This is a genomic window from Vibrio sp. R78045 (assembly GCF_042466085.1).
Taxonomy (GTDB): Bacteria; Pseudomonadota; Gammaproteobacteria; order Enterobacterales; family Vibrionaceae; genus Vibrio; species Vibrio cyclitrophicus.
The window spans coordinates 403,700-461,370 of sequence record NZ_JAXHBS010000017.1 but is presented as its reverse complement, the minus strand read 5'-3'; the positions used below and the strand labels follow the sequence as shown (position 1 = coordinate 461,370).

The window sequence follows — 57,671 nt, the reverse complement described above, 5'->3', positions numbered from 1 at the left end:
AACCCATTTGCATGATATCGAGCTTAACGATGTGCGTATACCTCAGGAAGCGTTCCCATTCAGGCGTCGATGTAAAATCATCAAGAGCAATCATGTAGCCAGCTTGGTAAAGCTCTTTTACCGCATCTAATAACTCATCGGTTGGTTTACAGGTCTCGAGGATCTCTACCACCACCTTGTCTTTCGGTAAACTTAAAGGAAGTCGACGAATCAGGCTTTGGTATGGGAAATTGATAAAGCAGCGCGAAGATGAGATCGAAGGGTTAAGCCCTACCGACAAAAAGTTTTCAACAATCAGACGATACGTTGCTCGATTAGACTCAATATGCGCTGGATAGGCATTCCTCTCTCCATCGCGAAACAACAGCTCATAACCGAGCGTGTTCTTGTTACGATTTAAGATAGGTTGTCGAGCAACGTACGTAGCGGTCATTTATTGATAACTCTAATTGATTTAACTATAACTCTATTACTTTCATTAAGCTTTGGCAGCAGCTAGCAAAGCGCCGCAACCCATGAACATACCACCAAATATTTTATTTATCTTACCCATTATGCGATCAGAGCGAATAAAACGTCCCATTTGTGAAGCTAATGAGGTGTAACCCAACATAACAACGCTATCAATGAATACCGTTGTCACACCGAGGACTAACAGTTGTGGTGCTTGAGGTTGTGTCGGGTCGATAAACTGAGGAAACAGAGCCACTAAAAACACGATAGATTTCGGGTTAGTGAGATTAATAAGCACAGCATTTCTAAGTAACTTACTACTCGATAGCGTAGAGCTCTCTTCTGAAGCCACCAAGTTAGAGTTATCACGCCATTTTTGAATGCCCAACCAAACCAGGTAAACTACACCAACCCATTTGATAATGGTGAATGCCAGCGCTGATTTTGCCACTAATGCACCGATACCCGCCCCCACCAACAAAATGTGGAATGCAAGGCCAAGCTGTAAGCCTGCGATCGACGCAAGTGACTTCTTAGTGCCATAACTAAGTCCATTACTGATCGAGTTAACGGTACCTGAGCCCGGAGCCAAACTAAACAATATCGCAGTGACGACATAAGCAAGCCAAACATGAGTATCCATTTGCATTTCCTTACTAGTTCTTTAATCTAACAACATTAGTAGCAATAAAGCTCTCACATGCATCAGTTCAGGTAATTTCCCATGGAAAACCACAGTGAAGCCCCGTTTTCTTACACGCAAGAACCTCAGTTCGAACAAGCGATTAAACACCCTATCCCCACCCTTTGGCAACAACGAAAAGATGGGTATCTAACAACATCTGGCAAAAAGAAGCTGTACTGGTGTAGCTTAACCTCACCAACGCACACCAAAGCCATTGTTATTTCAAATGGCCGCATTGAATGTTGCTTGAAATACCAAGAACTCTTTTATGATTTCTATCAGCAAGGCTATGACGTTTATTCATTTGACCACCAAGGTCAAGGCCAGTCTGAACGCATGGTAACAGACTCTGACATTGGTCACATTCATGAGTTTGATGATTACGTTTCAGATATGTCTGACGTCATTGCCAGTTTTGATCTAAGCCGATATTCCAATTGCTACCTGCTCGCACACTCAATGGGTAGTACTATAGCTACTCGATACTTGCAAACTCATCCAGCTCACCCGTTTGACAAAGTCACCCTGTGCGCTCCAATGTTTGGTATCAACACCGAGTGGTATTTTAAACCTATCGCGATGCTCGTTGGACAAGCGTTAACGGCTTTTCACGCTAAACCAACGTATGCTCCGGGCCAACAGGCCTATTATTCAAAGCCTTTTGAAAACAACCTACTAAGCCACAGTAAGGTGCGTTATCAGTGGTTTCGTTGCCTGTATGACGGCTCCCCCTCTTTGCAGGTTGGCGGACCAAGCACACGCTGGGTATGGCAAGGGTTAATGGCCGCTAAACAGGCGATACAACAAACTCGTCAAATAAAAATCCCGCTGTTATTGATTCAGGCAGGGGAAGAAAAAATTGTCAGTAACGATGCTCAAGTAAAATTCATCAATAAATTGAAGAAAACCAACTCAGATTGCATGTTTAAGGTCATTGAAGGATCTAGGCATGAAGTATTGTTTGAACAAGATGAATACCGTAATCAAACACTAGACGCCATCAATCAATTCTTTGCTTAACGAGGACGATTAAGAGGGCAAGCCTTTAAGAATTGAGGTGCTAAAGAGGAAGAGAAGTAGGCGAGCTTTGCCCTCTTTTCTTACGCAAATTTGGCATACAATTTCCAAGTACAGATATTGTAGTTAAAGAGAATACTAGCGTTAGCTAGTGTCGATTTTAGTTAAGCATTTTGCAATGAGGGTTAAATGACTATTCCTGCACTAAAAGATTCCGTGAAAATTGTTGCCTCCGATTTAGATGGTACGCTGTTAGCGCCAAACCATCAGCTCAGCGACTTTACTAAGCAGACACTCACGAAGTTACATGGACAAGGTTATACCTTTATCTTCGCTACTGGCCGACACCATGTTGATGTTGCAGGCATTCGTAAACAAACAGGCATCCCCGCTTACATGATCACCTCGAACGGCGCGCGTGTGCATGATCAAGACGACAACCTGATGTATGCCAAAAACCTGCCAGTGGATCTTGTACAAAGCGTAGTTGATGTTCTCAAACAAGACCCTGAGATCTTTATTCATATCTACATGAACGACGAATGGTTGCTAAACCGTGAAGACGAAACCATGAAGAATTTCCACGATCAAACTGGTTTTACATACCGACTGTATGACGTCGACAATGCGCCGACCGAAGGCATTGCTAAAATCTTCTGTACTCACCCAAATCAAGAACATGAACACCTTGTTCCGTTCGAAGATAAATTGAACGAGCAGTTTGGTGACAAGCTGAATATCGCATTCTCAACGCCTTGGTGTTTAGAAGTGATGGCAGCAGAAGTGTCTAAGGGTGATGCGCTACAAGCCGTTGCACAATCTATAGACCTAGAACTTGAGAACTGTATTGCCTTTGGTGATGGCATGAACGATGTCGAACTCCTTTCAATGGCTGGAAAAGGCTTAGTGATGGGTACATCGCATGAGAAGGTCCTCAAAGCTTTGCCACACAATGAAGTGATTGGCAGCAACGCCGACGATGCGGTTGCACACTACTTAGAAAAACATCTGCTCTAACCTTGTCTCGTCGAAGCCATCTTAATAAATAAAAAGGCAGCCAACTGGCTGCCTTTTTGAACCTTACGTAAAAAGCTCTCTCTAACGCTATCGAGAATCTAGCACTTCTTTGCTTAAGATTGCCTGCCACTCTTGTTCGGTAACCGGCATGATAGATAAGCGATTACCGCGCTTCACCAATGGCATCTCTGATAGTTCAGGCATGGCTTTAAGCGTTGCTAAGGGAATCAAGCGTTCAGTCACTCGAACAAACTCGACATCCACCATTATCCAGCGCGGGTTATCTGGTGAAGACTTAGGATCGTAGTAATCACTCTCTGGGTCGAACTGAAAGTGGTCTGGGTAGGCTTCTCTGGTTACTTTGGCGATCCCTGCTACGCCAACTTTCTTACATGATGAATGGTATATCATCACTAGGTCTCCAAGCTTAACTTCATCGCGCATCATGTTTCGAGCCTGATAGTTGCGTACACCCTCCCAACAAGAGGTTTTTTGTACTCTCAGAGTCTGAATAGAAAAGGTGTCAGGTTCTGTTTTAAATAACCAATATGCCATAATAAATCCAATTAACGGTTGCTCCGAGGAAGATATAACATGAAGGTAATAAAAAACCCAGTGACATGGCTAGTCGCATTCGCTCTACAAGGCTGTGTCACAGCGCCAGATGTCCCCCAAAAGCCAGAACTACCACCAGCAACCTTGGATGAGCCACTGAGCATCCAACCGCAAACCTTCATCATGCGTGGTCAGGTTGTGGTTGGCCATGAAAGCCGAACCTTCACTCCTTGCGGTAGCCAACAACAATACTGGTTAGATTTATCACCAGAATTAGCACTGGAAGCTCAAGGGCTAGCAACCCGACCTTACCAAGCTTTATATGGCGAGCTGATTGGATACCTAACTGTGCCGAGCCAAACGGGTTATAACGCAGATTTCACGGCACGTTTCGTGGTTGATCAAGTGAATATCCTAACCGCAGAAAACCCTAACCGTTGTGACCAACCCCTACGTTCAACACGCGTATTTGGCAATGAACCTTTCTGGTCCGCAGCCTTCGATAAAGACCAACTCAAATACGCTCAGATGGGCGAAGAACCACAACGCCTAAATATTGAATCAAGCCGCACCACACCAAACAGTCGTGATTACCAATTAGAAGGTAAAACGGCGCAAGGAAAACTCAATCTCAAAAAAGAAAGCTGTAGCGATGGCATGAGCGACTCAATCTACGGCTTGGAAGCCAAGCTCAATCTCAATGACAGTAGCTACAGTGGCTGTGCGACATTATCAAATCAAGATCCAACGCTGAACTGGAGCGGGCTCTACTTCGCAAGTTCAACGAAGAACACAGGGTTCTCTATCAACCTTGAACTCAACGATGATCACAGCGCTGTGACCACATACTCGTACAGCAATGGCGACCCTTCAATTGTTGAACAAGGCTTCTGGCAGCAACTGAACCAAAATCAAGTACAAGTGGTAATGACTCGCCACCAGCAACAATACTTAATCTCTGAACGTATCTTCACGCTCGACAACGGCAAGCTGGTCGCTGAAAAAGAGAAAGTAGGCAACGTTGTCTACCCGATTGCCAATGGCGGTTTGGTGTTATTTGAAGCCAAGAGTGAACAGGCGCAAGTAAACACGACCACGGCCGTGGATCTAACCGCAAAACAGGTTAACTCGAGCGATCAACTTGATCAAAAAGTCGACCAAGCGATCCGTGAGTATTTCAAGATCAATAACACCTCACCGGACAACACTAAGTATCGTTGGCTGACTTACGATCTTAACGGTGACGGTAAAGAAGAGTTACTCGCTCAACTCAACTGGTGTGGCTCTGGAGGCTGTACTTTACTCATTTTTGAAAACCATCAAGACAACTGGCGTTTCAACAGCCGGGTAACATTGGTCAAAGGGGATATCCGCCTTGGCAAATCACAAAGCCACGGCTGGCACGATCTTATCTTCAATGTCAGCGGAGGTGGGGCAACACCGGCGAAACATACACTGTCTTACTCTGGTGTCAGCTACCCACTTAACCCAAGCGTAGCGCCAGTCGCAGATAATGCTAATATCAGCGATGTGGTTTTGTTCGCGGATGGTATCTCACCAGCAAAAATCGGAGTTAAGTTATAAACATGAGTAACCAACAAGCTTGTGGTGGTTGTGGTTTTACTCACCAATGCGTTTGTCATTTAATACCAAGTATTAAGAGCCAAGTCGACCTTGTACTGTTGACTCACGAGAATGAGTTTTCGCGAGACACTAATACAGGGAAACTGCTGCAACAATCGCTTGAGAAGTGCGAGGCGTTCGTGTGGCAACGAAAGACGCCACCTGCCGATCTAATGGCATTACTTGAAGATGAAACACGACAGCCTTTTCTATTGTTTCCAAGTGATAAAAGCATCGAATGTCAGCAAGCCGTGTCATCTGTAGCTGGAGATCGTAAGCCGCTATTCATTATTTTGGATGGAACATGGCAAGAAGCGAAGAAAATACTCAACAAGAGTGTTTGGTTACAAGCGATTCCACAAGCTCACCTCAACATTACCAGTGAATCCTCATACACTCTGCGCCGCAACCAAGACAGTGGTCATTTGTGTACCTGTGAGGTTGGCGTTGAACTGCTCAAGGCATTAGGTGAAGAAGAGCAAGCGCGACAGATTGATGACTATTTCCAACATTATCTAAAAGTATTCCAAGCCGATAAGTGTGGCCACTCACTCAAATAGTTGAGTGCAGATGCTGGAGATAAATAGCTAAAAACAAAGGGTGAGCCATAAGCTCACCCTTTTTACATCGCACTTTAGTTTTTGAACCAATGAGTGTTTCACGTGAAACGATCGGCTACGTCAATCGCCCCATCAAAACAGACGCTTGGGTTCACCAAAATGATACCCCTGCAAGTAATCAACCCCCATATCCTCTGCTATTCGACATACCTGTTCATTATGTACGAACTCCGCTACCGTCTTAGCGTTTAAGATATGACACAGACTGACGAGTTGTTGAGCTATTTTGCGTTGCTTCTTATCTTTATCGATATTGCGAATCAAGCTGCCATCGAGCTTTATCACTTGTGGTTCCAGTTTCAATATTTCATCGATGTTCGAATAGCCAGAACCAAAGTCATCGACAATGATATTCACCCCAAGATCGCGAAAGTGATTACACACCTCGATCAAGCGACCGTAATCCTGAATTTGCTCAGTTTCTAACACCTCTAAACCAATACGCTGTGGGTGGCTAATTTTTTTGATGGCTTGCTCAAGGTGTAAAATGGTTTTCTCATTGCTGAAATCTTGTGGCGCTAAGTTAATGGAGAACGAATCGGTTCTCTGGCTCATGAAATCAAAGGTGCGCGTTATCATTTGGCGACTTAAACGTGTATAGAGGTGGGTACCCTCAATAATAGGTAAGAACTTACCCGGTGCGATCAACTGGCCATCTTCTTCGATTCGAACCAAGCACTCGTAGCTTTCTACTTGATGACTATGTGCCGACACAATGGGTTGCGAGCAAGCAACAATATTTTGGTTGAGCACCGCGCGGCTGACACACGATAGCCAACCGAGTTGTTCTTGGCGATGCTTCTCTAATTGGATTAACGCCTTAGCACTCACCAGATGTTTATTCTGACTCACCGCGCTGCGTCGAGCTTCAATCGCTTTCAGTAATAAATCATCAATGGAGGTCGTAGGGAAATCGCGACGACTCGCGACACCAGCACAGACTGAAACCGAAAGATAATCGATATCCGGTAACCCCATTGGCTCAAAGTTGACATGCTCGGTTTGATCTGCAAATTCAGAGAAACGCTGGTGGATTTGCTCTTGACTAGCCCAACTGTCAAAAACCACGGCCCACTCGCCAATGCCAATACTATAAAGTTGGCAACTCTCATCAAAGAACTTCAAAAGTGCTTTTTGAAGGTATTCACTCAAGTCATGCAGAAGCTTATCACCGACTCGATAACCGTACTTCTCATTGATTTGACCAAAGGTGGTGACCTTCAGCGTTAATAAATGGCTATCAAAACTCATTGTCGACAATGCTTCACGCAGTACACTTCGATTGGGTAGGCCAGTACGGCGATCAATTCGGTAGCTCGCAGTCAATGCAGTCGCTTGCTGTTGAATCTTACTGGCCATACTGTTGTTCATATCATCGACATCAAGCAGTGCGTTTCGAATCAGTGAAAATAGCGGGGATATATTGGTTGCTGGTTGTGTTTCGAGTGGCAACGCAGCCTTACCTTCCCCTTCTCTTAGGGCGAGATAAGTTAAGCTATGATGCAAGATTCTTTGTTGACCCGTATCTTGATAAAGCTCGCCCATACAATAAACACCGTAAGTATCCGCCAGCTTTTGGAAAACCTCTACCTCTTGGTTACCATCGATAAAGTCGATTCGAGAAGTGCAGTTATAGATAAAGAGCTGTTCTGGTTTATGTGAGGCAATTTGTTGAACGCCAAGCCTAACTTGCTCTAAAGTCAATGAGGGGTGGTCATAACAAAATCTGACCTCATCGCCCACCTGAAACTGACCACTGAACTCTATCTCTCCGCACTCCATGACCTCAAGTGGCAGGTGAATATTTTGCTCTTTTGGGTCGCCAACCATCAAAGGGAAGTTGTGCAACTGTTCAAAAGGGACTTCCAGACCATCAGCAAGGTAACGATTATAAAGATCACGAATCGGCATTCCATCCAATTCTGCTAACCGATTATCTTGAGCGCCCGTCACTCGAAAGGTTCGACCGATTGGATTCCACTCAGTGTAATAACCTTTGGTAATGGCAAGCTTTGAGCTGTGCAACGCCACCATCACATAGGCATTTTCATAACAGACACCATTGAGCATTACCCATCGGCCCCCCTCTGTAATGGTAGAGGCACCACCACAAATAGGTAATGAGTACCTCGATTGCTCAAACGCTGCAAACAGAGCTCGGTTGTTTATCTGCAAGCAATCTGCGAAACAGATGATACTTTGAGTTTCGGCATGACACTGCAGCTGCTCCGCCATCATTCCACTATCGAGTAGAGGCTGCTCACTGTATTCCACAATACCGCAAGTGTAAGACGTCGCGTCAAAGCGAGTGACAATAAGATAAAGGCCTTGATGCAGGATGACACCTTGGCTGATGTAGTGGTTTGCACTACAACCAATGAGTTTGGCGTTGGGGAAAATCGATTTAATCACTTGGCAGGCAGCCAAAACCGAACCTTTCTCGAAAGAAGAGAACACCTGAATCAGCAAACTTTCATGTTTATGAAAATCTATCTTGTCCAATTCATGTTGGGTTTGTTCTATGTCTTGTATCAGGAGAGAGGTCGACTGCATATTCACATTAATCGTTACGTTAATGATTCGTCATTGTGCTTATTATAAATACAGCTTGCACGGAATAATTACGATCGTCGTACTAATAATGTGACGTTAGTTAAACATCATTCATTTCAATAAAACCAGGCGGTGAGCTGTGATTGCGCGCCGTTCAATAGATATATCGTATAACAGCCTGACCTTTGTATTTTAAAACAATCGCTTAGGCTCACCAAAGTGATAACCTTGTAGGTAGTCGACACCCATTTGCTCCGCGATATCACAAACCTGTTGGTTATGAACAAATTCAGCGACTGTTTTAGCATTAAACACCTGACATAAACGCACCAGTTGAGAGGTGATATTTCTCTGTTTTTCGTCCTTATCAATGTTGCGAATCAAACTGCCGTCCAACTTAATGACTTGCGGTTCAAGCTTGATGATTTCATCAATATTGGAATAGCCTGAGCCAAAGTCATCGACAATGATTCTCGTCCCTAGAGCACGGAAGTGATCACATACCTCAATCATTCGGCCATAGTCTTTAATCTGCTCTGATTCTAAAACCTCTAAACCAAGTCGAGTCGGATCATTCATACCGCTAATCGCCGCCTCAAGAACCTCAAGCGTCTTATCGCTCAATAAATCTTGCGGGGATAGATTGATAGAGAACGAGCTCTGCTTATCCGCCATATAACCGATGGTGCTTTTAATCATATGTCGGCTAAGACGAGTATAAAGATGCGTATCAGCAATGATAGGTAAGAACTTACCAGGAGGGATAATCGAGCCATCTGATTCCATGATTCTGACCAAGCACTCTTGAGCGATCATTTCATGAGTCCCCGCCGCTACAATAGGTTGTGAGTAGGTAATTATGTTCTGATCTAAGATCGCTCGACTTACACAACTCAACCAACCAAGTTGCTCCTTACGATCTTCTTCGCTGACTTGAATATTCTTAGCATTAGTAATGTGAGTATTATTTCGCACACCATAACGACGAGCTTCAATGGCCTTCAATAAGATCTGATCACCGCTGTCGCTTAAGAAATCACAACGGCTCGCAAAACCACCGCATAACGATACTGAGAGATAATCAATATCAGTGAGTCCATAGGGTTCAAAGTTGGTGTGTTCGATATCATCAGCGAACTCGACGAAACGTTGCTCTATCTTTGTACTATCAACACTTGCATTAAAGATGATAGCCCACTCACCAACACCAATACTGAACAGCTCTACCTTTACCTTGGATTCCTTAACCACGCGAAGGTGCAATCGCTCTACAAAGTAATTAGAGAGATCCTGTAATAACTGATCCCCTACTTGGTAGCCATATTTCTCGTTCACTTGGTGGAAATTGGTCAGTTTGAGCGTCAACAGGTGCTCAGTGAAGAGAATCATATTGAGGCGTTCTTTTAATACAATGCGATTAGGCAGCCCGGTACGAGAGTCAATACGATAACTTTCCGTTAAACGACGTGCCTGTTGATGAAGTTTTTCCTCCATCTGAATATTCATGCTATCGAGATCAGCAACGGCATTTCTTACTAAATTAAGCAATGGTGATACTGTAGAGTCACGCTGATAACCCCCACAGCGAAACTCATCGATCTCGTCCGACTCTCTCATCGCAATATAAGTAAGACTATGATGAAGTATCTCTTGGCGATCTTCATTGCGATATAGCTCACCCATGCAGTATGCTCCGCACGTATTCACGATTCCTTCGAATGGCTTCAGTTCAAGTTTACTATCGATGAATTCAAGTCGAGAGACGCAGTTATAGATAATCACAGACTCAGGCTGATGGATGGCCAGCATCTCAGCGCCATGACGAACTTTTTCTGCGGTCAAAGACGGATGGTTATAGCAGAACTGCGCTTCTTCACCGATATGCCAAGGGCTATCAAACTCGATACTTCCATCATCGTTGATACGCAAAGGTGTCGATATCCCCTTCTTTCTGCCAAGTTCTCGATAAAGTGGAAAGCTCATCAGTTGACTAAAGGGAAGATCTTTTCCATCGGCAAGGTAATGTTTGAAAACCTCGATGGCAGGCTTATCATTTAATGCATATAAGCGATGACCCTCAGCGCGCGTTACTCGCAGCTTCATCCCGATCGGGTTCCACTCAGAATAAGCATCTGACCAAACTTTTAATTTAGGGTTACTCAAAGCAACAGCGACACAAGCGTGCTGATAAATTTCTTCGTTGTGCATCACCCAACGACCAAATTCATTCTCATGACATAACCCACCAGCCACCGGCAAAGCGTAAGGCAGATTCTCAAAGGCGTTATAGATAGGGTAATCACGACCTTCAACCTGATCACATAGACTGATCACGGTCTTGGTATCTTCAGATAGGTTTAACTGAGCAGTTAACGCTTGGCTATCATAATTAGGGTTGCCAGTAAAAGGCTGAACAGCAGTAGATAAACGAGTTTCGTTAAATTCACTGATAATGATTAACGTACACGTACTTTCAAGGCAGTTGTCACAAATAACATGGCGTGCACTTTGCCCAATTAGCGTCGCACGATTTAAACGCTTTAAGGCAATACTCGCGATTCCACGAGCGACATCAGAAGATTGAGCAGAAAAGAGCTGGATAAGGTATTGTTTGTTGTCACTCCACTCTCGCAGATTAAATTGAGACTTAAATAACTCCTCAGTATTTGCGAGAAATGTAAATGTTTGCATGCCAACCCTTGTTCAAAATCGAGTGAATTGAATAACCCGCAACCTCTGCTTGACTGAAATGAATCTATAAAAATAGCCGCCAATTATCCTAGCCTAAACCGGCTTTTAATGGCGACCACTGTAACAATTCATTATCATAAATGCGACACGATAAGCTTATAGTGGCGATTAAATGAGTCGCATAAGGTCGCTGAGCTGATCTATTTCAACATCAGGTAACACACTTGCCTTAGAAGATAGATATAAATTGGAACCCGTATCATTAAACCAGCATGCTTGGAAGCCATTTCGCTTCGCCCCATAGACGTCAGTTCTGAGATGATCACCAACATGAAGGATATTCTCAGCATCGAACCCTAAGTACTGCTGAGCGGTATCAAACATATCAGGGTAAGGCTTTGCTTTACCGTCAGGGCCAGCTTTGAGGATTAACTGAAAGTACTGGCCTAACCCTATTTTATGCGGATCGACGTTACCATTAGTAATCGCAACGAGCGAAATACACTGGCTGAGTTCTGTCATCACTCGGTGTGTTTCTTGAGGCACATCGACTTGATTACGCAACCACAAGGCATGCTCAATACCCTCTCGAGCCGCTTGTTCTGCTTGCCGCAGAGAATAGCCCAATTGCAGCAAACCAATTTTAATCTGAGTTTCACGCCACACAGTGACATCATGTTTTAAGGTTGGATTTTCAGATGCGACTTGCTGCTTGATGCCCTGCCACTCTTCGAGCGATAAAGAAGCCGACACAGGGTGCTTTTGATAAAGCCACTGTGCCATCTCCTTCTCAACCTTCATGATCACAGGCCAGTTGTCATACAAGGTGTCATCTAAGTCAAAGGTCATGGCTTTGATGGGCTTTAACCCTCGATAAATTCGCATAGTAAACCCTTTAATCTAATCTCTATTCTTCTTACGAGCTCTCGGATGAGCCTGATCATAAGCTTGTGCCAGGTGCTGGAAATCTAAGTGGGTATACACTTGGGTCGTCGAGATATTTTCATGTCCAAGTAACTCTTGAACTGCGCGAAGATTTTGGCTCGACTCAAGCACATGTGTTGCAAAAGAGTGACGCAATTTATGTGGGCTAATGTGACTCGCGACGGATTGCTTCTTACCCCACTCTTCCATACGCTTTTGTACGCTGCGATGAGAGATACGGGTCCCTAGTTTTGACACAAACAGGGCGGTTTCACCCGGTGAAGCCAATTCACCACGAACTTTAAGCCATTTATCGACCCACTCTTTAGCTAAACCAGAAAACGGCGCTTTACGTTCTTTGTCACCTTTACCAATCACTCGGATTTCACCCTGCCGGCCTAATACATCTTTAAGGTTGATTCCGACTAATTCAGCGAGTCGCAAGCCTGCACCATACATCACTTCCATCATCGCTCGATCACGAATCGATAATGGGTCATCTCCGTTCACTTCAAGCAGTTGACCCACTTCATCAACATCGAGGTTCTTAGGTAAAGGGCGTTGTTTACGTGGAGCTGAAACCCCTTTTGCTGGGTTAGCGTTCATTTCACCACGTAACACAAGGAAATCAAAGAAGCTGCGCAGTGAAGATAAGCGAGTCGCAATACTGCTCGCCTTCATTCCCTCTCGCATGCCTTTACTGGCAAGTTGTCTTACCCACGCCGCATCAACTTGGCCCCAGTCTTTTAGGCCAAGAGTGACTAAATGAGCGGCCATGGTTTCAAGCTGTTGTTTGTAATTACGTTGGGTGTGTAGGCTGAGTCCCTTCTCGCTTCTGAGATATTCATAGAAGCGAGAAAGTGGCTTTTGAAGGCTGCTAGGAAGAGGTGTTTTGGGCTCTAGGCTCATTATTTATCTGCCAAGGTAAGGTATCCGCCAAATGAGCTACTACCAGCGCTAAATGGCGTAAAAAGAGCGTGTCCATATGGGGTTGGAAATGTCCGCCATCTTCACTAGAAAAGGCGAGCAAACCCAATGGAGACAGCTTAGCGAGCGGTAGTACTACATAAGAGCCTAGCTCTGGAACGGGAAAATCACCAAACAAATCGTGTCTGTCGGTTTTTCTCAAACGCCCTAAGTAAGCATCTTTACCATTGAAATGGTTAAGTGAGAACTTAGAGTAACGCTCTTCATTGAGCTGATAAAAACCTGATTGCGAAAGGATTCGAACATGAGCCTTAAGCCCTAGATCTAACGCTTTTTGCTCAACAGCTTTTATCACCTGCATGAAGTCACTGCATTTCAGCACCTGCGCTTGCAGATCCATAAATTCATAGAAGGTTTTATCGTTATTTGCAGCCAACGACATCAAACCGGTGATCTCTTCTTCGAGCTCTTCGATTCTGTGGCGTTGGCGTTTTAGCTGAACCTCAACCAGAGAAACAGCCCCCTGCTCAACGTTATTGATAGCAAGGCGATCAACCAAATCTTTCCTGTCTTGAAAAAAATCTGGGTTATCACGTAAATATTCCGCGACCACTTCTGCGGTGAGTGCGTCGGCTTCAACGTAAGACAAAACCTATCCTTTATATTTTATGAATCGATGAGTGATGAATCGTTCTTAGCAAGAAAGTTGACCATCAAACACATGCGTTGCAGGGCCAGTCATAAACAAAGGCTTACCCGGACCTTGCCAGCTGATCTGTAAATCACCTCCAGGCAGACGAACTTTCACATTCTCAGCCAATAAGCCTTGAGTGATACCAACCGCAACGGCGCCACATGCACCGCTACCGCATGCTTGAGTTTCACCCGCACCACGTTCGTAAACACGCAAACGAATTTCATCACGGCTGATCACTTGCATAAAGCCAGCATTCACTCGCTCTGGGAAACGCTCATGCGATTCAAGAAGTGGGCCCAAGGTGTCTACGTCAGCGGTATCAACATCATCAACAACGGTAACCACATGTGGATTACCCATGCTAACGGCACCACAGAATAAAGTGTGGGCATCCGTTCTTAAGATGTATGTCTTCTCTGACTGTTTCGCCTTGAATGGAATCCTGCCTGGTTCGAACTCAGGAACACCCATGTTTACGGTGATCTGGTCATTGTCTTCAATCTTAAGAACCATTTTACCTTTCTTAGTGCTTACGTTGATGCTGTACTTATTCGTTAAGCCTTTCATGCGAACGAATCGTGCAAAACAACGAGCACCATTGCCACACTGCTCCACTTCACTGCCATCCGCATTGAATATGCGGTAATGGAAGTCAGTTTCTGGGTCATAAGGAGCCTCAACCACAAGTAGCTGATCAAACCCCACACCAGTGTGACGATCCGCCAAACGACGGATCAAATCTGGAGAAAAGAAAATATTTTGAGTAATGCAGTCCACGACCATGAAATCATTGCCCAAACCATGCATTTTAGAAAAATGGAAGTGCATAACGCTTAAAATTACTCCGGAAGAATGTTTTCAAGTTCCCACAAACTCGTAAGCTCTTCACGCTGACGAACCAAGTGAGTTTTATCGCCATCCACCATCACTTCAGCCGCACGCGAACGAGTGTTGTAGTTAGATGACATCGCGAAGCCATAAGCACCAGCTGAACGAACTGCTAGTAGGTCGCCTTCTTCGAGAACAAGGTCACGATCTTTACCTAAGAAGTCACCCGTTTCACAGATCGGACCAACCAAGTCGTAAGTCACGGCTTCACCCTGACGAGGGCTGACTGGCACAATATCTTGCCAAGCTTGATAAAGTGCGGGGCGCATCAGGTCGTTCATTGCCGCATCGATGATGGCAAAGTTCTTATGCTCTGTTGGCTTGAGGAACTCGACTTTCGTCAATAATACACCAGCGTTAGCAGCAATCGCTCTTCCAGGCTCGAAAATCAGCTCTAGATCAGAATGATTGTCTAAGCGAGCCAATAAAGCTTTTGCGTAATCTGAAGGCTGTGGTGGTAATTCATCACGATAAACCACACCAAGGCCGCCGCCGACATCAAGGTGTTTGATGTTAATCCCATCAGAACGCAGCTGATCAATCAGCGCGAGCAGGCGATCAGTGGCATCGATAAAAGGTTCGATATCGGTTAACTGAGAACCGATGTGACAATCAATACCATGGATAGACAAGTTATCGAGTGTTTTTGCAAAAGCATAGACGGCAGGGGCACGGTCGAACGCAATACCAAACTTGTTGTCACGCAGACCTGTAGAAATGTAAGGGTGAGTGTTCGCATCAACGTCTGGGTTGATACGCAGAGAAATCGGCGCTTTAACACCAAGTTCACCTGCCACTTTATTTAGTCGCTCTAGTTCTGGCTCAGACTCTACATTGAAACACTTAATGTTTAACTCAAGCGCACGCTTCATTTCTGCGGCTGTCTTACCAACACCAGAGAACACAACTTTAGCTGGATCGCCACCTGCAGCAACCACACGCTCTAACTCACCACCAGAAACAATATCAAAACCAGAGCCCAAACGAGCCAAAGTATTCAATACGCCGAGGTTTGAGTTAGCTTTAACGGCATAACACACTAAGTGTGGGTGCTCACCAACCGATGAATCAAACGCATTCCAGTGGCGTTCTAATGTTGCACGAGAATATACATACAGCGGTGTACCATATTGCTCTGCTAGTTGTGAAAGTGCGACGTCCTCAGCCCAAAGCTGGCCATCTTCCTGATAGTTGAAGTAATCCAAAGTTCTTATCCCTTATAAATAACGATTTCTGCGTGTTTTCACTTATTGTGGTTGTTCGGTCTGTTGAACATCTTCAGGATCGTACAACGGACCCGTTTGACCACAACCAGAAAGTCCAATAACGGACACCATAAACAGAGCGGTAATTAATTTTTTCATTTTGCATATCGTGATTATTAACTCAATGCCCCCTATAATCGCACCACACTCAGGAAAAGCAATAGGATAGAAAGGATGAACGATACTGAATTTCATCAACTGGTCGATATACAGATGCAAAACATCGAAGAAGCTATCGATGAATCAGAGGCAGATGTTGATTACGAAGTGACTGGTAACGTGATGACACTAGAGTTTGAAAACCGCAGCCAAATTATTATCAACCGCCAAGAACCAATGCGTGAAATCTGGTTAGCCTCTAAATCTGGTGGCTTTCACTTCAAGTTAATTGATGACAAATGGACATGCTCAAAAACAGGCATGGAATTGTTTGAGATGGTGAAAGAAGAATGCGTGAAACATGCAGGTGAAGAGATCAATTGGGTCTAATCATTTGTAAGCGAAAGGAAAAAGGAGTGAATCAATCACTCCTTTTTAATATCTGTCGGCTCAAAAACTTAGATATTGACTATCTTCGAGCTACGAGAAGACAAAGTAGCATCGTTACGATAAGGCACGACATAAGAGTTGCCTTCTTCCGGATGAACAATTTGATAGTACTGAGGTAGATTGAAATTAATCAACCTAGAGGACACCTTCGTTTCATCTTTTACTGAAGTGTAGAAAGAGTTCACGCTTGCGATCATCTCATCTTTTTCACCACTGTATTGGTGGTACACCTCAACTTGATTCGATTCATCCAATACATAAATATTGAAGCCTTTATCCGTGTCTTCAAAAAAGAACTGGATTAAACCCTCACTAGCAAAACCATCAACCACTTCGGGTAATTGATACTCTTGCTCTTTATCTAGCATCTGTAAAGGCGAGCCCTTCAGCTTGTTGGTTGAAATACTACGATAGAAATCAACCGAGTTTTCCAGCATCTGTACCGAGACACCACGACGTTCAAAGAACAGACCAAACATTTTGTTAGCTAAACGGATAGCCTTAAAACGACGACGCTTTTCAGGCTCAATCGGTTTCAATCGCAAATCAATGCACTCAGCCAACAACTGATACACCATGTTACGCATCACACCACGTAGGTTTTTGCTGTAACAGAACACATCAACTGATTCTGGCGGTAAAGCATCTTGGTGCATTTTACCCAGTACAGTTTTAAGGGCGTCCAACATCGCGGTATCACCTTGAAAATGAAGCGTACGCACTTCATGCCAAGAATTACGATAAACCAGATCAACACTCCCAACCAAGCTCTTACCTTCTTCACCAAAACTGAAGATATCGGCATTCTTAAGATCAAGCTTCAATTCACGAGGACTCAACTCAGAAGTCGGATCATTCTCAAAGTTGATGAACATCGCCAGCTGGCTTATTTCACATGGACTGGCCAGCGCTTGCATGCTTGGGCGGCGCTTACGCAAAGAAAAAGTATTTCTCAGGTCACTGACCATTTGATAGAACTTATCAATATCAATATGAGCATCACGAACAACAGAATGTAAACGAGTCGATTCGGTAATCAAACCATTAAAGAATGACCAAGCAACCAACTTACTCAAGTACTCATGATGCTCTAAAGATGGCTGACCAAGAATGCGGTGTGCAATCAATGGTTGTTTATACAAGTACCAGCCCGCTTTGTTCGCCTGGCCTTGGCGCACCTCAATAAAACTCAAATCCGATTCATGTAAATCAGGGGAAATTTGAGGGTTCAATAGCGTCACTTTGCCAGGTAAAACTTCAAACGCAGCATAGAGCTTGCGAGCTAAAATACTGATGTCTTGTGGGCTGATAGCTGAAGTAATGTCATTGCGACGTGCAAATTGAATGAGGTTACGGTAGCTCAACATCAAGGCATCAAGCAGTGCATGGTGCACCACTTTAACTTGCTCAACTTTCCAGTTACGGCGGTTGTCGAGCTCAGCGATCGTTTCATGTCCCCAATTCCAAGATTTAGTCATCTCGGTCAAGGCTTCACGACGCCATGCAACAGAACCATTACCTGCTTCGCGCGACAACTTTTCGTGGGTCTTGAGGTAGAAACAACGTCTAACTAAATCCAATCGAGTATGGTCGTTAATGCGTTCTAAATAGCGCGTTACCTTCTCAAGCATCAGATAATAGCTATCCATGCCGTAAAGATCAGGTTCGTCCGCAAAGAAGCGACGCTTGGTATCAATGCTAAGAAGTTGAGTATGTGGGTACTCCCATGAATAAGCTTCTAACAGAATAGCCTTCAAAACCGATTTATACGGTGAGTCGATACTCTTATAAAGTTGCCATAGGTTTGAACCAAAGTACTCTTCGGCAGGAATGCGATTCAACTTACCAAAGTCGATCCACTGCGAGCAATCAAGATAACCATCCTGACATAAACCTTGAACATATTGGTCGTAACACTCCTCCATTTCTGGTGGAATGATCTGCCATAACAAACGCTGGCCAGCCAAACGAACTGCAGAGCGATAAAACTCATCAAGTAATAGCAAATGTTGTGAAGAACCACAGTTATCGCCAGTCATCTCTTCAGAATGATTTGAACGAAAACGTTCTCCATCCATTAAGAAGAAGTTTGCTTCAACCCCTAAGGTTTCAGCCCAATCGGTAATAAGCAAACATTTGTTAGTCAGGCTATCGCGCGATGCACCGTCCATATCTGGAGAAACACAAACCCAGATATCGAGGTCGCTTGAGGTACTTTGGCCAATAGAAGAAGTGCTACCCATGGTGTAAAGACCAAGAATTGCAGGTTCAGCCGCTTCGGTCAGCTTGCCACCAAGTGTTAATTCAGTATCTGAGACAAATTGCTTTTGGAATGAGTTAAGCGTGAAGCTATGAATTCCAAAAGGAACTTGCTGGTCGTAATAACCAGGCATCATGGGATGATTGAAATGAAGCAGTGTGGGAATAAGGTTAAAAACTCGCTGACCTTGGACATTCATCAACGCCAACGCACGATCAATGCGCTGCTGATTTAGATTGTCTAATCGTTGAATCAAAGTCTGAGTGTAAGCCTGCAAGGTAAGTCCTTGGTTTGAGATTAAATGCACTTCTGTTTAGTTACTGAACGAAAGGAGCAACAAAACGTGATCAATTTAACACTTTTACCCCTAATGGTAAAGCAAAGGAGCTTGTCATGCTGGCCAATTCTTTAATGACAAAAAGTTAAACTCACGGCGCCGTAGTGTCCTCTGTATTGACTATTTCTAATAATAGCCCATGTTTCAAATGAGATACCAATCACACTATTTTGGTGAACTAGTGAAAATCCCTCAGCTATAAAAGGGGGAAGCGATCAAACAGTAAGAATTTTCGCCTCACAATGGTAGGATTAGGTTATTACAGAACCTATATCGGAAACACCATGACAAATTCAGCACCAATCCGTATCGCAACCAGAAAAAGCCCTCTTGCCCTTTGGCAGGCATACTTTGTAAGGGATGCACTGCAAGCTGCTCACCCTGGTTTAGAGGTTGAGTTGGTAACTATGGTGACCAAAGGTGACATCATCCTAGACACTCCTCTTGCGAAAGTAGGTGGTAAAGGGTTGTTCGTTAAAGAACTCGAAGTAGCCATGCTAGAAGGTCGTGCTGACCTAGCGGTTCACTCAATGAAAGATGTGCCTGTCGACTTCCCTGAAGGTCTAGGTCTGGTGACGATTTGTGAACGTGAAGATCCTCGTGACGCTTTCGTATCAAACACATACAACAACATTGATGAATTGCCACAAGGCGCTGTCGTTGGTACGTGCAGCCTGCGTCGTCAATGTCAGCTACTGGAATACCGCCCTGACTTGATCATCAAAGAACTACGCGGCAACGTAGGAACTCGTCTAGGTAAACTCGATGACGGCCAATACGATGCTATCGTCCTAGCGGCAGCTGGTCTTAAGCGACTAGAGCTAGAAGAGCGTATCCGTAGCTTTATCGAACCAGAGCAGTCTTTACCAGCAGTAGGCCAAGGCGCTGTCGGTATTGAATGCCGTCTTGATGATGAACGTCTAATTAAGCTTCTTGAACCACTAAACCACAAAGATACCGCTGATCGCGTACTATGCGAACGTGCAATGAACCTTACCCTAGAAGGTGGTTGTCAGGTTCCTATTGGCAGCTACTCACTACTAGATGGCGATAATATCTGGCTACGTGCGTTAGTTGGCGAACCGGATGGTTCTAAAATGGTTCGTGGTGAGATCTCTGGCCTTCGCAAAGATGCAGAAGCACTTGGCGTTACTCTGGCAAATCAATTGCTAGATGACGGTGCGAGAGAAATCTTAACCAAACTATACGCAGACCAAGATTAGCCATGACAGTGTTGGTAACTCGTCCCGGCCCAGAGGGACAATCGCTTTGCCAACAACTAGCGGATGAAGGGATTCAAGCAATCCACCATCCGCTTATTCGCATCGTTGATAATCCACCCTCATCGAATTTAAGCACCCTGCTTAAGAACAGCGATATTATAATCGCCGTCAGCTATCACGCTGTGACCGCGGCCCAAAACATCCTTTCTAAAACTGCATCTATTTGGCCATCTTCGCCGCTTTATCTTGGCGTTGGTCAAAAAACTGCGCACGTTTTAAGCAAAGTCTGTAAACAAAAAGTAAACTATCCTCAAGTTAGTGATAGTGAACATCTTCTTAAACTTACTGAACTTAATGATGTAAATAATAAATCCATTTTGATACTGCGTGGTAATGGTGGACGCGAGCTCATTAGAGACTCTTTACTTAACAGAGGCGCACAAGTCTCTTATTGTGAGACCTACCGTAGAGAATATATTCCTATTAGCGACCACAATACCTATCAAGCATGGATAAACGAAAAAACATCCAAAGTTGTCATCACTAGTCAGGAGCAATTGGAATATCTCCGCTCAATTACTCCTGATGAGTATTTGGCTTGGCTTTCAACAAGACAACTATTTGTCCCAAGCCAGCGCATAGTGGAACGAGCACAACAACTCGGTTTCGCTGACGTAACTAATACTCACAGTGCTACGAACCAAATATTACTGGCTGCTCTCCGGCCTTAGCTAGAAACAGGAAATAAGCATGACAAGCAAAAAAAATAACGAGCATATTGAACCTGAAAAGAAACAAGAGACTCAGACAGTAGTTGTTGAAAACGAAAAAGCTGAATCTGAAGAGACAAAACAGCCAGAAGATAAGCTTGATGGCTCAGTGTCAAATGTAGCTCAAAATGATGAGACTCAAGCAGAGCACCAAGAGCAAATAGAAAAAGCCGAGAAACAAGGTAAGCGCGGTGTCAAATTAGGCGCAATTGCGATCGCTATTTCTATTATTTTCAGTGGCGGTATCGCATTTCAAATGCAGCAAAAGAGTGCTGAATACTCGGCGGAAATTGCAGCCCTACAAGTTGAACTGAAAAATACTCAGTCTGCAGTAAATAAAGATCTCCAAACTATCAAGCAAGAGACCATCCAAGAAGCATCACATGCAGTAGAGAAAACTCAGGTAGTGCAATCCCAACAGCAAAAGAGCATTCAAAGCCTTCAACTAGCCGTTGCTGATGTAAAAGGCCGTCGCCCTAATGACTGGTTACTTGCCGAAGCCGATTACCTTGTGAAACTTGCTGGCCGCAAGTTGTTTCTCGAACATGATGCCGTTAGCGCAACCAAACTCATGGAAAGTGCCGATCAACGTATCGCAGCGTTAAATGACCCTAGCTTAGTATCTCTCCGTCAATCAATGACTAATGACATTACCAAGCTTCGTACGATCCCTCTGATCGATCGTGATGGCCTAGTATTGCGAATTACAAGTCTTCAACAACAAGTCGACCACCTACCGCTTGCCAATGCAATCCTGCCTGAGGCTGCCGTTGTTGAGAAAAAAGCGGTATCAGGTGATATTAATGATTGGCAAAACAACCTAATGACGTCGATGAAAGACTTCTCAGAAAACTTTATTACGTTTCGTAGCCGTGATGGCGAAGTAATACCACTACTGTCTCCAGAACAACACTTCTACCTACGTGAAAACATTAAAGGCAAACTCGAAACCGCTATTCGTGCTGTGTACAAAGAACAAGGTGATGTTTATAACGCAGCGCTTAAAACGGCTAACGAATGGTCGACGGCTTACCTAAACCAAGACAACCAGTCGGTAATCGAGTTTGAGAAGGCTATCAAACAGTTAAGCGAACAAAACATCTCTGTAAAATACCCAGTGAAACTTGATTCTCAAAATGAGTTGTCAGATGTAATACGCGAACGTCTGCGTCGTGAAATGACCGTTATGACCACGGAGGAAAAATAATGATTCGTTGGATTTTTCTTTTTCTCATACTGGGTGCAGGTCTGTTTGTTGGTACCCAGTTCTCAGGTCAACAAGGTTATGTATTGATCTCGATTGCTAATAAGACTATCGAGATGAGTGTAACGACCCTGGTTATTTTTGTGATTGCTCTTTTAGCCGCTTTATTCGGCCTAGAGTACCTATTTAAAAAGCTAATTTACGCAAGCTCAACAACTTGGAACTGGTTCAGCGTACGCAAGCTAAAACGCTCTCGTCGTTATACCAATGAAGGAATCATCAAACTTCTGGAAGGTGACTGGAAAGGCGCAGAGAAAAAAGTGACTCGTTGGGCTAATCATCACGACATGCCTCTGCTTTGTTATTTAGTCGCATCTCAAGCTGCTCATGAACAAGGTAATACCAGTGACCGTGATAAGTACATCGAACTTGCTAGCCAACAAGAAGACTCTCTACTAGCCGTTGAGCTAACTAAAGCAAAACAACAGATCAGTGAGTCGAACTACGAAGCCGCATTCGATACACTTTCTACCCTAAAAGGCTCCTACCCAAACAACACGGCTGTACTTGGCCTACTAAAAGCCACTTACACGCAGCTTAAACTCTGGCAGCCATTACTAGAGTTAACGCCTAAGCTAGCTAAAAACAAGCTTCTTACGGCTGATGAGCAAGTTGAGTTAGAACAGAAAGCTCAGTGTGGTTTGCTTCACGATGTCGCACAACAACAAGGCAGCGAAGGTTTAATCAGCCATTGGAATAGGCTTTCTAGAAAACAGAAACAAAGCTCACACTTAGTGTCATGTTTTGTTAAACAACTGATAGCTCGTAAAGCTGACTCAGAAGCGTTCACAGTGATTAAAGAGAACATTGCGAAGAATGGTTCAAATGAGCTTTACATGCTTTTACCTGAGCTTAACCTGGCCGATCACCACCCAATAGTAGTGATGTTAGAACGTGCTATCAGTAAGGATGATAGCAATGCTGAAGCGCATAGCGCATTAGCTCAATTCTACCTCAGAGAACAGAAATGGGCGGAAGCACAAAACCATTTTGAAAAGGCATTGGCACTTCGCTCAAACGTATCAGATTACGGATACCTATCAGACGCGTTAGAAAAACAGAACTTAACGAAAGCAGCCCACGAAGTTTCTCGTAAAGCTCTGACTTTAGTTCAACCATCTTAAGCTAATAATAACTAACACGAAGCCGATGCCTAGCATCGGCTTTTTTGTATCTTCTGTTTATCCCAAGATCGCCTCTACACTATCTATAAACCACCTCCCTACACACCCAAAATAACCCAAATAACCAAAATAACCAAAATAACCAAAACAAGTATTATTCAATAGAGGCACCTAAACACACGGAAAGCTACTTTAGCTGTGTCTCGTTTTTTTTGAGCAAGCTCTTTAAAAGAGATTCAAGAAGCTTAGTCGATGAAGTGATACCTATACCCCCACAGTGAATGACGTTCATTTCGAGAGTAACAGAAGATGTTTAAAGATATTTACCAGTAAATTCAAACCACGGTAAGTTAGCCATTAAGTAACTATCCATATCCAGCTATAGAACGTTAAAAGCTTGTTATTTTTATCGACGCTCAGCTTAATAATAAGTAAGCCGTTCTTAGACACTCTGAAAGGTTAACCAATGAAAGGTCATGATCAGCGAACAACACTTCGACAGAACTCGGAAACGAATATTCAAACTCATACGTCGTAAACGACGAAAGCCTAGTCGTCAGACTAGGCTTTCTAATATGTGCCGGCATAGCGTTAAGTGCAGGGGCTCAATGCCTTTACCGCACTCATACAATCTAAAAGCAAAACACTTTCTTCAAATGTAAAAAAGCCCTGCTATTACTAGCAGGGCTTTCTAATAAGTGGCGGAGTGGACGGGACTCGAACCCGCGACCCCCGGCGTGACAGGCCGGTATTCTAACCAACTGAACTACCACTCCGCAGTGGTCAACTCACTAAGTGAGCGTCCATATCTCCAGGTTGGTCAACCTAAAGATTTAATTTAAAGCCTGGCGATGTCCTACTCTCACATGGGGAAGCCCCACACTACCATCGGCGCTATTGTGTTTCACTTCTGAGTTCGGCATGGAATCAGGTGGGTCCACAATGCTATGGTCGCCAAGCAAATTTTGCTTTTACTTTCAGTTTTTTAAAAACTGAAGGCAAAATAATCTGGAAAACTGTATTTAAAAGTTATGTCTCATCAAACGCATTCAAGGTCTGTCTTTCTTTGAGTCCACAAAACCCCTTGGGTGTTGTATGGTTAAGCCTCACGGGCAATTAGTACAGGTTAGCTCAATGCCTCGCAGCACTTACACACCCTGCCTATCAACGTCGTAGTCTACGACAACCCTTTAGGACACTTATAGTGCCAGGGAAAACTCATCTCAAGGCTCGCTTCCCGCTTAGATGCTTTCAGCGGTTATCGATTCCGAACTTAGCTACCGGGCAATGCCATTGGCATGACAACCCGAACACCAGAGGTTCGTCCACTCCGGTCCTCTCGTACTAGGAGCAGCCCCTTTCAATTTTCCAACGCCCACGGCAGATAGGGACCGAACTGTCTCACGACGTTCTAAACCCAGCTCGCGTACCACTTTAAATGGCGAACAGCCATACCCTTGGGACCGACTTCAGCCCCAGGATGTGATGAGCCGACATCGAGGTGCCAAACACCGCCGTCGATATGAACTCTTGGGCGGTATCAGCCTGTTATCCCCGGAGTACCTTTTATCCGTTGAGCGATGGCCCTTCCATTCAGAACCACCGGATCACTATGACCTGCTTTCGCACCTGCTCGAATTGTCATTCTCGCAGTCAAGCGGGCTTATGCCATTGCACTAACCACACGATGTCCAACCGTGTTTAGCCCACCTTCGTGCTCCTCCGTTACTCTTTGGGAGGAGACCGCCCCAGTCAAACTACCCACCAGGCACTGTCCGTAACCCCGATTCAGGGGCCAACGTTAGAACATCAAAACTACAAGGGTGGTATTTCAAGGACGACTCCATCACATCTAGCGACGCAATTTCATAGTCTCCCACCTATCCTACACATGTAGGTTCAATGTTCAGTGCCAAGCTGTAGTAAAGGTTCACGGGGTCTTTCCGTCTAGCCGCGGGTACACTGCATCTTCACAGCGATTTCAATTTCACTGAGTCTCGGGTGGAGACAGCGTGGCCATCATTACGCCATTCGTGCAGGTCGGAACTTACCCGACAAGGAATTTCGCTACCTTAGGACCGTTATAGTTACGGCCGCCGTTTACCGGGGCTTCGATCAAGAGCTTCGACCGAAGTCTAACCCCATCAATTAACCTTCCGGCACCGGGCAGGCGTCACACCGTATACGTCATCTTACGATTTTGCACAGTGCTGTGTTTTTAATAAACAGTTGCAGCCACCTGGTATCTGCGACTCTCGTCTGCTCCATCCGCAAGGGACTTCACTGATAAGAGCGTACCTTCTCCCGAAGTTACGGTACCATTTTGCCTAGTTCCTTCACCCGAGTTCTCTCAAGCGCCTTGGTATTCTCTACCCGACCACCTGTGTCGGTTTGGGGTACGATTCCTTACAATCTGAAGCTTAGAGGCTTTTCCTGGAAGCATGGCATCAATGACTTCACTACCGTAGTAGCTCGACATCGTATCTCAGCGTTAGTAGCGGTCCGGATTTACCTAAACCACCCGCCTACGTACTTGAACCTGGACAACCGTCGCCAGGCCCACCTAGCCTTCTCCGTCCCCCCATCGCAATTGTAAGAAGTACGGGAATATTAACCCGTTTCCCATCGACTACGCCTTTCGGCCTCGCCTTAGGAGTCGACTTACCCTGCCCCGATTAACGTTGGACAGGAACCCTTGGTCTTCCGGCGAGGGAGTTTTTCACTCCCTTTATCGTTACTCATGTCAGCATTCGCACTTCTGATACCTCCAGCAGCCCTTACAGACCACCTTCAACGGCTTACAGAACGCTCCCCTACCCCACATACCCTAAGGTACGTAGCCGCAGCTTCGGTGTATAGCTTAGCCCCGTTACATCTTCCGCGCAGGCCGACTCGACCAGTGAGCTATTACGCTTTCTTTAAATGATGGCTGCTTCTAAGCCAACATCCTGGCTGTCTGAGCCTTCCCACATCGTTTCCCACTTAGCTATACTTTGGGACCTTAGCTGGCGGTCTGGGTTGTTTCCCTCTCCACGACGGACGTTAGCACCCGCCGTGTGTCTCCCGGATAGTACTTACTGGTATTCGGAGTTTGCAAAGGGTTGGTAAGTCGGGATGACCCCCTAGCCTTAACAGTGCTCTACCCCCAGTAGTATTCGTCCGAGGCGCTACCTAAATAGCTTTCGGGGAGAACCAGCTATCTCCAGGTTTGATTGGCCTTTCACCCCTAGCCACAAGTCATCCGCTAATTTTTCAACATTAGTCGGTTCGGTCCTCCAGTTGATGTTACTCAACCTTCAACCTGCCCATGGCTAGATCACCTGGTTTCGGGTCTAATCCTAGCAACTGTACGCCCAGTTAAGACTCGGTTTCCCTACGGCTCCCCTAAACGGTTAACCTTGCTACTAAAATTAAGTCGCTGACCCATTATACAAAAGGTACGCAGTCACACCACGAAGGTGCTCCTACTGCTTGTACGTACACGGTTTCAGGTTCTATTTCACTCCCCTCACAGGGGTTCTTTTCGCCTTTCCCTCACGGTACTGGTTCACTATCGGTCAGTCAGTAGTATTTAGCCTTGGAGGATGGTCCCCCCATATTCAGACAGGATATCACGTGTCCCGCCCTACTCGTTTTCACTGATTATGAGATGTCGACTACGGGGCTATCACCCTTTACTGCGGCACTTTCCAGAGCCTTCGTCTGTCTCATTAAAAGCTTAAGGGCTAATCCAATTTCGCTCGCCGCTACTTTCGGAATCTCGGTTGATTTCTCTTCCTCGGGGTACTTAGATGTTTCAGTTCCCCCGGTTTGCCTCCTGTTGCTATGTATTCACAACAGGATACTTGCTTATGCAAGTGGGTTTCCCCATTCAGGAATCCCAGACTCAAAGGTTATTACTACCTAATCTGGGCTTATCGCAAGTTATTACGCCTTTCATCGCCTCTGACTGCCAAGGCATCCACCGTGTACGCTTAGTCACTTAACCATACAACCCGAAAGGGTCTTAGTGTATGGCAACTAACCAAGGTTTTTGGTTGTCATCAAGAAGGGTTAATTCTTGATAACTGTTTGCCGGACTCAATTGTGAATCAATGTAAACATTGATTCGAATACAAGACACTTGAATGTGTTTGTTGTGTTTATCTAATGAAAGATAAACATTGAGAACTTTTAAATTTGATTGAATTACTCGTAAGTAAATCAATCAGTCAGCTTTCCAAATTGTTAAAGAGCTTGATTCAATAAAATGAACCATTTTTAAAGACTCTCTTAAGAGAATACTTAAAGATGGTGGAGCTATGCGGGATCGAACCGCAGACCTCCTGCGTGCAAGGCAGGCGCTCTCCCAGCTGAGCTATAGCCCCATCTAGGTCGATATTGGTGGGTCTGAGTGGACTTGAACCACCGACCTCCCGCTTATCAGGCGAGCGCTCTAACCAGCTGAGCTACAGACCCAATATCGTCTCTTAACTTTTCTAAACCTAATCAATCTGTGTGGACACTCATCGTGGTATCTTCGTATAAGGAGGTGATCCAGCCCCAGGTTCCCCTAGGGCTACCTTGTTACGACTTCACCCCAGTCATGAACCACAAAGTGGTGAGCGTCCTCCCCGAAAGGTTAAACTACCCACTTCTTTTGCAGCCCACTCCCATGGTGTGACGGGCGGTGTGTACAAGGCCCGGGAACGTATTCACCGTGACATTCTGATTCACGATTACTAGCGATTCCGACTTCATGGAGTCGAGTTGCAGACTCCAATCCGGACTACGACGCACTTTTTGGGATTCGCTCACTATCGCTAGCTTGCTGCCCTCTGTATGCGCCATTGTAGCACGTGTGTAGCCCTACTCGTAAGGGCCATGATGACTTGACGTCGTCCCCACCTTCCTCCGGTTTATCACCGGCAGTCTCCCTGGAGTTCCCGACATGACTCGCTGGCAAACAAGGATAAGGGTTGCGCTCGTTGCGGGACTTAACCCAACATTTCACAACACGAGCTGACGACAGCCATGCAGCACCTGTCTCAGAGTTCCCGAAGGCACACCTGCGTCTCCGCTGGCTTCTCTGGATGTCAAGAGTAGGTAAGGTTCTTCGCGTTGCATCGAATTAAACCACATGCTCCACCGCTTGTGCGGGCCCCCGTCAATTCATTTGAGTTTTAATCTTGCGACCGTACTCCCCAGGCGGTCTACTTAACGCGTTAGCTCCGAAAGCCACGGCTCAAGGCCACAACCTCCAAGTAGACATCGTTTACGGCGTGGACTACCAGGGTATCTAATCCTGTTTGCTCCCCACGCTTTCGCATCTGAGTGTCAGTGTCTGTCCAGGGGGCCGCCTTCGCCACTGGTATTCCTTCAGATCTCTACGCATTTCACCGCTACACCTGAAATTCTACCCCCCTCTACAGCACTCTAGTTCACCAGTTTCAAATGCAGTTCCGAGGTTGAGCCCCGGGCTTTCACATCTGACTTAATGAACCACCTGCATGCGCTTTACGCCCAGTAATTCCGATTAACGCTCGCACCCTCCGTATTACCGCGGCTGCTGGCACGGAGTTAGCCGGTGCTTCTTCTGTTGCTAACGTCAAGATGCGCAGCTATTAACTACACACCCTTCCTCACAACTGAAAGTACTTTACAACCCGAAGGCCTTCTTCATACACGCGGCATGGCTGCATCAGGCTTTCGCCCATTGTGCAATATTCCCCACTGCTGCCTCCCGTAGGAGTCTGGACCGTGTCTCAGTTCCAGTGTGGCTGATCATCCTCTCAGACCAGCTAGGGATCGTCGCCTTGGTGAGCCATTACCTCACCAACTAGCTAATCCCACCTAGGCATATCTTGACGCGAGAGGCCCGAAGGTCCCCCTCTTTGGCCCGTAGGCATCATGCGGTATTAGCCATCGTTTCCAATGGTTATCCCCCACATCAAGGCAATTTCCTAGGCATTACTCACCCGTCCGCCGCTCGACGCCCATTAACGCACCCGAAGGATTGTTAGTGTCGTTTCCGCTCGACTTGCATGTGTTAGGCCTGCCGCCAGCGTTCAATCTGAGCCATGATCAAACTCTTCAATTTAAAGTTTTGATTACCTAAATTAATAGGTGTGACTCAACGAATACTGACTTCAAAACTATTCTTTATAAATAAAGAGTGTAATTTTAAAGCTATTACCATTCCAACAGAATGGTAATGAATTGACTGTGCCGAATAACTACAAGTAGTTAAACGTATTGGTCACTCAGTTCATTGAAATCATTGTGTTACCGAAGTAACTGTTTTATCCAAAGGATAAAACGTTTTGATATTCATCAACGAGTGCCCACACAGATTGATAGGTTTAAATTGTTAAAGAGCTTGTTCTCTAAAAAGAGAACGCTTTCAGTGCCTTAGCACTTAAGCAGGACGCGTATAATACGCTTTCCACTTTGAAAGTCAACATAATATTCTAAGTTTTAACTCAGAAAACTATGTTGACTCATCTCTTTCGAGATAAGTCGAAATTAAAGCCTGGCGATGTCCTACTCTCACATGGGGAAGCCCCACACTACCATCGGCGCTATTGTGTTTCACTTCTGAGTTCGGCATGGAATCAGGTGGGTCCACAATGCTATGGTCGCCAAGCAAATTTTTAAAATTCGGAAAGCTTATTTAAAAGTATTTCTCTTCAAACGCATTCAAGGTCTGTCTTTCTATTGAGTCCACAAAACCCCTTGGGTGTTGTATGGTTAAGCCTCACGGGCAATTAGTACAGGTTAGCTCAATGCCTCGCAGCACTTACACACCCTGCCTATCAACGTCGTAGTCTACGACAACCCTTTAGGACACTTATAGTGCCAGGGAAAACTCATCTCAAGGCTCGCTTCCCGCTTAGATGCTTTCAGCGGTTATCGATTCCGAACTTAGCTACCGGGCAATGCCATTGGCATGACAACCCGAACACCAGAGGTTCGTCCACTCCGGTCCTCTCGTACTAGGAGCAGCCCCTTTCAATTTTCCAACGCCCACGGCAGATAGGGACCGAACTGTCTCACGACGTTCTAAACCCAGCTCGCGTACCACTTTAAATGGCGAACAGCCATACCCTTGGGACCGACTTCAGCCCCAGGATGTGATGAGCCGACATCGAGGTGCCAAACACCGCCGTCGATATGAACTCTTGGGCGGTATCAGCCTGTTATCCCCGGAGTACCTTTTATCCGTTGAGCGATGGCCCTTCCATTCAGAACCACCGGATCACTATGACCTGCTTTCGCACCTGCTCGAATTGTCATTCTCGCAGTCAAGCGGGCTTATGCCATTGCACTAACCACACGATGTCCAACCGTGTTTAGCCCACCTTCGTGCTCCTCCGTTACTCTTTGGGAGGAGACCGCCCCAGTCAAACTACCCACCAGGCACTGTCCGTAATCCCGATTCAGGGACCAACGTTAGAACATCAAAACTACAAGGGTGGTATTTCAAGGACGACTCCATCACATCTAGCGACGCAATTTCATAGTCTCCCACCTATCCTACACATGTAGGTTCAATGTTCAGTGCCAAGCTGTAGTAAAGGTTCACGGGGTCTTTCCGTCTAGCCGCGGGTACACTGCATCTTCACAGCGATTTCAATTTCACTGAGTCTCGGGTGGAGACAGCGTGGCCATCATTACGCCATTCGTGCAGGTCGGAACTTACCCGACAAGGAATTTCGCTACCTTAGGACCGTTATAGTTACGGCCGCCGTTTACCGGGGCTTCGATCAAGAGCTTCGACCGAAGTCTAACCCCATCAATTAACCTTCCGGCACCGGGCAGGCGTCACACCGTATACGTCATCTTACGATTTTGCACAGTGCTGTGTTTTTAATAAACAGTTGCAGCCACCTGGTATCTGCGACTCTCGTCTGCTCCATCCGCAAGGGACTTCACTGATAAGAGCGTACCTTCTCCCGAAGTTACGGTACCATTTTGCCTAGTTCCTTCACCCGAGTTCTCTCAAGCGCCTTGGTATTCTCTACCCGACCACCTGTGTCGGTTTGGGGTACGATTCCTTACAATCTGAAGCTTAGAGGCTTTTCCTGGAAGCATGGCATCAATGACTTCACTACCGTAGTAACTCGACATCGTATCTCAGCGTTAGTAGCGGTCCGGATTTACCTAAACCACCCGCCTACGTACTTGAACCTGGACAACCGTCGCCAGGCCCACCTAGCCTTCTCCGTCCCCCCATCGCAATTGTAAGAAGTACGGGAATATTAACCCGTTTCCCATCGACTACGCCTTTCGGCCTCGCCTTAGGAGTCGACTTACCCTGCCCCGATTAACGTTGGACAGGAACCCTTGGTCTTCCGGCGAGGGAGTTTTTCACTCCCTTTATCGTTACTCATGTCAGCATTCGCACTTCTGATACCTCCAGCAGCCCTTACAGACCACCTTCAACGGCTTACAGAACGCTCCCCTACCCCACATACCCTAAGGTACGTAGCCGCAGCTTCGGTGTATAGCTTAGCCCCGTTACATCTTCCGCGCAGGCCGACTCGACCAGTGAGCTATTACGCTTTCTTTAAATGATGGCTGCTTCTAAGCCAACATCCTGGCTGTCTGAGCCTTCCCACATCGTTTCCCACTTAGCTATACTTTGGGACCTTAGCTGGCGGTCTGGGTTGTTTCCCTCTCCACGACGGACGTTAGCACCCGCCGTGTGTCTCCCGGATAGTACTTACTGGTATTCGGAGTTTGCAAAGGGTTGGTAAGTCGGGATGACCCCCTAGCCTTAACAGTGCTCTACCCCCAGTAGTATTCGTCCGAGGCGCTACCTAAATAGCTTTCGGGGAGAACCAGCTATCTCCAGGTTTGATTGGCCTTTCACCCCTAGCCACAAGTCATCCGCTAATTTTTCAACATTAGTCGGTTCGGTCCTCCAGTTGATGTTACTCAACCTTCAACCTGCCCATGGCTAGATCACCTGGTTTCGGGTCTAATCCTAGCAACTGTACGCCCAGTTAAGACTCGGTTTCCCTACGGCTCCCCTAAACGGTTAACCTTGCTACTAAAATTAAGTCGCTGACCCATTATACAAAAGGTACGCAGTCACACCACGAAGGTGCTCCTACTGCTTGTACGTACACGGTTTCAGGTTCTATTTCACTCCCCTCACAGGGGTTCTTTTCGCCTTTCCCTCACGGTACTGGTTCACTATCGGTCAGTCAGTAGTATTTAGCCTTGGAGGATGGTCCCCCCATATTCAGACAGGATATCACGTGTCCCGCCCTACTCGTTTTCACTGATTATGATGTGTCGGTTACGGGGCTATCACCCTTTGTTGCGAGACTTTCCAGACTCTTCACCTGCATCATTAAAAGCTTAAGGGCTAATCCAATTTCGCTCGCCGCTACTTTCGGAATCTCGGTTGATTTCTCTTCCTCGGGGTACTTAGATGTTTCAGTTCCCCCGGTTTGCCTCCTGTTGCTATGTATTCACAACAGGATACTTGCTTATGCAAGTGGGTTTCCCCATTCAGGAATCCCAGACTCAAAGGTTATTACTACCTAATCTGGGCTTATCGCAAGTTATTACGCCTTTCATCGCCTCTGACTGCCAAGGCATCCACCGTGTACGCTTAGTCACTTAACCATACAACCCGAAAGGGTCTTAGTGTATGGCAACTAACCAAGGTTTTTGGTTGTCATCAAGAAGGGTTAATTCTTGATAACTGTTTGCCGGACTCAATTGTGAATCAATGTAAACATTGATTCGAATACAAGACACTTGAATGTGTTTGTTGTGTTTATCTAATGAAAGATAAACATTGAGAACTTTTAAATTTGATTGAATTACTCGTAAGTAATCAATCAGTCAGCTTTCCAAATTGTTAAAGAGCATAAAGCAAAAAGCTTTAATCAATAACTTACGTTATTAATTAAAGCTCTGGCTTTAACTAAATCTAAACCATCAATCTGTGTGGACACTCATCGTAAATATCTTCGTATAAGGAGGTGATCCAGCCCCAGGTTCCCCTAGGGCTACCTTGTTACGACTTCACCCCAGTCATGAACCACAAAGTGGTGAGCGTCCTCCCCGAAAGGTTAAACTACCCACTTCTTTTGCAGCCCACTCCCATGGTGTGACGGGCGGTGTGTACAAGGCCCGGGAACGTATTCACCGTGACATTCTGATTCACGATTACTAGCGATTCCGACTTCATGGAGTCGAGTTGCAGACTCCAATCCGGACTACGACGCACTTTTTGGGATTCGCTCACTATCGCTAGCTTGCTGCCCTCTGTATGCGCCATTGTAGCACGTGTGTAGCCCTACTCGTAAGGGCCATGATGACTTGACGTCGTCCCCACCTTCCTCCGGTTTATCACCGGCAGTCTCCCTGGAGTTCCCGACATGACTCGCTGGCAAACAAGGATAAGGGTTGCGCTCGTTGCGGGACTTAACCCAACATTTCACAACACGAGCTGACGACAGCCATGCAGCACCTGTCTCAGAGCTCCCGAAGGCACACCTGCGTCTCCGCTGGCTTCTCTGGATGTCAAGAGTAGGTAAGGTTCTTCGCGTTGCATCGAATTAAACCACATGCTCCACCGCTTGTGCGGGCCCCCGTCAATTCATTTGAGTTTTAATCTTGCGACCGTACTCCCCAGGCGGTCTACTTAACGCGTTAGCTCCGAAAGCCACGGCTCAAGGCCACAACCTCCAAGTAGACATCGTTTACGGCGTGGACTACCAGGGTATCTAATCCTGTTTGCTCCCCACGCTTTCGCATCTGAGTGTCAGTATCTGTCCAGGGGGCCGCCTTCGCCACTGGTATTCCTTCAGATCTCTACGCATTTCACCGCTACACCTGAAATTCTACCCCCCTCTACAGTACTCTAGTTCACCAGTTTCAAATGCAGTTCCGAGGTTGAGCCCCGGGCTTTCACATCTGACTTAATGAACCACCTGCATGCGCTTTACGCCCAGTAATTCCGATTAACGCTCGCACCCTCCGTATTACCGCGGCTGCTGGCACGGAGTTAGCCGGTGCTTCTTCTGTTGCTAACGTCAAGATGCGCAGCTATTAACTACACACCCTTCCTCACAACTGAAAGTACTTTACAACCCGAAGGCCTTCTTCATACACGCGGCATGGCTGCATCAGGCTTTCGCCCATTGTGCAATATTCCCCACTGCTGCCTCCCGTAGGAGTCTGGACCGTGTCTCAGTTCCAGTGTGGCTGATCATCCTCTCAGACCAGCTAGGGATCGTCGCCTTGGTGAGCCATTACCTCACCAACTAGCTAATCCCACCTAGGCATATCTTGACGCGAGAGGCCCGAAGGTCCCCCTCTTTGGCCCGTAGGCATCATGCGGTATTAGCCATCGTTTCCAATGGTTATCCCCCACATCAAGGCAATTTCCTAGGCATTACTCACCCGTCCGCCGCTCGACGCCCATTAACGCACCCGAAGGATTGTTAGTGTCGTTTCCGCTCGACTTGCATGTGTTAGGCCTGCCGCCAGCGTTCAATCTGAGCCATGATCAAACTCTTCAATTTAAGATTTTGTGACTCAACGAATACTGACTTCAAAACTATTCTTTATAAATAAAGAGTGTAATTTTAAAGCTATTACCATTCCAACAGAATGGTAATGAATTGACTGTGCCGAATAACTACAAGTAGTTAAACGTATTGGTCACTCAGTTCATTGAAATCAAGTTTGTTACCGAAGTAACTGTTTTATCCAAAAGGATAAAACGTTTTGATATTCATCAACGAGTGCCCACACAGATTGATAGGTTTAAATTGTTAAAGAGCTTTACTTCTCAAGCGCTCCTTTTAAGTAAGGTGCCTCTCGAAGTGGACGGCCATTCTAGCGAATTAACATTCAGTGTCAAACACTTTTTGAAAATTAATTTTTTGTCGCTTTCCGTCTTACTGATTCTTGCTGAAGCCTTGTGGCGTCTGCCGTCTCAGTGGTGTCGCATTATAGGGAACCCTCTCAGCTTAGCAACTACTTTTTCATAAAAAATGAATAAATAGGGGTTAACTGCCTAATAGTTCACCTAAACGTAAAAAAGAGAGCATTTCTGCTCTCTTTTTACTCAAAATCTAAAGGTATTGTTAGATAAACGCGTAAGCATCAGCGTACATATGGTCGCGCTTTGCGTCTTTGTTTTGAGTAAATAAGTCTCTTGCTGCACCCGCCATTTCAAAACGGCCTGCAATATAGATATCGAAATCAGCTAATGATTCGAAGCTTTGCGTAATAGCTTCAAGCACATTACCTGTTTGACCATGCCAAACCTCAGGAGCTTGTTCTACAACAGGTACAAAGTGTACGTTGCTATGTTTTTCTGCAATATCGACTAACTCTTCTTTCGCATATAACTGGCACTCATCTTTTGCGCCCCAGTATAAGTGAATCTCTTTCTTGCTGTTTTGTGCAATACAGTGATCAAGAATCGAACGTACATAGCTGAAACCAGTACCACCAGCAATCAATAATAGAGGACGTTCGCTTTCTTCTTTAACCCACGCGTTACCGTGAGGAGCATCAATAGCAATATCACCATCTTCAGATTGTGCTTTTTTCATCGCCTCAACAACTTCTAACGCGTAAGCATTGTGCTCAGCAGCACCAATGTGTAACTCAAGCTCGCCTTCATGGCGACAAGGGCTACTTGCAATCGAAAATGGGCGCTTGTCTTTTTCACCCATTTCAACCATCAAGTATTGTCCCGCTTTAAAAGCGACCGGTGTTTCTGGGTGAAGTAGGATTTGGTAAGTGTTACAAGCCAAAGGCTCGATAGATTTCACTTTACATTTAATAGTCATGTTCTTCCTCTCACTAACCCTTAATCGGCAAAGGTTAGAACTAAATTACTTTCTGCAAATGCTTGGCAAGCAAAAATCCAACCTTGTAACTGCTCTTTCTCTGTGAGCATGGGTTCAAGGTGGTAACTCACTTGGCCTTCTAATTTTTTGCACATACACATCGCGCATGCGCCAACTTGGCAACGATTCGGGAAATTGATATTGCTGTTGAGCGCAGCATCCAAGATCGTTTGCCCTTTTCCTACTGTGAAACTGATGTTTTCTGGATATAAGACTACTTGGTAGCTCATGAAATTCCTAGCTGTTCCCAAATGCTATCAATCTTTTTGACGAGCTCAGGATCTTTTGTAATTGGCACCCCCCACTCACGAAGGCATTCACCTTCCCATTTATTAGTCGCATCTAGACCCATTTTTGAGTGTCCAGTTTCATTCTGCAGGAACAATGTATCTCTGGCCGGGTCCATTCTTGTGGTCACCGCCCAAATGATGTCATTCCAATCACTCACGTTGACATCACCATCACACACGATAACAAATTTATTCTCATCAAATTGAGACCAAACCGCTTCCATGATTTTCTTACCGTTACCTGCAGCTTGCTTATCAATAGACACGACAACCATGCTGGCGTTGTCGTTCTGTAGATGAATATCAATAATTTCAGGGTGAGCCTTAGTTAACTCAGCCAGGCTACCTTCGATATGTTCACTACTTACAGGCGCAGATTCAACGTCTGGCGATAATGCTAACTCCGCATCCCACTTCTTGGTGATGTCTAAGCCCATCTTAGAACCCAATCCAACCACTGGAGACGCAAAATCTAACGAGTCGATCGGTGTGTTCTCTATCATCAAGCTATCGCGTGACGGATCCATATATTTACACATCGCAGCGGTTACTTGAGACCAATCACGTGCGTTCACATCCTCATCGCACACCAATACAAATTTGGTGTACATGAATTGACGCAAGAAAGACCATACACCCATCATCACTCGCTTAGCGTGACCTGGGTATTGCTTCTTCATTGTCACTACCGCCATTCGGTACGAACAACCTTCAGGCGGCAGGTAGAAATCTTCGATCTCAGGGAACTGCTTTTGAAGAATAGGAACAAACACTTCATTTAGTGCAACACCCAATACCGCTGGCTCATCAGGCGGACGGCCAGTATACGTGCTGTGATAAATAGGGTTCTCGCGCATGGTTACATGAGTAATCGTAAATACGTGGTGCTTTTCTTTCTCGTTGTAGTAACCCGTGTGGTCTCCGTATGGGCCTTCGTCCGCGAACTCATTCGGGTCGATGTAGCCTTCCATTACGATTTCCGCACTTGCTGGTACCTCTAGGTCATTACTGATTGATTTAACGACCTCAGTTTTACTACCACGCAGCAATCCTGCAAATGCGTATTCCGATAAGGTATCTGGTACTGGTGTCACCGCGCCAAGAATGGTGGCAGGGTCTGCGCCAAATGCTACAGATATCGGAAATGGTTTACCTGGGTTGGTTTCCATCCAATCGCGTAGATCAAGCGCACCACCACGATGGGCTAACCAACGCATGATGATTTTGTTTTTACCGATCTTTTGCTGGCGATAGATACCTAAGTTTTGGCGTTTTTTATTTGGACCACGAGTAACCGTTAAACCCCATGTTAGCAATGGCGCGACATCGTCGGCCCAGCAACTCATCACAGGAATTTTATCTAGGTCGACCTCATTACCTTGCCAAACCACTTGTTGGCAAGCCGCTTTGCGAAGGCGTTTAGCCGGCATGTTTAAGACTTGCTTAAACACTGGCAGCTTATCAAGAGCGTCTTTAAAGCCTTTTGGGGGCTCAGGCTCTTTTAGGTAAGCAAGCAACTTGCCCACTTCACGCAGTTCTTTTACTTCCTGACGACCCATACCAATAGCCACACGGTTAGGTGTACCAAATAGGTTAGTCAAAACAGGCATGTCATAGCCTACAGGATTTTCAAACAAAAGAGCCGGGCCACCAGCACGTAGAGTACGGTCGCTAATCTCGGTCATTTCGTAGTCTGGATCGACAGGGTGAGAAATGCGTTTCAACTGACCAATACTTTCAAGATGGTCGATAAAATCACGTAAATCTTTAAAACTCATAGGACTTCTACATGCTGATTATTCTGCGCTCAGTATATCAAAAAGGGTGACGCTGAGATCCCCCTTTTTAATGTGGTTATTGAGAGGCAAAATCCACTTTACGGTAATGCTTGCTCGATCAAAGAGCTCTTCACCTGAGGGTTATCATTGACGAGGTCTTGCAACCAGCGAGTGTGACCTTGTTTGGCCAGTTCACGCGCGACTAATGGCGCTTCATCGGCAATCGCCATCCGAGAGACAAGGAACTGCTTCACTTCTTCTGATAACGGATTAACCTTGGTAAGCAAAGTTATCGCCTCATCTTTCAAGCGCGGATTCTTAGTCGCCGCCATTACCTGTTCAAGCGCGAACGTTTGTTTAGTTTCAGCAAGGCGCACTAGTTCGGCTTGACTATGATAATCGGCCTTCATTCGCCATAGAATCTTGTAGACCTCCGGGTCTTCGCTGACTTGCGCTAACCGAACCACCACCTCTGTAGAAGGTAACCAACTAACAATAGAAGATGCGGTGAGTTGCTTAGTCAGATAATCAACCGCTTCAGGTGACAAACTATCTAGCTCTCTTATTAACAGAGCCTCTCGCGTTTGAACTTGATGCTCAGGGCCAGATAGCCACTCTTTTAGGTCGAGCTCTTGTTTTTCTGCATCTAACACAAATACCAATGTTGTTTGGTCTTGGTGCCACTGTTTGATTAATCGATTAGCAATCGAAGGGTAATTAAAGGCAGGTACCGTGAACTCATATCCATCACCACGCTCTAAAACTTGGTAAGTCGGCGTGAGATCAAGTTGTTGCTCGATGAAGATAGACATCTTAGGGGTGAGTGCAATTTTTTGTTGCTCAATCTTCTTCAAAAGTTGGTAACGAGCTACCTCTTGCTGAGGAAATGTCAGACGCTCAAGCGCGAAACGTAACGAATTGACTTCATCACGCACAACAAGCTCGAGTAATTCAGCAGTTTTCAGTTTTACTTGATCATTCTCAAGCCAAGACTCAACTGTAAGTGGAGACATCTCGGTGGCATAGCTCATACCAACCGGTGAAAATAACAGTGAAGTAGACAGGAGTAATGATGACAACAGTCCATGTTGCATTTTAACTTCCTTTTAACACTTTTGGTCATTCTGCAAGCTAGCGCTGTAAAATGCAAATAAAAAGCGCCACCCGAAGGCAGCGCTTTTTGATAACTATAAACCCGTCAAGGTTACTGACGGCGCATTGCGTCAAAGAACTCATCGTTCGTTTTAGTCATTGCTAGCTTGTCGATAAGGAATTCCATCGCGTCGATTTCGCCCATTGGGTGAACAATCTTACGCAGGATCCACATCTTCTGTAATTCATCGTTCTTAGTAAGAAGCTCTTCACGACGAGTACCAGAGCGGTTGAAATCAATCGCTGGGAATACGCGTTTTTCCGCAATCTTACGGTTAAGGTGCAGTTCCATGTTACCTGTACCTTTGAACTCTTCGTAGATAACTTCATCCATCTTAGAACCAGTATCAACCAGTGCTGTTGCGATGATAGTTAAGCTACCGCCTTCTTCTACGTTACGTGCCGCACCAAAGAAGCGCTTTGGACGATGTAGAGCATTCGCATCAACACCACCAGTAAGAACTTTACCAGATGAAGGAATCACGGTGTTGTAAGCACGAGCGAGACGAGTGATTGAGTCCAGTAGGATAACCACGTCTTTCTTGTGTTCAACAAGGCGCTTCGCCTTCTCGATTACCATTTCTGCTACTTGTACGTGGCGAGATGCTGGCTCATCGAAAGTCGATGCAATTACTTCACCTTTAACTAGGCGCTGCATTTCTGTTACTTCTTCTGGACGCTCATCGATAAGTAGAACCATTAGTTCACACTCTGGATGGTTGCGAGCAATGCTTTGAGCGATATTTTGCAGCAGCATTGTTTTACCCGCTTTAGGCGGAGCAACAATCAGACCACGCTGACCTTTACCAATTGGTGAAGCAAGGTCAAGGATTCGGGCTGTGATATCTTCAGTCGCACCATTACCAGCTTCCATCACCATACGTTCGTTGGCATGAAGAGGAGTAAGGTTTTCAAAAAGGATTTTGTTACGTGCGTTGTCTGGCTTGTCGTAGTTAACCGTGTTTACTTTAAGTAGTGCAAAGTAACGCTCGCCATCTTTAGGTGGGCGGATTTTACCGCCAATAGAATCACCTGTGCGAAGGTTAAAACGACGAATCTGGCTTGGTGATACATAAATATCATCTGGCCCAGCAAGGTATGAGCTGTCGCCGCTACGCAGGAAACCAAAACCGTCTTGAAGAATTTCTAGAACACCATCACCAAAGATGTCTTCACCACTTTTTGCATGCGCTTTAAGGATGGAGAAGATAATGTCTTGTTTTCTTAAGCGAGCTTGATTTTCAAGACCTAGGCTTTCGCTAAGTTTAACAAGTTCAGACACTGGTCTGTTCTTCAGTTCAGTAAGATTCATAGTGGTGGAAGTTTGTTTAGTCAAAATAGGATCTGTTTTCTTAAGTTAAGAAGGATTTGGTCACGCAGGATCGACCAAGAAGAGAAATTCGTTCAATTAACGTGCGATAAATTAGCACTAAAACTAAGACTAGTCCATAGCTTAGAAAAAACAAAACCGCGCATTTGTTAACTGCGCGGTTTCTTTTCAAATGCTCACCTAATTAAAGGTTAGCGTCTAGGAACTCTTTAAGTTGAGTTTTAGACAATGCACCAACTTTAGTTGCTGCTACGCCACCATCTTTGAAAAGAAGTAGCGTTGGAATACCGCGAATACCAAATTTTGGTGGAGTTCCTGCGTTTTGGTCGATATTTAATTTACCGATAGTGAGCTTGCCTTCGTACTCGTCTGCGATTTCATCAAGAATCGGAGCAATCATCTTACAAGGACCACACCATTCAGCCCAAAAATCAACAAGAACCGGGCCTGCAGCATTGATCACATCGTTATCAAAACCGTCATCAGTTAGCTGCAAAATCTTATCACTCATCTTCCACTCCAATGTATTTTTTAGAACTGGTTGGATGATAACCAGTAAATAGATGCCCTATTGGAATGTATTTACTTTCGTATTGCAAGCTTAAGCTGATATTCTATAGCAATGAAAAAGACGCATATCACAGAGCAAAAGTTCGCCGACTTGGATTTACTCCCGCAAGTCATTGAAGGATTGGAGAAAAAAGGGTTCGATTACTGTACCCCTATCCAAGCCTTGGCGCTCCCGGTACTGCTCACCGGCCAAGACATTGCAGGCCAGGCCCAAACGGGTACTGGTAAAACGCTTGCGTTTCTTACTGCTACTTTTAATCACCTGCTAAAAACACCTGAGCATGAAGGGCGCAAGCCTAACCAGCCACGTGCGATTATTATGGCACCAACGCGTGAACTCGCGATTCAGATCTACAACGATGCTGACTCTCTGGTTGAAAGCACAGGTATCAAAGCAGCACTTGCTTACGGTGGCGAAAGCTACGACAAGCAACTAGGTAAGATCGAAGAAGGCGCAGATATCTTAATTGGTACAACTGGCCGTATCATCGATTTCTACAAGCAGAAGGTATTTAACCTTAACCATATTCAAGCTGTTGTTCTTGACGAAGCTGATCGCATGTTCGATCTTGGTTTCATCAAAGACATCCGCTTCTTGTTCCGCCGTATGCCTGAGCCAAAAGATCGCCTGAACATGCTGTTCTCTGCGACGCTGTCTTACCGCGTACAAGAGCTAGCGTTCGAACACATGCACAACCCAGAGCATGTTGTTGTTGAGCCAGAGCGCAAAACAGGTCACCGCATTCAGGAAGAGCTTTTCTACCCTTCTAACGAACATAAGATGGCCCTTCTACAAACGTTAATCGAAGAAGAATGGCCAGATCGCGCAATCATCTTCGCTAACACGAAGCACAAATGTGAATCAGTTTGGGGTCACTTGGCTGCCGATGGTCATCGTGTTGGTCTACTAACAGGTGATGTTCCACAGAAGAAACGTGAAAAGATTCTTGAACAGTTCACTAAAGGTGATGTAGACCTACTTGTAGCAACCGATGTTGCAGCACGTGGCTTACACATTCCTCAAGTAACACACGTATTCAACTTTGACCTGCCAGACGATTGCGAAGATTACGTTCACCGTATCGGCCGTACAGGTCGTGCTGGTGAAAGCGGTCATTCGATCAGCTTTGCTTGTGAAGATTACGCAATCAACTTGCCACCAATCGAAGAATACATCGAGCACGCTATTCCAATGTCTGACTACGATGCTTCTGCACTACTAGAAGATCTACCGGCACCATTGCGTTTACGTACACGTAATCCGCAACAACGTCGCTCAAACAACAATGGTCCACGTAACGGTAACCGTAAACCAAACCAGAACCGTCGCCCACGCCAACCGCGTCATAACAAGGAAGCTTAGTCGCTTATGAGCCAAACAGTGTCATCCCCGCTTTACGCTGCAATCGACCTCGGGTCGAACAGTTTTCATATGCTCGTTGTGCGCCATATCGATGGCAGCGTGCAAACCATGGCTAAGATTAAGCGTAAAGTTCGTTTAGCCGCAGGCTTAGATGAAAATAACGCACTTAGTAAAGAAGCGATGCAGCGAGGCTGGGACTGTTTGAGTCTCTTTGCAGAGCGACTGCAAGACATTCCTAAAGAAAATATCCGCATTGTAGGTACTGCGACCCTGCGTACAGCGACCAATGTGGGTATCTTTCTAGAGAAAGCGAACCAGATCCTTGGTTACGATATCAATGTTATCTCTGGTGAAGAAGAAGCTGCGACTATCTATAAAGGCGTAGCACACACTTCTGGTGGCAGTGGTCGCCGACTAGTTGTTGACATTGGTGGCGCGAGTACCGAGATGATCATCGGTGAAGGCTTCTCAGCGAAAGCATTAACTAGCCTGAAGATGGGCTGTGTTACTTGGCTTGAGCGTCACTTTAAAGATCGCCAATTAACCGCAACCAACTTTGACAACGCCATTGAAGCGGCTAAATCTACGCTGGCACCAATCCTTGATAGCTACACGGATATAGGATGGGATGTGTGTGTTGGTGCAAGTGGCACCGTTCAAGCTTTGCAAGAAATCATGTTGGCACAAGGCATGGATGAGGTCATCACTCACGCCAAGCTTAAACGCCTACAAAAACAAGCAATGGCAGCAGAGCGACTCGAAGAGCTAGAGATTGAAGGGTTAACCCTTGAACGTGCACTTGTATTCCCGAGTGGCCTATCGATTCTAATTGCTATTTTTGAGCTGCTTGAGATTGATTCAATGACACTCGCCGGCGGTGCACTCCGTGAAGGCCTTGCTTATGAGATGGTTGACGAGTTACGCCAAGAAGATATTAGGGCTCGTACGGTAGCTAGCGTTCAGTCTCGCTATCAAATGGACGTCACTTACGGTGAGCAAGTTGCATCGTTAGCACAATATCTATTTGAACAAGCGGGCGCTGAGGAATGGGTATCAGAACCTCAAGCTGGTATCCTTTTGCAAACTGCAGCTAAACTGCACGAAATTGGTTTAACCATCGATTTCAAAAAAGGTGGCGAACACAGCGCATACTTACTACAAAACTTGGATTTGCCTGGTTTTACACGTGCACAGAAGCACTACCTCGGTGAACTCGTACGTCGCTACCGTGAGCAACTGACATCACTGCCAGAGCAACACGCCGTATCAGGTACTAGTAGCAAACGTATTTTACGTATTCTACGCTTAGCCATTTTGCTAACTCATCGCCGTAACCCTGACCTTGTCGCGCAAGTGAAGTTAACAGCACAAGATGACAAGCTAACATTAAATCTGTCCAAGCAATGGTTGGAGGCCAACCCTCTTACGGCTGCTGAGCTAGAAATTGAGTCGAACCGCCAAACTGATATTGGTTGGCCGCTCAATATAGAATGCCTGTGATATTAATTATCTGTCGCTAGAAATTAAAAAAGCCCAAGTTAGTTGACTAACTTGGGCTTTTTATTACCGCTGCATTAATGCTTTGCGTTACAAATCTCAAACTTAAGCGTTAACACCTGTCGCTTTAAAGTCAGGGTTCACTGCGGTTAACTTCTTAACCACGTAATTAAGTAGCACACCGTACATAGGTACGAACAGACCTAAGCTGATGATAAGCTTGAAGCCATAATCGACCAATGCAATCTCAGTCCAGTGCTCAGCCATGAATGGATCTGGGCTTTGGTAGAAAGCAATCGCAAAGAACGCGATGGTATCGAGCGCGTTACCAAATAGCGTTGAACACGTTGGGGCTACCCACCACTGCTTCATTTGGCGTAAGCGGTTGAAAACATGCACATCCAAGATCTGACCCAGTAAATAAGCCATGAAGCTCGCCGCGGCGATACGTGCAACAAACAAGTTGAACTCACCTAATTGGCTAAAGCCTTGGAATGAACCTTCAAAGAACACCACAGACAATAAATAAGAAACGGCTAGTGCAGGCAACATCACTAAGAAAATGATTTTACGAGCAAGCTGCGCGCCAAAAATGCGTACTGTTAGGTCGGTCGCTAGGAAGATAAACGGGAAAGTGAAAGCACCCCAAGTGGTGTGCATACCGAAGACGGTAAAAGGTAGCTGAACCAGATAGTTGCTTGACGCAATAATCACCAAATGGAACAAAACTAATAGTGCTAGGGCTTTGCGCTGTTGCGCAGGGGTAAAGTTACTCATGCTGTACCTTTTTAGTTTGGTTTGGGGGTGAGGGAACCCAAATCGAGTCATTTCTTCGAATAAACCAAGAAAGCTCTTACCAATAATGTGAATTAAAAATGTATCTATAAATTGCTCTATTGAGCGGCGGGCGATTATACATTAATCAATATTGGCTGCAACGGTGAGAATAGACGCAAACGTTTATCCTCACATTTATTGGCGAATGACGTTAAAAGCTATGTTTTTTAAAGCGAGGTTTTTAGGTTCTATGCCTAAAATTAGAAATGCGCTTGAAGTTAGAAGCCACGCTTGAAAAGCGTCGCGAGATAATCAAACTCTTCTCGGCTTTCTTCAGCGTTTAACGACTCAAACCAGATTGATTCACTGTAATGTTCAGACTTTAAAAACATTCGACAGTCTTCAAAATCGATCAACCAAGAATGCATGTCAGCGTCCCATTGCTTTTCTACAACAGAAGCGGACAGCAATGCCACCAGCTTTTCACCTAACACTTCGTAAGAATCAAAATCAAAACTTGGAGACGTAATCAATAAACGCCCTTCCTCAGCTAAATACTCTCTTAAGCCAAATTCTGTGTTTGTTGTCATGTCCCTATCAACCTTATTCTTTTTCTATGAACTAACCGTTCTTATAAGCTAAACGCTTCTGAAAACTAGCAATCAGCCAATTAGCCGTGGGTGGTGATGTGTTCTTGAATCAAATCTAAGAATGGATCAGCGTACTTATCGAGTTTGCGTTGACCGACACCATTCACTGCCAACATCTCTCCGTAAGATGTGGGTAGGATTTCGGCCATATCAATCAAGGTCGCATCACTGAAGACAACATAAGGTGGTAAGCCATCTTCATCAGCAATCGACTTACGCAGCTTACGCAGTTTGGCAAACAGCTTCTTATCGTAGTTCTTGCTACTTAACTTATCGGACTTAGCATTACGAACTGCGGTATCCAAACGAGGCACTGCCAACTCCAAAGACATTTCACCGCGTAACAGCGGGCGTGCTTCTTCGGTTAACTGCAAAGTCGAGTTACGAGTGATGTTCTGGAACAACAAGCCTTTGTGAATTAACTGACGGAAGATACTGATCCAGTAGTCGTGGCTGTGATCGCGACCAATACCGTAAGTAGACAACTTATCGTGACCATTATCGCGCACACGGATGTTCTGCATACCACGCATCACTTCAACCACGTAACCCATACCAAATGACTGATTTACGCGGTACACACAAGACAACGCCTTTTGCGCTTCTTGGGTCGCGTCAAAGTGTTTTGGTGGATCTAAGCAAATATCGCAGTTACCACATTGCTTCTCACGATATTCGCCAAAGTAATTAAGCAGAACCTGACGACGACAAGTTTGCGCTTCAGCAAAGGCACTCATCGCGTTCAGCTTGTGCATTTCAACTTGTTTCTGTGGGCCTTCTTCTTTCTCATCCAGCATGCGACGCAGCCACCCCATATCAGCAGGGTCAAACAGCATCATAGCTTCAGCAGGCAAGCCATCACGACCCGCACGGCCAGTCTCTTGATAGTAAGATTCGATGTTACGTGGAATATCAAAGTGCACCACAAAGCGTACATTGGGTTTATTGATACCCATACCAAACGCCACAGTCGCCACGACGATCTGAATATCATCGCGTTGGAAGGCCTCTTGCACATAAGCACGCTCATCAGTGTCCATTCCGGCATGATAACCCGCCGCACGAAGACCGTTATTGCACAGCTTCTCGGTCACCATTTCCACTTTTTTACGGCTACCACAGTAGATAATGCCGCAATTACCTTTCTGTGTTTCTAGGTAGCGAACCACCTGAGACACTGGCTTGTGTTTCTCTACAAGGTTGTAACGAATATTAGGACGATCGAAGCTGCCTAAATAAGTGTGCGGCTCCACCAACTGCAAACGCGAGATAATATCTTTGCGCGTCGCATCGTCAGCGGTTGCCGTTAGCGCCATATAAGGTACATGCGGGAAGTACTGTTTAAGTTGCCCCAATGATGCATATTCAGGGCGGAAGTCGTGTCCCCACTGAGAGATACAGTGCGCTTCATCGACTGCGATCATTGAAAGAGGAAGCCCTTGTAGACGCTCGATAAAGTCACGCATCAACACCCGCTCTGGCGAAACATAGACCATTTTCAATTGGCCTGAGTTCATGCGATTAAACACCGAGATTAGCTTTTCTCTTGGCATCGACGAGTTAATGCACTCAGCAGCGACGCCATTGGCCTTCAATTGGTCAACTTGGTCTTTCATTAGCGAGATCAGTGGTGAGATAACCAAAGTTAACCCTTCACGAACCAAGGCCGGAATTTGATAACACAGCGACTTACCGCCACCAGTTGGCATAATCACCAAGCTATCTTTGCCTTCAACGGCAAGATCGATGACCTCTTGCTGACCATCGCGAAAACTTTGATAACCAAAGACATCTTGTAAGATGTTTTGCGCATCATTCGCGGGAGTCGGTATTTGCTCAGCAATCAGAGTGGCGGTCATTGTGGTTCCTAATCGAGGTATAAAATCAGCCAGCATCATTCGCAAGCAAGGCGCACATTGTAGAGGGGAACGCTGGTGAATTAAACCGCAAATTGTTAGGTGAAAAGGGTTAACGCTCCTATACTGACCAACTCTCTTATAAATCTTATTAATAAGCACTCAATGCTAGAGAAAGTTGTATGACCCCTGAAGAACAACAACGTACTCGCCAAGGAATCTTGCTTGCCGTCGGCGCTTACACCATGTGGGGGATCGCCCCTATATATTTCAAATCTTTAAGTGACGTCTCCCCGCTAGAGATCCTTAGCCACCGTGTAGTTTGGTCTTTTTTCCTACTCGCTTTCTTACTGCATATTGGTCGCAGCTGGCGCAAGGTTCGTGACACCTTAACCTCAAAACCAAAAATGCTTTATTTGGTGGCGACTTCGATCTTGGTGGGTGCCAATTGGCTCATTTTTATCTGGGCGGTTAATTCCAATCATATGCTCGATGCCAGCTTAGGGTATTACATCAACCCACTGATTAACGTCTTGCTTGGGATGCTGTTCCTTGGCGAACGTTTACGCAGACTACAGTGGTGTGCGGTTGCGCTAGCGGCTGTCGGAGTCCTTATCCAATTGATAGCCTTTGGCTCAATTCCTATTGTCGCTATCGCATTAGCCTTTAGTTTTGGTTTCTACGGCTTGCTACGTAAGAAAGTTAGCTTAGAGGCACAAACAGGTTTGTTCATTGAAACCCTAGTAATGTTGCCTCTCGCTGCAACGTACTTACTGTTTATTGCCGATAGTCCAACCTCAGACTTATCAATGAACCCGATGCAGCTCAACCTATTACTGGTTGCTGCTGGTGTGATTACAACCATCCCTTTACTGTGTTTTACGGGTGCAGCTACGCGATTAAAACTATCGACACTGGGTTTCTTCCAGTACATCGGTCCAAGCTTAATGTTCTTATTGGCCGTGCTGATTTATGGTGAAGCCTTTACGTCAGACAAAGCTGTTACCTTTGCCTTTATTTGGGGGGCATTAGTGGTATTCAGCTTTGATGGTTTGAGTAACAACAAGAAGAACAAACAAGCTAAACAAAAGAACTGACCGTTTTTTACAAGACAACTGCGAGTGACGAAGATAAGCTTGGTTGAATTGATGACTATTTGACCAAGCTTTTTTGTACCATGGATAAAGTCCACTATTACTCTACACCGACAGAAGATATCAGCCTGATTAAAGCTCAATACCAAGAGTTCGCGTTTCAGCGTCACTATCATTTGGACTTTCACATTGGCTTAATAACAAAAGGCCAACAAAAGTTTGTCTATCAAGGTGCGAGTCACCATGTCGGAGCTGGCCAAGTTGTTATCATGCCGCCTGATGAGCTTCATGATGGGCACTCCAAACTCGATTCAGGTTATCAAGTCAGCGTATTTGCGATTTCTCCTCAATGGTTTCAAGATCTTGCCGATCCCAAGCTAAATGGTCATACATTAGGCTTTTCTGAGTTGATCCTCTCCGATCAAGCCGCTTTTTCACAATTGTGTAACCTACACCGTCTTTTAATAACTCAAAACGTCAGCCAACTCGCTCAAGACTGCTTACCTTTCGAAGGGTTTTCTACGATTGTCGATCGTTATGCAAAGTTTGGATCGAAAAGCGACATCAAACTGGGTAATCAATCGATTGATACGCTAAAAGACTATTTGATGGCGAATTTGGACCAGCCAGTTCGTTTAGAACAACTGTCAGACCTATGCGGCTTAACCACCACTCAGTTCCAACGCCACTTCAAAAATAAGATGGGTATCACTCCTTATGCTTGGCTAAGCCGTTTACGTATGGAACAGAGTATGCGCCTTATTAAATCAGGGATCTGTGGCACCATGGTTGCACACCAAGTTGGCTTTTATGATCAAGCCCATTTCTCCAAGGCCTTCAAAACCACATTCGGTGTCCCACCATCACAAATCAACTAAGTGTTGATAATTTACAATTGCTCCATTTCAAATCACGGTAAGCTACGCTCAATACGATTACTTATTTTAAAATAGCTGCAAGGTTATTGAGAACGAACAATGAATGAAGTCACCATATTGATCACCCTAGCCTCTATCCACTTCATCGCTTTGATGAGTCCCGGCCCTGACTTTGCGTTAGTCGTGCAAAACGCGACACGTCATGGTAGACAAACAGGCTTGTACATTGCTTTAGGATTGTCTTGCGGGATATTACTGCACTCACTGCTGAGCCTAACGGGGATAAGTTACTTGGTCCACCAGCAACCGACTCTATTTGCGATAATCCAACTAGCAGGTGGTAGTTACTTGTTGTACCTAGGTTATGGCGCTTTGAAAGCCACTTGGTATACGATCCAGCATCACGATGACGACACTGATTCTGTTCATTCCACAGATCTCATTCTAACCAACAAGCGTGAGGCGTTTTCTAAGGGTTTTGCCACTAACATTCTCAACCCAAAGGCTTTGGTGTTTTTCATTAGTTTAATGTCGAGCCTAGTGCCTGCTGACATGTCTCTTTCAGGTAAAGGTTTTACTCTGCTTATCTTATTTGGCCTGTCGCTGTTTTGGTTTTCACTTTTAGCTTGGATGCTATCTACTAAAGCCTTACAGAAAAAATTACATGAAGCGACTGTCTATATCGATGGCTTGTGCGGCGCTGTATTCACCATTATTGGCGTCAGTATTTTGTGGCAATCAGCCTCATCACTGCTGCTCTAAATTAGAACAAAGATTACAATTAATTAACAATACACTGGCTAAATGTTATTTCCACTGTCAATCTAGCTCTGCATATTAAAAGGAGAAGATCATGCAGTGGAAAACAAAACTAACAACCCTCGCTACTTCTACCCTACTTTTTGCCTCCCATGTCAGTTGGGCAAATCAAGCTGCCGATGCCGTCGCGCCTGAACAAAGTAGTGGTTTAGAAACTAAACAACTCGTCAAAGCCAATGATTGGATGGTCACCGCAGCTAACCCATTGGCGACACAAGCAGGCGCAGACACCCTCGCCCGAGGTGGTAACGCGATTGACGCCATGGTAGCGGTACAGCTTATGCTTGGCTTGGTAGAACCTCAGTCATCAGGTATTGGTGGTGGCGCGTTCCTTGTTTATTTTGATGGCAAGGACAAGCAACTCAAAACCTACGATGGTCGTGAAACTGCACCACTTGATGCTACACCACGTCTATTCCAAGACGAAAACGGCCAACCGCTTAAATTCTATGATGCGGTAGTTGGGGGTCGCTCAGTTGGTACACCCGGTACGGTTCAATTATTGTGGGATACCCACCAGAAATACGGCAAGCTAGAATGGGCCTCACTCATCAAGCCTATCGCTCAACTGGCTGAAAAAGGTTTTACCATCAGCCCACGCTTAGCCACCTTGATCGAGAACGACCAAGAACGTCTAAGCCGCTTTGCCACCACTAAAGCCTACTTCTTTAATGCCGATGGCAGCCCGAAAGCAGCTGGCATGCAACTTAAGAACCCAGAATACGCGGCAACGTTAAACGCTATCTCAAAGGATGGCGCTAAAGCCTTCTATCAGGGTGAGATCTCTGCCGACATCATCAATGCTGTGCAAACTGCCAAAGGCAATCCGGGCGTATTGGCACAGAAAGACTTCGACGCCTATTCAATCAAGCAACGTGAACCCGTTTGTTCCGCTTATGAGAGCTACGATATTTGTGGAATGGGACCACCAAGTTCAGGTGCATTAACGGTTGGGCAAATCTTAGCGATGACCGAGCAATTTGACCTCAAATCATGGGGACCAAACGACGCAAAGTCTTGGCAAGTATTAGCGGATGCTTCTCGCCTAGCCTTTGCAGACCGTGGTATGTATATGGCAGATCAAGATTATGTACCTATGCCAACCCAAGGGTTAGTCAATACTGACTATTTGCAGGAACGAGCTCAGTTAATTACCGCAGGTAAGGCACTAGCAAACGCACCTTCAGGCACACCGCCGTGGGATCATGTAATGCAAAGAAGCCAAGATGTCTCTATTGAACTGCCGTCCACTAGCCACTTCAACATTGTTGATAGCGATGGCAATGTCGTATCAATGACCACCACAATTGAGAACGCATTTGGCTCACGCCTAATGGTGAGAGGCTTCCTGCTCAATAACGAACTAACGGACTTCTCATTCAAAACGCACAATGATGGCAAACCTATCGCGAACCGACTTGAACCGGGTAAGCGTCCACGCTCTTCGATGGCTCCAACCATCATTATGCAAGATGATAAACCTTACATGGCGATTGGTTCTCCAGGTGGCAGCCGTATCATAGGTTATGTAGCACAAGCGATCATTGCGCATACCCAATGGGACATGGATATTCAGCAAGCGATCAACCAACCGCACTTCCTAAACCGCTTCGGTAGCTTAGATTTGGAAAAAGGAACATCAGCGGAAAACTTCAAACCTGAGCTAGAAAAGATGGGATTTGAAGTCAACGTTCGCGATCTTAACTCGGGTTTACACGCCATTCGCATCACAAAATATGGCCTAGAAGGTGCTGCAGACCCTCGTCGTGAAGGTGCTGCGATTGGCCAATAGGGAATAATCCTCCCTTTTTACTCGCTGCCTTGTGCGAGATCTCTCACAAGGCAGTGAGTAAATATCTCTATTTAACTGAGAAAATAAGCACTTAATAATCTTAACTATTTGAAATAAAACAAAACGTACATTTATCATTCAAATAATTATATAGAAATTCTCTTATGCACCATTGCTGATAAATGGGAGATCGGTAATATGAATGGTGTCGGAAGGATGCTGACACGGAACAGGAAACGCCAAGGACTTGGTTATCTTCAGGATGAAGATTCGATTACTCAGGATGAATAATCGGCATGGATAGCGAAATGGACATTGAATGGACGCAATAGTAACTAGGATGGTTGCTACTAAGGAAAGACAATGGACACCTCTGGACGAGGAAAGGACTGAACATCAGGATGATGTAAAGGACACCGCTCAAGGAACAAGTGACGCGCGCTAACGAGGATTGTTGGCAGATCAGGATAAGATCAAGGACACCGCTAGGAAGGCGATGAAAGGAATACGCTGAAGGATAACAGCACACTATCATGGATTTGATGCATGGAGCACACTTAGTAGCCGGATTGCTGCGAGTAAGACTACAGACCCCGATGAGCGCAAGCTCTCGGGGTTTTTCTTTATCCATACTTCTATTTATTACTTTCCAATTAACCTTTCCGCTCTAAACCTCACCAAACATCACATACGTTTAATTACAATTCTGACATTTAAATCATTCACTTCTTAACCACTTCCGAGTAACGTAAGCTTTACTAGGCTCAACTAGTTTCATAACCATAATTAAACTAAGGACAATTCATGTCACACGTTACCTTCAAAGGCGCAGCTGTAGCTCTAACAGGCACATTCCCAAAAACGGGTGAAAAGTCTCCAAGCTTTGCACTGACTGCAGGCGATCTTTCTGAACTGACTCTTGCTTCTCTTGAAGGCAAGAAAGTGGTTCTAAACATTTTCCCAAGCATCGACACCGCAACTTGTGCGACGAGCGTACGCACGTTCAACGCAAAAGCGGCAGAGCTTGAGAACACGGTTGTTGTTTGTATTTCTGCTGATCTTCCGTTTGCTGCGGGTCGCTTCTGCGAACTAGAAGGCATTGAAGGCGTTCAACACGCTTCGACTTTCCGCTCTCCTACTTTCGCATCAGACTACGGCGTAGCGATCGCTGAAGGCCCACTATCTGGCCTAACAACACGTGCAGTTGTATGTGTTGATGAAAACGGTGTGGTAACACACAGCGAGTTAGTTGCAGAGATCACTGAAGAACCAAACTACGAAGCGGCACTTGCAGCACTGTAAGTCTTACTTTAAGGCAGCAATGCCTTAGGCTCGTATTAACCTAATTTAGGTCAGTATAAAGCAATAAAAAGAGCAGCCATTGGCTGCTCTTTCTGTTTTTAATAATGGACGGTTTTTAGATGTCGAAGTAACAGGTTAAAGCTGCTCTAAACGAGCATAAGCCGTTACTAACCACTTGATGCCTTCACCATTAAACGCGACTTGAACTCGGCTCTGCGGGCCACTTCCCTCGAAGTTGATGATAGTGCCTTCACCAAACTTAGGGTGCTTAACGCGAGAACCCAAACTAAAGCCTGTTTCGTTAAAGTTCTCTTTCACGGCGGTTTGGCTAAAGCGACCGCTGCTTGCAGGACGGCTCACTTGCGCTTTCATACGCACTTCATCCAGACATGTCTCAGGCAGCTCACGAATAAAGCGTGACGGTTTGTGGTACTTGTCTTGCCCGTACAAGCGACGCATCTCTGCGTAAGTTATGTAAAGCTTCTCCATCGCACGCGTCATGCCTACGTAACACAGGCGACGCTCTTCTTCTAAGCGCCCTGCCTCTTCTGCAGACATCTGGCTTGGGAACATACCCTCTTCAACGCCAACCATGAATACCATTGGGAACTCTAGGCCTTTGGCACTGTGCAGAGTCATGAGCTGAACCGCATCATCAAACTCGTCAGCCTGACCTTCACCTGCTTCCAAAGCCGCATGAGTTAAGAACGCCGTTAGCATGCTCATTTCATCCGCTTCTTCTGGCTTTTCAAACTGACGCGTTGCCGTTACCAATTCTTCCAAGTTCTCAATACGTGCCTTCGACTTTTCACCTTTCTCTTGCTCGTACATCGCAAACAAGCCCGACGATTTGATTACGTGGTCGGTTTGCTCATGAAGTCTCAGTTCTATGGTGTCATCTTCAAGTGCATTGATAAGCTCAATAAAGCGGCTCAAAGCACCTGCAGCACGGCCTGGTAACACTTGTTCTTCTATCAGAGCAACACTGGCTTCCCACATGGTTGCACCACGATCACGCGCTGCAAGACGAATCGTTTCTAAGGTTTTATCACCCAAGCCACGCGTTGGCGTATTGACGACACGTTCGAACGCCGCATCATTACTGCGGTTACTCATTAAACGCAGATAGCTCAAAGCATCTCTGATTTCCTGACGCTCAAAGAATCGCATGCCGCCGTAGATTCGGTAAGGTAGACCACCTTGAATCAAAGCTTCTTCAAGAACACGAGACTGGGCATTATTACGATAAAGCATCGCGGTATCTTCTAACGCACCGCCTTTCTCCTGCCACTCTTTGATTTTGCTGACTGTGAAACGCGCTTCATCTAACTCGTTATAAGCCGAGTAAACTGAGATTGGCTCACCATCGTTGCCATCGGTCCACAATTCTTTACCCATACGCTCGGTGTTGTTGGAGATAAGCTCGTTCGATGCCTGCAGAATGGTTTTGGTTGAACGGTAGTTTTGCTCGAGTCGAACCGTTGAAGCGCCTGGGAATTCATCCAAGAACTTCTGAATATTTTCGATTTTAGCGCCGCGCCAGCCATAGATAGATTGATCATCATCACCCACGATCATCACACGACAATCTGGGCCTGCCATCATACGTAGCCAAGCGTATTGGATGTTGTTGGTATCTTGGAATTCGTCGACAAGAATGTGCTTAAAGCGAGCTTGGTAGTGTTCGCGGATGTGTTTCTTATCACGCAATAGTTCATGCGATCGCAACAAGATCTCAGCAAAATCGACCAAGCCAGCACGATCACATGCCTCTTGGTAAGCCGAGTAAATCTTTAACCACGTTTGAGTGATTGGATCATGGTAGGCGTCAATATGACTTGGGCGTAGCCCTTCGTCTTTTTTACCATTAATCCACCAAGAAGCTTGCTTGGCTGGCCACTGCTTTTCATCAAGGTTTTGCGCCTTGATTAAGCGACGTAGTAAACGAATTTGATCATCTGAATCAATGATCTGAAAATCTTCTGGCAGTTTTGCATCTAGGTAGTGAGCTCGAAGAATACGGTGACAAATACCATGGAAGGTACCGTTCCACATGCCTGACGAGCTACCCATCATCAACTCTTCAATACGACCACGCATCTCTGCTGCCGCTTTATTGGTGAAGGTGACTGACATGATAGAAAACGGCGATGCTTGCTCTACGCTTTGCAGCCAAGCAATACGATGCACCAACACTCGCGTTTTACCACTGCCAGCACCTGCCAGAATAAGTAGGTTTTCTAAAGGTGCTGCGACCGCCTCACGTTGTTTGTCGTTTAGGCCATCGAGTAAAAGCGAAGGATCTATCATTGGATATGCTCACTACTGGGTATTTATACATAAAAGTCGATTATAACCTAAACACTAGGCTGCGTTTAGGATAATAAGAAGAAAAAACAATCAAAAAATAACATCATGTAATCAGTAACTTAATAGATAACACATCATTAATATTGATATTTTTTATAATGCAGTGAAATTATTTCCGAGTTCTTCCTATCCTTTTTAGTAAGCAAGTTAACAACTTATTAACCTGCGATATAAAAATACTATTAAGTCCTAGAGGGAATGACTATGAAAAATTCTAATCTTGCTGTTACAGCTGCAATCACAAGTGTACTAGCGTTCGGCGGTGCAGTTCTTACATCAGCGCCTGCAGAGGCAGCAGCAAAAGAAAAATGCTACGGCGTGGCAAAAGCTGGCCAAAATGATTGTGCAACCAAAACAAGTTCATGTGCAGGTACAGCAAAAGAAGACAACCAATCCGATGCATTCGTAGTCGTACCTAAAGGACTTTGTGGCAAATTATCTGGTGGTAACACTCAATCATCATAATTGAGCTGATAAGTATGGTGAGCTGATATCCAGCTCACCTCCACTTTCTATTAGGAGAATCGTTGTGACTCAAACTCTTCACCCCAATACAGGGGTTGGCCTTAGAAAACCTCACTTAGACTTCTTTAGCCAAAATCCAGCTTTAATAAGTTGGTTAGAGGTTCACAGCGAAAACTACTTTCAGCCTCAATCAAAATCGCGTCAGCAGCTCAGAGTAATACGTAATGACCACAGTATAAGTTGCCACGGCGTTGGGTTGTCTTTAGGTTCTTTTGAGCGTATTAACCCAAATCACTTACTGCAGCTAAAAGAACTCATCAATGACATAGAGCCGTTTTTGGTTTCTGACCATCTAAGTTGGAGTCAGACTGGTGGTCACTACTTCAATGATTTATTACCACTGCCGTATACCGAAGAGGCATTAGAGGTCTTCTGCCGCAATGTCATCGAGGTCCAAGACAGCTTGCAACGCCCTATGCTAATTGAAAACCCATCGAGCTACCTTGCCTTCAAGCATTCAACTATCCCAGAGTGGGAATTTTTGGCTGAAGTACAGAAGCGTACCGAGTGTCGCTTATTACTCGATTTCAATAATATTTTTGTCTCATCTTTTAACCATGGTTTCAGTTGTGAAGAGTACTTAAGCGGAATTCCTGCAGACAAAGTGGAAGAGATTCACTTGGCAGGTTTTACCAAAAAGAAACTCGAACAAGGTGAGATCTGGATAGATACCCACAGTAAACCAGTCTGTGACGAAGTGTGGCAACTCTACACACAATGGATAGCACAACATGATTTGCGCCATACCTTGATTGAGTGGGATCTAGACATCCCAGAACCACAAGTCTTATTGGCTGAAGCAACCAAAGCCAGTGATATTTTGTATCAACACGACAAGTTCAACCCAAGGAGTCGCGCATCATGAGCCACTCCCTAGCTGACGTTCAGTCGGAGTTTGCTAACGCCCTGCGCTACCAAAACAATGGTGATCACTGCGACATAGTGAGCGACCATTTTACGGATGAACAGCGAATCCAAATTTACCGAAATAACTTTGTGATCAGCTTGAGCGAAGTACTGGCAGCGACGTACCCACTGACTGAAATGCTGGTTGGTGAAGAGTGCTTCCAACAAATGGCTCGCCAACATGTCTTAAGTTATCCATCAACCTCTGGTGATGTCAGCGGTTATGGGGAACACTTTGAACAGACTATCCAAACCTTTCCTGCCGTTATTGAGGCTGCTCCTTATCTCGCTGAAGTGGCTTTGTATGAATGGAAAAAAGATAGCTTGGTGAGATGTATTTCAGAATCACATGTCGACCAACGCCCCCTCTCTTGTTTAGCTGATGTGCCACAAGAGCAGCAAGGCGCTTTG

At 45.4% G+C, this 57,671-nt stretch carries 41 protein-coding genes, 3 tRNA genes and 6 rRNA genes (2 of these 50 running past the window's edge); 19 read left to right on the top strand and 31 right to left on the bottom strand.

The features are described from left to right. A protein-coding gene (locus tag SJY39_RS21510; RefSeq protein ID WP_010438750.1) for an EAL and HDOD domain-containing protein crosses the window boundary here: on the bottom strand, positions 1-433 show its beginning. 788 nt of this gene lie to the left of the window's left edge; the window shows 433 of its 1,221 coding nt (coding positions 1-433); it begins with the start codon at positions 431-433; the stop codon falls past the left edge of the window. A gap of 45 nt (positions 434-478) precedes the next feature. After that, entirely contained in the window at positions 479-1,096 is a 618-nt protein-coding gene (gene rhtB, locus SJY39_RS21505; RefSeq protein ID WP_016787982.1) for a homoserine/homoserine lactone efflux protein, read from the bottom strand. Positions 1,097-1,177: 81 nt separating this feature from the next. Between rhtB and SJY39_RS21500 the strand changes: the two genes are divergently transcribed. Then, positions 1,178-2,158: an alpha/beta fold hydrolase gene (locus SJY39_RS21500; RefSeq protein ID WP_016790961.1), complete on the top strand. Its 981-nt coding sequence runs from the start codon at positions 1,178-1,180 to the stop codon at positions 2,156-2,158. Between the two features lie 186 nt (positions 2,159-2,344). Then, entirely contained in the window at positions 2,345-3,172 is an 828-nt protein-coding gene (locus SJY39_RS21495) for a Cof-type HAD-IIB family hydrolase (RefSeq protein ID WP_010438760.1), read from the top strand. Between the two features lie 87 nt (positions 3,173-3,259). Here SJY39_RS21495 and SJY39_RS21490 read toward each other — a convergent pair whose 3' ends face one another. Then, a complete protein-coding gene (locus SJY39_RS21490) occupies positions 3,260-3,727 on the bottom strand; it encodes an EVE domain-containing protein (RefSeq protein ID WP_016784004.1) in 468 nt (155 codons plus the stop codon). Positions 3,728-3,766: 39 nt separating this feature from the next. Here SJY39_RS21490 and SJY39_RS21485 point away from each other — a divergent pair, with 39 nt between their 5' ends. Both SJY39_RS21485 and SJY39_RS21480 read left to right on the top strand, forming a co-directional pair. Beyond that, positions 3,767-5,311 (top strand): COG3650 family protein, encoded by a 1,545-nt coding sequence (locus SJY39_RS21485; protein ID WP_016793355.1) that lies wholly within the window; start codon positions 3,767-3,769, stop codon positions 5,309-5,311. Between the two features lie 2 nt (positions 5,312-5,313). Continuing rightward, complete coding sequence (locus tag SJY39_RS21480; protein WP_010438769.1) at positions 5,314-5,910, top strand: tRNA-uridine aminocarboxypropyltransferase; 597 nt, start codon at positions 5,314-5,316, stop codon at positions 5,908-5,910. 132 nt (positions 5,911-6,042) lie between these two features. Here SJY39_RS21480 and SJY39_RS21475 read toward each other — a convergent pair whose 3' ends face one another. The 8 genes from SJY39_RS21475 to SJY39_RS21440 all read right to left on the bottom strand — a co-directional run bounded on the left by SJY39_RS21475 (position 6,043) and on the right by SJY39_RS21440 (position 16,110). Continuing rightward, positions 6,043-8,523 carry an EAL domain-containing protein gene (locus SJY39_RS21475; protein ID WP_016787981.1) on the bottom strand — a complete coding sequence of 827 codons (2,481 nt, stop codon included), beginning with the start codon at positions 8,521-8,523 and terminating at the stop codon, positions 6,043-6,045. A gap of 192 nt (positions 8,524-8,715) precedes the next feature. Beyond that, complete coding sequence (locus SJY39_RS21470) at positions 8,716-11,214, bottom strand: EAL domain-containing protein (RefSeq protein ID WP_016791842.1); 2,499 nt, start codon at positions 11,212-11,214, stop codon at positions 8,716-8,718. Between the two features lie 168 nt (positions 11,215-11,382). Next, the gene (yigB, locus tag SJY39_RS21465) at positions 11,383-12,099 is read right to left on the bottom strand and encodes a 5-amino-6-(5-phospho-D-ribitylamino)uracil phosphatase YigB (protein ID WP_010438778.1); all 717 of its coding nucleotides are present in this window, start codon (positions 12,097-12,099) and stop codon (positions 11,383-11,385) included. 15 nt (positions 12,100-12,114) lie between these two features. Next, positions 12,115-13,047, bottom strand: coding sequence for a tyrosine recombinase XerC (xerC, locus tag SJY39_RS21460; RefSeq protein ID WP_010438782.1), 933 nt, complete (start codon positions 13,045-13,047; stop codon positions 12,115-12,117). Further along, positions 13,016-13,714, bottom strand: a complete 699-nt coding sequence (locus SJY39_RS21455; protein WP_010438784.1) for a DUF484 family protein — start codon at positions 13,712-13,714, stop codon at positions 13,016-13,018. The genes xerC and SJY39_RS21455 overlap by 32 nt, the downstream gene beginning before the upstream one ends. A gap of 45 nt (positions 13,715-13,759) precedes the next feature. Continuing rightward, a complete protein-coding gene (dapF, locus tag SJY39_RS21450) occupies positions 13,760-14,590 on the bottom strand; it encodes a diaminopimelate epimerase (RefSeq protein WP_010438786.1) in 831 nt (276 codons plus the stop codon). A gap of 11 nt (positions 14,591-14,601) precedes the next feature. Beyond that, entirely contained in the window at positions 14,602-15,855 is a 1,254-nt protein-coding gene (gene lysA, locus SJY39_RS21445) for a diaminopimelate decarboxylase (protein WP_010438789.1), read from the bottom strand. A 42-nt stretch (positions 15,856-15,897) separates the two neighbouring features. Next, positions 15,898-16,110: a lipoprotein gene (locus tag SJY39_RS21440; RefSeq protein ID WP_016768428.1), complete on the bottom strand. Its 213-nt coding sequence runs from the start codon at positions 16,108-16,110 to the stop codon at positions 15,898-15,900. On the opposite strand from SJY39_RS21440, the gene cyaY reads away from it, so the two are divergent. Next, entirely contained in the window at positions 16,090-16,404 is a 315-nt protein-coding gene (gene cyaY, locus SJY39_RS21435; RefSeq protein ID WP_010438796.1) for an iron donor protein CyaY, read from the top strand. The two genes, SJY39_RS21440 and cyaY, sit on opposite strands and share 21 nt — an antisense overlap. 68 nt (positions 16,405-16,472) lie before the next feature. On the opposite strand, the gene SJY39_RS21430 is transcribed toward cyaY, so the two are convergent. Continuing rightward, positions 16,473-19,001 (bottom strand): class I adenylate cyclase, encoded by a 2,529-nt coding sequence (locus SJY39_RS21430; RefSeq protein WP_016784010.1) that lies wholly within the window; start codon positions 18,999-19,001, stop codon positions 16,473-16,475. 344 nt (positions 19,002-19,345) lie between these two features. On the opposite strand from SJY39_RS21430, the gene hemC reads away from it, so the two are divergent. From hemC to SJY39_RS21410, 4 genes are read left to right on the top strand one after another with little or no spacing between them, the layout of a single operon-like run. Beyond that, positions 19,346-20,284: a hydroxymethylbilane synthase gene (hemC, locus tag SJY39_RS21425; RefSeq protein ID WP_010438801.1), complete on the top strand. Its 939-nt coding sequence runs from the start codon at positions 19,346-19,348 to the stop codon at positions 20,282-20,284. 2 nt (positions 20,285-20,286) lie between these two features. Further along, positions 20,287-21,015, top strand: coding sequence for a uroporphyrinogen-III synthase (locus tag SJY39_RS21420; RefSeq protein ID WP_010438803.1), 729 nt, complete (start codon positions 20,287-20,289; stop codon positions 21,013-21,015). Positions 21,016-21,034: 19 nt separating this feature from the next. Next, a complete protein-coding gene (locus SJY39_RS21415) occupies positions 21,035-22,261 on the top strand; it encodes a uroporphyrinogen-III C-methyltransferase (RefSeq protein WP_016793356.1) in 1,227 nt (408 codons plus the stop codon). Further along, positions 22,261-23,442, top strand: a complete 1,182-nt coding sequence (locus SJY39_RS21410) for a heme biosynthesis protein HemY (protein WP_010438807.1) — start codon at positions 22,261-22,263, stop codon at positions 23,440-23,442. The genes SJY39_RS21415 and SJY39_RS21410 overlap by 1 nt, the downstream gene beginning before the upstream one ends. Positions 23,443-24,141: 699 nt before the next feature. Here SJY39_RS21410 and SJY39_RS21405 read toward each other — a convergent pair. From SJY39_RS21405 to trxA, 15 genes are all read right to left on the bottom strand, one after another. Next, a tRNA-Asp gene (locus SJY39_RS21405) sits at positions 24,142-24,218 on the bottom strand. A 67-nt stretch (positions 24,219-24,285) separates the two neighbouring features. Then, a 5S ribosomal RNA gene (rrf, locus tag SJY39_RS21400) occupies positions 24,286-24,401 on the bottom strand. A 136-nt stretch (positions 24,402-24,537) separates the two neighbouring features. Beyond that, a 23S ribosomal RNA gene (locus SJY39_RS21395) occupies positions 24,538-27,430 on the bottom strand. Between the two features lie 303 nt (positions 27,431-27,733). Beyond that, positions 27,734-27,809, bottom strand: a tRNA-Ala gene (locus SJY39_RS21390). Positions 27,810-27,823: 14 nt separating this feature from the next. After that, positions 27,824-27,900, bottom strand: a tRNA-Ile gene (locus SJY39_RS21385). Positions 27,901-27,966: 66 nt separating this feature from the next. Next, positions 27,967-29,521, bottom strand: a 16S ribosomal RNA gene (locus SJY39_RS21380). 430 nt (positions 29,522-29,951) lie between these two features. After that, positions 29,952-30,067: ribosomal RNA gene (gene rrf / locus SJY39_RS21375) — 5S ribosomal RNA — on the bottom strand. Positions 30,068-30,167: 100 nt separating this feature from the next. Further along, positions 30,168-33,060, bottom strand: a 23S ribosomal RNA gene (locus SJY39_RS21370). Between the two features lie 355 nt (positions 33,061-33,415). Continuing rightward, positions 33,416-34,970: ribosomal RNA gene (locus SJY39_RS21365) — 16S ribosomal RNA — on the bottom strand. Together the 16S, 23S and 5S rRNA genes with 3 tRNA genes alongside form the textbook arrangement of a ribosomal RNA operon. A 567-nt stretch (positions 34,971-35,537) precedes the next feature. Then, complete coding sequence (gene fre / locus SJY39_RS21360) at positions 35,538-36,251, bottom strand: NAD(P)H-flavin reductase (protein ID WP_010440710.1); 714 nt, start codon at positions 36,249-36,251, stop codon at positions 35,538-35,540. 20 nt (positions 36,252-36,271) lie between these two features. Further along, positions 36,272-36,541 (bottom strand): 2Fe-2S iron-sulfur cluster-binding protein, encoded by a 270-nt coding sequence (locus tag SJY39_RS21355; protein ID WP_016767813.1) that lies wholly within the window; start codon positions 36,539-36,541, stop codon positions 36,272-36,274. After that, positions 36,538-38,379, bottom strand: coding sequence for a 4-hydroxy-3-polyprenylbenzoate decarboxylase (gene ubiD / locus SJY39_RS21350; RefSeq protein ID WP_010440706.1), 1,842 nt, complete (start codon positions 38,377-38,379; stop codon positions 36,538-36,540). The genes SJY39_RS21355 and ubiD overlap by 4 nt, the downstream gene beginning before the upstream one ends. Before the next feature lie 98 nt (positions 38,380-38,477). Continuing rightward, positions 38,478-39,473, bottom strand: a complete 996-nt coding sequence (locus tag SJY39_RS21345; protein WP_010440704.1) for a hypothetical protein — start codon at positions 39,471-39,473, stop codon at positions 38,478-38,480. Between the two features lie 110 nt (positions 39,474-39,583). Further along, positions 39,584-40,843 carry a transcription termination factor Rho gene (rho, locus tag SJY39_RS21340; RefSeq protein ID WP_010440702.1) on the bottom strand — a complete coding sequence of 420 codons (1,260 nt, stop codon included), beginning with the start codon at positions 40,841-40,843 and terminating at the stop codon, positions 39,584-39,586. Positions 40,844-41,045: 202 nt separating this feature from the next. Further along, the gene (trxA, locus tag SJY39_RS21335) at positions 41,046-41,372 is read right to left on the bottom strand and encodes a thioredoxin TrxA (RefSeq protein WP_010440700.1); all 327 of its coding nucleotides are present in this window, start codon (positions 41,370-41,372) and stop codon (positions 41,046-41,048) included. Between the two features lie 111 nt (positions 41,373-41,483). Between trxA and rhlB the strand changes: the two genes are divergently transcribed. Together rhlB and gppA are read left to right on the top strand one after the other, a co-directional pair. After that, on the top strand, positions 41,484-42,794 hold the full coding sequence (rhlB, locus tag SJY39_RS21330; protein ID WP_010440697.1) for an ATP-dependent RNA helicase RhlB: 1,311 nt from the start codon (positions 41,484-41,486) through the stop codon (positions 42,792-42,794). Between the two features lie 6 nt (positions 42,795-42,800). Further along, positions 42,801-44,294: a guanosine-5'-triphosphate,3'-diphosphate diphosphatase gene (gene gppA, locus SJY39_RS21325; RefSeq protein ID WP_010440695.1), complete on the top strand. Its 1,494-nt coding sequence runs from the start codon at positions 42,801-42,803 to the stop codon at positions 44,292-44,294. 102 nt (positions 44,295-44,396) lie between these two features. Here gppA and SJY39_RS21320 read toward each other — a convergent pair whose 3' ends face one another. The 3 genes from SJY39_RS21320 to recQ form a co-directional block, all read right to left on the bottom strand. Then, positions 44,397-45,068 (bottom strand): 7-cyano-7-deazaguanine/7-aminomethyl-7-deazaguanine transporter, encoded by a 672-nt coding sequence (locus SJY39_RS21320; protein WP_010440693.1) that lies wholly within the window; start codon positions 45,066-45,068, stop codon positions 44,397-44,399. Positions 45,069-45,346: 278 nt separating this feature from the next. Continuing rightward, positions 45,347-45,658: a DUF3630 family protein gene (locus SJY39_RS21315; RefSeq protein WP_010440691.1), complete on the bottom strand. Its 312-nt coding sequence runs from the start codon at positions 45,656-45,658 to the stop codon at positions 45,347-45,349. Positions 45,659-45,738: 80 nt separating this feature from the next. Beyond that, a complete protein-coding gene (gene recQ / locus SJY39_RS21310) occupies positions 45,739-47,577 on the bottom strand; it encodes an ATP-dependent DNA helicase RecQ (protein ID WP_010440689.1) in 1,839 nt (612 codons plus the stop codon). Between the two features lie 179 nt (positions 47,578-47,756). Between recQ and rarD the strand changes: the two genes are divergently transcribed. The 5 genes from rarD (at position 47,757) to tpx (ending at position 53,459) form a co-directional block, all read left to right on the top strand. Continuing rightward, a complete protein-coding gene (gene rarD, locus SJY39_RS21305; protein WP_010440687.1) occupies positions 47,757-48,671 on the top strand; it encodes an EamA family transporter RarD in 915 nt (304 codons plus the stop codon). Positions 48,672-48,751: 80 nt separating this feature from the next. After that, on the top strand, positions 48,752-49,546 hold the full coding sequence (locus SJY39_RS21300; RefSeq protein ID WP_010440685.1) for an AraC family transcriptional regulator: 795 nt from the start codon (positions 48,752-48,754) through the stop codon (positions 49,544-49,546). Positions 49,547-49,645: 99 nt separating this feature from the next. Next, positions 49,646-50,308: a LysE family translocator gene (locus SJY39_RS21295; protein WP_102386678.1), complete on the top strand. Its 663-nt coding sequence runs from the start codon at positions 49,646-49,648 to the stop codon at positions 50,306-50,308. 91 nt (positions 50,309-50,399) lie between these two features. Then, entirely contained in the window at positions 50,400-52,157 is a 1,758-nt protein-coding gene (gene ggt / locus SJY39_RS21290) for a gamma-glutamyltransferase (protein WP_102386677.1), read from the top strand. Positions 52,158-52,961: 804 nt separating this feature from the next. After that, positions 52,962-53,459, top strand: a complete 498-nt coding sequence (tpx, locus tag SJY39_RS21285) for a thiol peroxidase (protein WP_010440678.1) — start codon at positions 52,962-52,964, stop codon at positions 53,457-53,459. Between the two features lie 135 nt (positions 53,460-53,594). Here the strand turns inward: tpx and uvrD are convergent, their stop codons facing one another. Beyond that, positions 53,595-55,769: a DNA helicase II gene (gene uvrD, locus SJY39_RS21280; protein ID WP_009848185.1), complete on the bottom strand. Its 2,175-nt coding sequence runs from the start codon at positions 55,767-55,769 to the stop codon at positions 53,595-53,597. Between the two features lie 264 nt (positions 55,770-56,033). Here uvrD and SJY39_RS21275 point away from each other — a divergent pair, with 264 nt between their 5' ends. The 3 genes from SJY39_RS21275 to SJY39_RS21265 all read left to right on the top strand — a co-directional run. Then, entirely contained in the window at positions 56,034-56,294 is a 261-nt protein-coding gene (locus SJY39_RS21275; protein ID WP_004736650.1) for a DUF2282 domain-containing protein, read from the top strand. Positions 56,295-56,358: 64 nt separating this feature from the next. Continuing rightward, a complete protein-coding gene (locus tag SJY39_RS21270; protein ID WP_371959892.1) occupies positions 56,359-57,219 on the top strand; it encodes a DUF692 domain-containing protein in 861 nt (286 codons plus the stop codon). Then, positions 57,216-57,671, top strand: partial view of a DNA-binding domain-containing protein gene (locus SJY39_RS21265; RefSeq protein ID WP_016789617.1) — the 5' portion only. It continues 312 nt past the right edge of the window; 456 of the gene's 768 nt are visible here — the first part of the coding sequence; it begins with the start codon at positions 57,216-57,218; its stop codon lies beyond the right edge, outside the window. The genes SJY39_RS21270 and SJY39_RS21265 overlap by 4 nt, the downstream gene beginning before the upstream one ends.

Coding starts and splice junctions, on each gene's coding strand:
- rhtB (WP_016787982.1), bottom strand. CDS start 1,096: ATGGATACTCATGTTTGGCTTGCTTATGTCGTCACTGCGATATTGTTT.
- SJY39_RS21500 (WP_016790961.1), top strand. CDS start 1,178: ATGGAAAACCACAGTGAAGCCCCGTTTTCTTACACGCAAGAACCTCAG.
- SJY39_RS21495 (WP_010438760.1), top strand. CDS start 2,345: ATGACTATTCCTGCACTAAAAGATTCCGTGAAAATTGTTGCCTCCGAT.
- SJY39_RS21490 (WP_016784004.1), bottom strand. CDS start 3,727: ATGGCATATTGGTTATTTAAAACAGAACCTGACACCTTTTCTATTCAG.
- SJY39_RS21485 (WP_016793355.1), top strand. CDS start 3,767: ATGAAGGTAATAAAAAACCCAGTGACATGGCTAGTCGCATTCGCTCTA.
- SJY39_RS21480 (WP_010438769.1), top strand. CDS start 5,314: ATGAGTAACCAACAAGCTTGTGGTGGTTGTGGTTTTACTCACCAATGC.
- SJY39_RS21475 (WP_016787981.1), bottom strand. CDS start 8,523: ATGCAGTCGACCTCTCTCCTGATACAAGACATAGAACAAACCCAACAT.
- SJY39_RS21470 (WP_016791842.1), bottom strand. CDS start 11,214: ATGCAAACATTTACATTTCTCGCAAATACTGAGGAGTTATTTAAGTCT.
- yigB (WP_010438778.1), bottom strand. CDS start 12,099: ATGCGAATTTATCGAGGGTTAAAGCCCATCAAAGCCATGACCTTTGAC.
- xerC (WP_010438782.1), bottom strand. CDS start 13,047: ATGAGCCTAGAGCCCAAAACACCTCTTCCTAGCAGCCTTCAAAAGCCA.
- dapF (WP_010438786.1), bottom strand. CDS start 14,590: ATGCACTTCCATTTTTCTAAAATGCATGGTTTGGGCAATGATTTCATG.
- cyaY (WP_010438796.1), top strand. CDS start 16,090: ATGAACGATACTGAATTTCATCAACTGGTCGATATACAGATGCAAAAC.
- SJY39_RS21440 (WP_016768428.1), bottom strand. CDS start 16,110: ATGAAATTCAGTATCGTTCATCCTTTCTATCCTATTGCTTTTCCTGAG.
- hemC (WP_010438801.1), top strand. CDS start 19,346: ATGACAAATTCAGCACCAATCCGTATCGCAACCAGAAAAAGCCCTCTT.
- SJY39_RS21420 (WP_010438803.1), top strand. CDS start 20,287: ATGACAGTGTTGGTAACTCGTCCCGGCCCAGAGGGACAATCGCTTTGC.
- SJY39_RS21415 (WP_016793356.1), top strand. CDS start 21,035: ATGACAAGCAAAAAAAATAACGAGCATATTGAACCTGAAAAGAAACAA.
- SJY39_RS21410 (WP_010438807.1), top strand. CDS start 22,261: ATGATTCGTTGGATTTTTCTTTTTCTCATACTGGGTGCAGGTCTGTTT.
- fre (WP_010440710.1), bottom strand. CDS start 36,251: ATGACTATTAAATGTAAAGTGAAATCTATCGAGCCTTTGGCTTGTAAC.
- SJY39_RS21355 (WP_016767813.1), bottom strand. CDS start 36,541: ATGAGCTACCAAGTAGTCTTATATCCAGAAAACATCAGTTTCACAGTA.
- ubiD (WP_010440706.1), bottom strand. CDS start 38,379: ATGAGTTTTAAAGATTTACGTGATTTTATCGACCATCTTGAAAGTATT.
- SJY39_RS21345 (WP_010440704.1), bottom strand. CDS start 39,473: ATGCAACATGGACTGTTGTCATCATTACTCCTGTCTACTTCACTGTTA.
- rho (WP_010440702.1), bottom strand. CDS start 40,843: ATGAATCTTACTGAACTGAAGAACAGACCAGTGTCTGAACTTGTTAAA.
- trxA (WP_010440700.1), bottom strand. CDS start 41,372: ATGAGTGATAAGATTTTGCAGCTAACTGATGACGGTTTTGATAACGAT.
- rhlB (WP_010440697.1), top strand. CDS start 41,484: ATGAAAAAGACGCATATCACAGAGCAAAAGTTCGCCGACTTGGATTTA.
- gppA (WP_010440695.1), top strand. CDS start 42,801: ATGAGCCAAACAGTGTCATCCCCGCTTTACGCTGCAATCGACCTCGGG.
- SJY39_RS21320 (WP_010440693.1), bottom strand. CDS start 45,068: ATGAGTAACTTTACCCCTGCGCAACAGCGCAAAGCCCTAGCACTATTA.
- SJY39_RS21315 (WP_010440691.1), bottom strand. CDS start 45,658: ATGACAACAAACACAGAATTTGGCTTAAGAGAGTATTTAGCTGAGGAA.
- recQ (WP_010440689.1), bottom strand. CDS start 47,577: ATGACCGCCACTCTGATTGCTGAGCAAATACCGACTCCCGCGAATGAT.
- rarD (WP_010440687.1), top strand. CDS start 47,757: ATGACCCCTGAAGAACAACAACGTACTCGCCAAGGAATCTTGCTTGCC.
- SJY39_RS21300 (WP_010440685.1), top strand. CDS start 48,752: ATGGATAAAGTCCACTATTACTCTACACCGACAGAAGATATCAGCCTG.
- SJY39_RS21295 (WP_102386678.1), top strand. CDS start 49,646: ATGAATGAAGTCACCATATTGATCACCCTAGCCTCTATCCACTTCATC.
- ggt (WP_102386677.1), top strand. CDS start 50,400: ATGCAGTGGAAAACAAAACTAACAACCCTCGCTACTTCTACCCTACTT.
- tpx (WP_010440678.1), top strand. CDS start 52,962: ATGTCACACGTTACCTTCAAAGGCGCAGCTGTAGCTCTAACAGGCACA.
- uvrD (WP_009848185.1), bottom strand. CDS start 55,769: ATGATAGATCCTTCGCTTTTACTCGATGGCCTAAACGACAAACAACGT.
- SJY39_RS21275 (WP_004736650.1), top strand. CDS start 56,034: ATGAAAAATTCTAATCTTGCTGTTACAGCTGCAATCACAAGTGTACTA.